Annotated in this window: 50 protein-coding genes and 2 pseudogenes; 23 read left to right on the top strand and 29 right to left on the bottom strand. The window is 44.5% G+C overall.

The features are described from left to right. Positions 1-216: 216 nt before the first annotated feature. The 3 genes from gcvP to JKJ11_RS20455 all read right to left on the bottom strand — a co-directional run bounded on the left by gcvP (position 217) and on the right by JKJ11_RS20455 (position 5,031). Positions 217-3,081 (bottom strand): aminomethyl-transferring glycine dehydrogenase, encoded by a 2,865-nt coding sequence (gene gcvP, locus JKJ11_RS20465; protein WP_006069461.1) that lies wholly within the window; start codon positions 3,079-3,081, stop codon positions 217-219. Positions 3,082-3,308: 227 nt separating this feature from the next. Next, on the bottom strand, positions 3,309-3,689 hold the full coding sequence (gcvH, locus tag JKJ11_RS20460) for a glycine cleavage system protein GcvH (protein WP_006069462.1): 381 nt from the start codon (positions 3,687-3,689) through the stop codon (positions 3,309-3,311). Positions 3,690-3,723: 34 nt separating this feature from the next. Then, complete coding sequence (locus JKJ11_RS20455; RefSeq protein WP_006069463.1) at positions 3,724-5,031, bottom strand: serine hydroxymethyltransferase; 1,308 nt, start codon at positions 5,029-5,031, stop codon at positions 3,724-3,726. Between the two features lie 394 nt (positions 5,032-5,425). Between JKJ11_RS20455 and JKJ11_RS20450 the strand changes: the two genes are divergently transcribed. The 4 genes from JKJ11_RS20450 to JKJ11_RS20435 all read left to right on the top strand — a co-directional run bounded on the left by JKJ11_RS20450 (position 5,426) and on the right by JKJ11_RS20435 (position 10,067). After that, positions 5,426-6,046 carry a helix-turn-helix domain-containing protein gene (locus tag JKJ11_RS20450; protein WP_006069464.1) on the top strand — a complete coding sequence of 207 codons (621 nt, stop codon included), beginning with the start codon at positions 5,426-5,428 and terminating at the stop codon, positions 6,044-6,046. Between the two features lie 391 nt (positions 6,047-6,437). Further along, a complete protein-coding gene (gcvT, locus tag JKJ11_RS20445; protein WP_198559062.1) occupies positions 6,438-7,571 on the top strand; it encodes a glycine cleavage system aminomethyltransferase GcvT in 1,134 nt (377 codons plus the stop codon). A gap of 244 nt (positions 7,572-7,815) precedes the next feature. Then, positions 7,816-8,889, top strand: a complete 1,074-nt coding sequence (locus JKJ11_RS20440; protein ID WP_252039908.1) for a S1 family peptidase — start codon at positions 7,816-7,818, stop codon at positions 8,887-8,889. Positions 8,890-9,014: 125 nt separating this feature from the next. Continuing rightward, positions 9,015-10,067 carry a S1 family peptidase gene (locus JKJ11_RS20435; protein WP_252039907.1) on the top strand — a complete coding sequence of 351 codons (1,053 nt, stop codon included), beginning with the start codon at positions 9,015-9,017 and terminating at the stop codon, positions 10,065-10,067. A gap of 1 nt (position 10,068) precedes the next feature. Here JKJ11_RS20435 and JKJ11_RS20430 read toward each other — a convergent pair whose 3' ends face one another. From JKJ11_RS20430 to fruB, 4 genes are all read right to left on the bottom strand, one after another. Further along, positions 10,069-10,650, bottom strand: coding sequence for a mechanosensitive ion channel family protein (locus JKJ11_RS20430; RefSeq protein WP_006069468.1), 582 nt, complete (start codon positions 10,648-10,650; stop codon positions 10,069-10,071). A 167-nt stretch (positions 10,651-10,817) separates the two neighbouring features. Continuing rightward, on the bottom strand, positions 10,818-12,554 hold the full coding sequence (fruA, locus tag JKJ11_RS20425; protein ID WP_252039906.1) for a PTS fructose transporter subunit IIBC: 1,737 nt from the start codon (positions 12,552-12,554) through the stop codon (positions 10,818-10,820). Between the two features lie 57 nt (positions 12,555-12,611). Further along, complete coding sequence (gene pfkB / locus JKJ11_RS20420; RefSeq protein ID WP_252039905.1) at positions 12,612-13,562, bottom strand: 1-phosphofructokinase; 951 nt, start codon at positions 13,560-13,562, stop codon at positions 12,612-12,614. A 10-nt stretch (positions 13,563-13,572) separates the two neighbouring features. After that, complete coding sequence (gene fruB, locus JKJ11_RS20415; protein WP_006069472.1) at positions 13,573-14,706, bottom strand: fused PTS fructose transporter subunit IIA/HPr protein; 1,134 nt, start codon at positions 14,704-14,706, stop codon at positions 13,573-13,575. 311 nt (positions 14,707-15,017) lie between these two features. Between fruB and cra the strand changes: the two genes are divergently transcribed. Then, positions 15,018-15,995 (top strand): catabolite repressor/activator, encoded by a 978-nt coding sequence (gene cra, locus JKJ11_RS20410; protein WP_252039904.1) that lies wholly within the window; start codon positions 15,018-15,020, stop codon positions 15,993-15,995. A 152-nt stretch (positions 15,996-16,147) separates the two neighbouring features. After that, entirely contained in the window at positions 16,148-17,815 is a 1,668-nt protein-coding gene (locus JKJ11_RS20405; RefSeq protein WP_252039902.1) for a glycoside hydrolase family 9 protein, read from the top strand. Between the two features lie 41 nt (positions 17,816-17,856). Here the strand turns inward: JKJ11_RS20405 and JKJ11_RS20400 are convergent, their stop codons facing one another. From JKJ11_RS20400 to JKJ11_RS20375, 6 genes are all read right to left on the bottom strand, one after another. Beyond that, the gene (locus JKJ11_RS20400) at positions 17,857-18,030 is read right to left on the bottom strand and encodes a hypothetical protein (RefSeq protein ID WP_006069475.1); all 174 of its coding nucleotides are present in this window, start codon (positions 18,028-18,030) and stop codon (positions 17,857-17,859) included. Positions 18,031-18,193: 163 nt separating this feature from the next. After that, positions 18,194-19,030, bottom strand: a complete 837-nt coding sequence (locus JKJ11_RS20395; RefSeq protein ID WP_006069476.1) for a carbohydrate ABC transporter permease — start codon at positions 19,028-19,030, stop codon at positions 18,194-18,196. Further along, positions 19,020-20,024, bottom strand: coding sequence for a carbohydrate ABC transporter permease (locus JKJ11_RS20390; protein WP_006069477.1), 1,005 nt, complete (start codon positions 20,022-20,024; stop codon positions 19,020-19,022). The genes JKJ11_RS20395 and JKJ11_RS20390 overlap by 11 nt, the downstream gene beginning before the upstream one ends. Before the next feature lie 26 nt (positions 20,025-20,050). After that, positions 20,051-21,136, bottom strand: coding sequence for an ABC transporter ATP-binding protein (locus JKJ11_RS20385; RefSeq protein WP_006069478.1), 1,086 nt, complete (start codon positions 21,134-21,136; stop codon positions 20,051-20,053). A 76-nt stretch (positions 21,137-21,212) separates the two neighbouring features. Beyond that, positions 21,213-22,463, bottom strand: a complete 1,251-nt coding sequence (locus JKJ11_RS20380) for an ABC transporter substrate-binding protein (protein WP_006069479.1) — start codon at positions 22,461-22,463, stop codon at positions 21,213-21,215. A gap of 118 nt (positions 22,464-22,581) precedes the next feature. Then, complete coding sequence (locus tag JKJ11_RS20375; RefSeq protein ID WP_252039900.1) at positions 22,582-24,690, bottom strand: ADP-ribosylglycohydrolase family protein; 2,109 nt, start codon at positions 24,688-24,690, stop codon at positions 22,582-22,584. 393 nt (positions 24,691-25,083) lie between these two features. Between JKJ11_RS20375 and JKJ11_RS20370 the strand changes: the two genes are divergently transcribed. The 4 genes from JKJ11_RS20370 (at position 25,084) to JKJ11_RS20355 (ending at position 31,260) form a co-directional block, all read left to right on the top strand. After that, entirely contained in the window at positions 25,084-26,499 is a 1,416-nt protein-coding gene (locus JKJ11_RS20370; protein WP_252039898.1) for a GH1 family beta-glucosidase, read from the top strand. Between the two features lie 89 nt (positions 26,500-26,588). Further along, complete coding sequence (locus JKJ11_RS20365) at positions 26,589-27,635, top strand: substrate-binding domain-containing protein (RefSeq protein WP_038221737.1); 1,047 nt, start codon at positions 26,589-26,591, stop codon at positions 27,633-27,635. Beyond that, complete coding sequence (locus JKJ11_RS20360; protein WP_006069483.1) at positions 27,632-28,633, top strand: LacI family DNA-binding transcriptional regulator; 1,002 nt, start codon at positions 27,632-27,634, stop codon at positions 28,631-28,633. The genes JKJ11_RS20365 and JKJ11_RS20360 overlap by 4 nt, the downstream gene beginning before the upstream one ends. Positions 28,634-28,914: 281 nt before the next feature. Then, positions 28,915-31,260 (top strand): exo-alpha-sialidase, encoded by a 2,346-nt coding sequence (locus tag JKJ11_RS20355; protein ID WP_252039896.1) that lies wholly within the window; start codon positions 28,915-28,917, stop codon positions 31,258-31,260. Positions 31,261-31,310: 50 nt separating this feature from the next. On the opposite strand, the gene JKJ11_RS20350 is transcribed toward JKJ11_RS20355, so the two are convergent. Continuing rightward, entirely contained in the window at positions 31,311-32,702 is a 1,392-nt protein-coding gene (locus tag JKJ11_RS20350; RefSeq protein ID WP_124941277.1) for a glycoside hydrolase family 1 protein, read from the bottom strand. 278 nt (positions 32,703-32,980) lie between these two features. Between JKJ11_RS20350 and JKJ11_RS20345 the strand changes: the two genes are divergently transcribed. Next, positions 32,981-34,729, top strand: coding sequence for an SgrR family transcriptional regulator (locus tag JKJ11_RS20345; protein ID WP_252039894.1), 1,749 nt, complete (start codon positions 32,981-32,983; stop codon positions 34,727-34,729). Between the two features lie 49 nt (positions 34,730-34,778). On the opposite strand, the gene JKJ11_RS20340 is transcribed toward JKJ11_RS20345, so the two are convergent. The 4 genes from JKJ11_RS20340 to JKJ11_RS20325 all read right to left on the bottom strand — a co-directional run bounded on the left by JKJ11_RS20340 (position 34,779) and on the right by JKJ11_RS20325 (position 36,754). Beyond that, positions 34,779-35,045: a DUF5062 family protein gene (locus JKJ11_RS20340; RefSeq protein WP_031494115.1), complete on the bottom strand. Its 267-nt coding sequence runs from the start codon at positions 35,043-35,045 to the stop codon at positions 34,779-34,781. A 39-nt stretch (positions 35,046-35,084) separates the two neighbouring features. After that, complete coding sequence (locus JKJ11_RS20335) at positions 35,085-35,831, bottom strand: nuclear transport factor 2 family protein (RefSeq protein WP_252039892.1); 747 nt, start codon at positions 35,829-35,831, stop codon at positions 35,085-35,087. 90 nt (positions 35,832-35,921) lie between these two features. Beyond that, positions 35,922-36,227 carry a DUF3861 domain-containing protein gene (locus JKJ11_RS20330; RefSeq protein ID WP_006069489.1) on the bottom strand — a complete coding sequence of 102 codons (306 nt, stop codon included), beginning with the start codon at positions 36,225-36,227 and terminating at the stop codon, positions 35,922-35,924. A gap of 35 nt (positions 36,228-36,262) precedes the next feature. Further along, positions 36,263-36,754, bottom strand: coding sequence for a DUF2798 domain-containing protein (locus JKJ11_RS20325; RefSeq protein ID WP_006069490.1), 492 nt, complete (start codon positions 36,752-36,754; stop codon positions 36,263-36,265). 97 nt (positions 36,755-36,851) lie between these two features. Between JKJ11_RS20325 and JKJ11_RS20320 the strand changes: the two genes are divergently transcribed. Together JKJ11_RS20320 and JKJ11_RS20315 are read left to right on the top strand one after the other, a co-directional pair. Next, positions 36,852-37,277 carry a MarR family winged helix-turn-helix transcriptional regulator gene (locus tag JKJ11_RS20320; RefSeq protein ID WP_006069491.1) on the top strand — a complete coding sequence of 142 codons (426 nt, stop codon included), beginning with the start codon at positions 36,852-36,854 and terminating at the stop codon, positions 37,275-37,277. 120 nt (positions 37,278-37,397) lie between these two features. Next, positions 37,398-37,865 carry a hypothetical protein gene (locus tag JKJ11_RS20315; RefSeq protein WP_006069492.1) on the top strand — a complete coding sequence of 156 codons (468 nt, stop codon included), beginning with the start codon at positions 37,398-37,400 and terminating at the stop codon, positions 37,863-37,865. A gap of 104 nt (positions 37,866-37,969) precedes the next feature. Here the strand turns inward: JKJ11_RS20315 and JKJ11_RS20310 are convergent, their stop codons facing one another. From JKJ11_RS20310 to JKJ11_RS20300, 3 genes are all read right to left on the bottom strand, one after another. Beyond that, positions 37,970-38,326 (bottom strand): DsrE/DsrF/TusD sulfur relay family protein, encoded by a 357-nt coding sequence (locus JKJ11_RS20310; RefSeq protein ID WP_006069493.1) that lies wholly within the window; start codon positions 38,324-38,326, stop codon positions 37,970-37,972. Positions 38,327-38,425: 99 nt separating this feature from the next. Beyond that, complete coding sequence (locus JKJ11_RS20305; protein WP_006069494.1) at positions 38,426-39,205, bottom strand: helix-turn-helix transcriptional regulator; 780 nt, start codon at positions 39,203-39,205, stop codon at positions 38,426-38,428. Between the two features lie 18 nt (positions 39,206-39,223). Next, a complete protein-coding gene (locus tag JKJ11_RS20300) occupies positions 39,224-39,757 on the bottom strand; it encodes a YbhB/YbcL family Raf kinase inhibitor-like protein (RefSeq protein WP_062462218.1) in 534 nt (177 codons plus the stop codon). 325 nt (positions 39,758-40,082) lie between these two features. Here JKJ11_RS20300 and JKJ11_RS20295 point away from each other — a divergent pair, with 325 nt between their 5' ends. The 4 genes and pseudogenes from JKJ11_RS20295 to JKJ11_RS20280 all read left to right on the top strand — a co-directional run bounded on the left by JKJ11_RS20295 (position 40,083) and on the right by JKJ11_RS20280 (position 42,807). Next, a complete protein-coding gene (locus tag JKJ11_RS20295; protein WP_006069496.1) occupies positions 40,083-40,604 on the top strand; it encodes an RNA methyltransferase in 522 nt (173 codons plus the stop codon). A 148-nt stretch (positions 40,605-40,752) separates the two neighbouring features. Then, on the top strand, positions 40,753-41,124 hold the full coding sequence (locus JKJ11_RS20290; protein WP_006069497.1) for a GntR family transcriptional regulator: 372 nt from the start codon (positions 40,753-40,755) through the stop codon (positions 41,122-41,124). Beyond that, positions 41,121-41,978, top strand: coding sequence for an ABC transporter ATP-binding protein (locus JKJ11_RS20285; protein WP_252039890.1), 858 nt, complete (start codon positions 41,121-41,123; stop codon positions 41,976-41,978). The genes JKJ11_RS20290 and JKJ11_RS20285 overlap by 4 nt, the downstream gene beginning before the upstream one ends. Continuing rightward, positions 41,978-42,807, top strand: a pseudogene (locus JKJ11_RS20280) (hypothetical protein). Before JKJ11_RS20285 ends, JKJ11_RS20280 begins: the two are co-directional and overlap by 1 nt. Positions 42,808-42,871: 64 nt before the next feature. Here JKJ11_RS20280 and JKJ11_RS20275 read toward each other — a convergent pair. After that, positions 42,872-43,471: a LysE family translocator gene (locus JKJ11_RS20275; RefSeq protein WP_198559046.1), complete on the bottom strand. Its 600-nt coding sequence runs from the start codon at positions 43,469-43,471 to the stop codon at positions 42,872-42,874. 119 nt (positions 43,472-43,590) lie between these two features. On the opposite strand from JKJ11_RS20275, the gene JKJ11_RS20270 reads away from it, so the two are divergent. Together JKJ11_RS20270 and JKJ11_RS20265 are read left to right on the top strand one after the other, a co-directional pair. Beyond that, on the top strand, positions 43,591-44,073 hold the full coding sequence (locus JKJ11_RS20270) for an Lrp/AsnC family transcriptional regulator (RefSeq protein WP_031494763.1): 483 nt from the start codon (positions 43,591-43,593) through the stop codon (positions 44,071-44,073). A 335-nt stretch (positions 44,074-44,408) separates the two neighbouring features. Next, on the top strand, positions 44,409-46,580 hold the full coding sequence (locus JKJ11_RS20265) for an immunoglobulin-like domain-containing protein (protein ID WP_252039888.1): 2,172 nt from the start codon (positions 44,409-44,411) through the stop codon (positions 46,578-46,580). Between the two features lie 118 nt (positions 46,581-46,698). Here JKJ11_RS20265 and JKJ11_RS20260 read toward each other — a convergent pair whose 3' ends face one another. From JKJ11_RS20260 to xylA, 3 genes are all read right to left on the bottom strand, one after another. Continuing rightward, positions 46,699-47,298 carry a hypothetical protein gene (locus tag JKJ11_RS20260; RefSeq protein WP_198559044.1) on the bottom strand — a complete coding sequence of 200 codons (600 nt, stop codon included), beginning with the start codon at positions 47,296-47,298 and terminating at the stop codon, positions 46,699-46,701. Between the two features lie 580 nt (positions 47,299-47,878). Beyond that, positions 47,879-49,054 carry a XylR family transcriptional regulator gene (locus JKJ11_RS20255; RefSeq protein ID WP_198559043.1) on the bottom strand — a complete coding sequence of 392 codons (1,176 nt, stop codon included), beginning with the start codon at positions 49,052-49,054 and terminating at the stop codon, positions 47,879-47,881. A gap of 152 nt (positions 49,055-49,206) precedes the next feature. Beyond that, on the bottom strand, positions 49,207-50,526 hold the full coding sequence (xylA, locus tag JKJ11_RS20250; protein WP_198559042.1) for a xylose isomerase: 1,320 nt from the start codon (positions 50,524-50,526) through the stop codon (positions 49,207-49,209). A gap of 378 nt (positions 50,527-50,904) precedes the next feature. On the opposite strand from xylA, the gene xylF reads away from it, so the two are divergent. The 4 genes from xylF to xylB are packed head-to-tail and all read left to right on the top strand — an operon-like array spanning position 50,905 to position 56,117. Continuing rightward, complete coding sequence (gene xylF / locus JKJ11_RS20245; protein WP_236111835.1) at positions 50,905-51,897, top strand: D-xylose ABC transporter substrate-binding protein; 993 nt, start codon at positions 50,905-50,907, stop codon at positions 51,895-51,897. Between the two features lie 57 nt (positions 51,898-51,954). Further along, entirely contained in the window at positions 51,955-53,478 is a 1,524-nt protein-coding gene (locus JKJ11_RS20240; RefSeq protein WP_198559040.1) for a xylose ABC transporter ATP-binding protein, read from the top strand. Continuing rightward, a complete protein-coding gene (locus tag JKJ11_RS20235; protein WP_423250104.1) occupies positions 53,478-54,650 on the top strand; it encodes a sugar ABC transporter permease in 1,173 nt (390 codons plus the stop codon). Before JKJ11_RS20240 ends, JKJ11_RS20235 begins: the two co-directional genes overlap by 1 nt. Positions 54,651-54,665: 15 nt before the next feature. Then, positions 54,666-56,117 (top strand): xylulokinase, encoded by a 1,452-nt coding sequence (xylB, locus tag JKJ11_RS20230; protein WP_198559038.1) that lies wholly within the window; start codon positions 54,666-54,668, stop codon positions 56,115-56,117. 223 nt (positions 56,118-56,340) lie between these two features. Here xylB and JKJ11_RS26205 read toward each other — a convergent pair. The 4 genes and pseudogenes from JKJ11_RS26205 to JKJ11_RS20215 all read right to left on the bottom strand — a co-directional run. Continuing rightward, positions 56,341-56,424, bottom strand: a pseudogene (locus tag JKJ11_RS26205) (IS200/IS605 family transposase); the annotation flags it as partial. A gap of 18 nt (positions 56,425-56,442) precedes the next feature. Beyond that, a complete protein-coding gene (locus tag JKJ11_RS20225; RefSeq protein WP_252040018.1) occupies positions 56,443-56,631 on the bottom strand; it encodes an SMI1/KNR4 family protein in 189 nt (62 codons plus the stop codon). Continuing rightward, positions 56,550-56,801: an SMI1/KNR4 family protein gene (locus JKJ11_RS20220; RefSeq protein WP_252039886.1), complete on the bottom strand. Its 252-nt coding sequence runs from the start codon at positions 56,799-56,801 to the stop codon at positions 56,550-56,552. The genes JKJ11_RS20225 and JKJ11_RS20220 overlap by 82 nt, the downstream gene beginning before the upstream one ends. Positions 56,802-56,992: 191 nt before the next feature. Continuing rightward, positions 56,993-57,184 (bottom strand): YHYH domain-containing protein, encoded by a 192-nt coding sequence (locus tag JKJ11_RS20215; RefSeq protein WP_252039884.1) that lies wholly within the window; start codon positions 57,182-57,184, stop codon positions 56,993-56,995. Positions 57,185-57,671 lie beyond the last annotated feature (487 nt).

Raw genomic sequence — 57,671 nt, 5'->3', positions numbered from 1 at the left:
TATCCTTGATACTTGATTAGAGTTGCTACTATAACACCCAGTCAACAGAATGTGACGATATCGATATAGAAAAGTACTAGTTTACGGGGAGTTACGGTTCGTTCTTCGCAATTTGTATGCCTGATGGCAGAGTTCTTAAAACAGCCCATTAGTCCTTAAAATAAAAAAGCGAACCGATTAAGGTTCGCTTTTGAGTATCACTTGTGGCATAGAAAACTAGTCTTCGTAGTTATCAATGCTTGGGCAAGAGCAAATTAGGTTACGGTCGCCGTACACGTTGTCTACGCGGTTAACCGTTGGCCAGTATTTCCAGCTCTTAGTCGCGCTTGACGGGAAGCAGCCTAGTTCGCGAGAGTACGGGCGATCCCATTCTTCTTTTGATAGGTCTACTTGTGTGTGAGGCGCGTTAACAAGCGGGTTGTTATCTAGTGGCCAAACCCCTTCTTTAACTTGTGTCATCTCGTTGCGGATCGCAATCATTGCATCACAGAAACGGTCTAGCTCTTCAAGGTCCTCTGACTCTGTTGGCTCTACCATTAGCGTGCCAGCAACCGGGAACGACATTGTTGGGGCGTGGAAACCGTAGTCCATTAGACGCTTAGCGATGTCTTCTTCACTAATGCCTGTTTCGTCTTTTAGTGGACGAATGTCGATAATACATTCGTGCGCTACGCGGCCGTTAGTGCCACGGTAAAGAACAGGGTAGTGTGGAAGTAGACGTTCCATTACATAGTTCGCGTTTAGAATTGCGACTTTAGTTGCGTCAGTTAGGCCCGCCTCACCCATCATTGCAATGTATGCCCAAGAGATTGGTAGGATAGAAGCACTGCCTAGATCTGCTGCGGATACCGCGTAATCGCTACCTTCAACACCATTTTCAATGTGGCCTGGAAGGAAAGGTGCTAGGTGTGATTTTACACCGATAGGACCCATGCCTGGACCGCCACCACCGTGTGGGATACAGAAGGTTTTGTGAAGATTCAGGTGGGAAACGTCAGAGCCGATGAAGCCAGGGTTAGTCAGACCAACCTGTGCATTCATGTTCGCACCATCTAGATAAACCTGACCGCCAGCTTCGTGAACCATTTCGCACACTTCTTTCACATGCTCTTCGTACACACCGTGTGTAGAAGGGTAGGTGATCATGATGCTTGATAGGTTTTCGCGATGTTTCTCAATCTTCGCAGCTAGGTCGTCAGTGTCGATGTTACCGTTGTCGTCACACTTCACCACTACCACTTTCATTGACACCATTGACGCTGTCGCTGGGTTTGTACCGTGTGCGGAGCTTGGAATCAAACAAACGTTACGGTGACCTTCGCCACGGCTTTCATGATAGCGTTGAATCGCAATCAGACCAGCGTACTCACCGGATGCACCTGAGTTAGGTTGCAGTGAGAACTCATCGTAGCCTGTGATTTCACATAGCTTCTTCTTAAGGTCAGTCGCTAGGGCTGTGTAGCCCGCCGCTTGGTCAATTGGAGCGAATGGGTGAATAGAACCAAACTCTGGCCAAGTTACTGGAATCATTTCAGCTGCTGCGTTTAGCTTCATGGTACAGCTGCCTAGTGGAATCATACCGTGCGTCAGTGAGAAGTCTTTGTTCTCAAGCTGTTTTAGGTAGCGCATCATCTGTGTTTCGCTGTGGTGCGTGTTGAACACAGAGTGAGTTAGGTAGCGAGAAGTACGACGGCAGTTCTCTGGAATAGCAGCAAACTCATTACCAGCGATTTCAGCAGATAGAGTTTCTACTTTCTCTTTAACTTCGAAGACAGCAAATAGGACGTTGATATCTTCAATCGTTGTTGTCTCATCGAAGCTGATACCGATTTGACCATCTAGTTGACGTAGGTTGATGTCAGACGCGACGGCTTTTTGAAGCAGCTTATCTGTGTTCTCACCAGTATTGACTGTGATGGTGTCGAAGAAGCTGTTGTGAGCCAGTTCGTAGCCAGATTTAGTCAGACCTGCTGCTAGGATAGCTGTCATGTGGTGTGTACGGCGAGCGATAGTTTTAAGGCCTTCTTCACCGTGGTAAACCGCGTAAAACGCAGCCATGTTGGCAAGCAGTGCCTGCGCAGTACAGATGTTCGATGTCGCTTTCTCGCGGCGGATGTGTTGCTCACGAGTTTGCATTGCCATACGAAGTGCTTGGTTGCCGTTAGTATCGATAGAAACACCGATAACACGACCAGGCATAGTACGCTTATGCTTATCTTTTGTTGCCATGAACGCTGCGTGTGGACCGCCGTAGCCCATCGGTACACCAAAGCGTTGTGCAGAACCGATAACTACGTCTGCACCCATTTCACCCGCAGGCTTAAGTAGAGCAGAAGCAAGAAGGTCGGTGGCTACCGTTACTAGCGTTTTGTTTGCTTGTGCTTTAGCAATGATGTCAGTTAGGTCGCGAACTTCACCTGTTGTGCCAGGGTACTGTACTAGTGCACCAAACACGTCTTGTTCAGGTAGTGATTCAAGTGAACCAACTTGAACCTCAAAGCCGATGAACTCTGCACGAGTTTTCACAACTTCTAATGTTTGTGGGTGTACATCGTCAGCGACAAAGAAGACTTTGCTCTTACTCTTACCAGCACGCTTACATAGGGTCATCGCTTCTGCCGCTGCAGTTGCTTCATCAAGTAGCGACGCGTTAGCGATTTCCATACCAGTTAGGTCCATGACCATTTGTTGGTAGTTTAGAAGTGACTCAAGACGGCCTTGAGAGATCTCAGGCTGATAAGGTGTATAAGCTGTGTACCAGCCTGGGTTTTCCAGAACATTTCGCAGAATCACGTTTGGCGTGAAGGTGTTGTAGTAACCCTGACCGATGAATGTGCGTTTAACTTGGTTCAAATCCGCGAATTTTTTCATTTCAACCAGCATGTCCGCTTCGCTCATTGGAGCGTCTAGCGTCATTGGCGTTTCAAGGCGGATTTGCGCTGGGACAGTTTCTTCAATTAACGTATCTAGATTGAGTACGTTAATCGCGTCCAGCATCTTTTGTTGGTCAGATTTGTTTGGCCCATTGTGGCGTGCAACAAATTCATTTTGCGTGCTTAGGCTTTGAAGTAATTCAGTCATGATTCCTTTACCTTCTCAAAGATCCTCTGCGAGATCTTTAAAATCGTTGCTCGAATTTTTAACGTCATTCTTACTTTTTACGTCATTCCTGCGCAGGCTGGAATCACTAAAAGCATGTGCCCAACTAAAATAAGATCCCTGCCTAAGCAGGGATGACGACGCTTTTTACTGCTGCGTCGATTGACGTTAGGCGACATTAAAACAGACGAGCAACGCCTGTATGTTGCTTACTCGTCTTCGATAGAAGCTTGATACTCTTCTGCACTCTTAAGGTTTTCAAGCTCAGAGGCGTCAGACATTTTCACCTTAACAATCCAGCCGCCTTCGTACGACTCTTCGTTGATAAGCTCTGGGCTGTCTTCAAGCTCTTCGTTGATTTCAACGATTTCACCTGAAACTGGCGCGTAAATGTCGGAAGCTGCTTTCACTGACTCTACTAGAGAGAAGCTTTCACCCGCTTCGATTTCGTCTTCTACTTCTGGTAGGTCAACGAATACTACGTCACCTAACATCTCTTGAGCGTGCTCTGAAATACCGATAGTCACAGTACCGTCACCGTTGTCACGTACCCATTCGTGGCTGTCAGAAAACTTCAAAGTGTTATCCATTGCTTTATCTCCAAAATTAAGGATGTTTTATTCTTTAAGTGTAAAGTGGGAAGCGAGCACACAGTGCCTTCACTTCTTTACGAACACGTTGTTCGACTTCTGGGTTACCTTCAGGGTTTTCTACCAGACCGTCAAGAACATCGCCAATCCACTCACCGATGAGTTTGAATTCTTCAGTACCGAAACCGCGAGTGGTTCCAGCTGGCGTCCCTAAGCGAATACCAGAAGTAATCATAGGTTTTTCTGTATCAAACGGGATGCCATTTTTGTTACATGTGATCCCCGCACGCTCCAATGCTTCTTCTGTTTTGTTGCCTTTCAGACCCTTAGGTCGTAAGTCAACAAGCATAAGGTGCGTATCTGTACCGCCAGTCACAATGTCACAACCGCGAGTTTGCAATACTTCGGCTAGAACTTTTGCGTTAGCGATCACTGAATCGATATAAGTTGAGAACTGAGGGCCTAAAGCTTCGCCAAATGCCACAGCTTTTGCTGCGATGACGTGCATTAGTGGACCACCTTGAAGACCCGGGAATACAGCAGAGTTAATCTTCTTAATGATGTCTTCGTGGTTAGTCAGGATCATGCCGCCACGAGGGCCGCGTAGTGTTTTGTGTGTTGTCGTAGTGACAACATGCGCATGCGGTAATGGACTAGGGTGAGCACCTGTTGCGATAAGACCTGCGATGTGTGCCATATCTACCATCAGGATTGCACCCACTTCGTCAGCAATTTCACGGAACTTGGCGAAATCAATAACACGTGGAATGGCACTACCACCTGCGATAATCATTTTTGGTTTGTGTTCAACGGCTAAGGCACGAACGTCGTCGTAGTTAATTTCTAATGTATCTTTATCAACGCCGTATTGAACAGCATTAAACCATTTACCAGACAGTGCTGGACGTGCGCCGTGAGTTAAGTGACCACCTGCATCAAGCGACATACCCATAATGGTGTCACCCGGCTGTAAAAGGGCTAGCTTAACTGCGCCGTTTGCTTGTGCGCCAGAGTGAGGTTGAACGTTTGCGTATTCACACTTAAAAAGGGTTTTTGCACGTTCAATAGCAATAGCTTCGACTGTATCTACGTGTTCACAGCCACCGTAGTAGCGACGGTTTGGGTAACCTTCTGCGTATTTGTTGGTTAGGCATGTGCCTTGTGCTTGCATTACCGCTTTAGAAACGATGTTCTCAGAAGCGATAAGCTCGATTTGTTCATTTTGACGGACAAACTCGGCTTGTATTCCGGTGAATACTGCGTCGTCTGTAGCAGACAGGTTGGTTGAGAAGAAGCTTTCTAGGCTGTGATTTTGGTAGCTTTTCAAGTACTGAGCATTCATGGCGGTGAACCTTCCATTGTTCAATCAGTGCCTTTTATTACCTATTGTTGGTACTGACTGAGGCTTGTCTTAGTACTGCTTGGACGAAACAAAAGTCCAATGTTGCAGCGCGAGAATGTCCCAAAAAGTAGGACTAAATCATTCAAAAAAACGGCACAGGTTGGAGTTAACAACGCAACGGACCTGTACTCGCTAATGCATCTCTTCATCTAACAAGCCGATAACATACCTCGCTCGGCACCAACAATCAATCAAAAATTTCCTATAGGAAACACAGTTTCCAAAACTGTTACGGAGAGCACGCTTTATTTTTGTACATGGTCTTTAATAAAGACACAGCTTCATGCAACAATGAAAATGAGTCACAGGAAGTTACTGGTAGAAGAGGGAAAGCATGTCAGAAGACATCTATGATGAATACCCATCGCTGACTTTAGCGAAGGAAGGTGATGAGAACATTGAGCCTCTAAAACTAGGCGAAAGAATTAAAGATATTCGCGCCAAACTAGGACTGACGTTAGAAGAAGCGAGTCAAAGAACTGGCCTTGCACGTTCAACGTTAAGTAAGATTGAAAACGAACAGATATCGCCAACGTTTCAAGCCATGCAAAAACTTGCATTGGGCTTGCATATAGATATGCCGCAACTATTTGAACCGCCTAAGAAAAAGGTGGCAACCGGTCGTCGTGATTTTACTCGTCGAGGTGAAGGTAAACCTCACCCAACACCTACCTATGAGCATGAGTTACTTGCCACTCAGCTATCAAACAAAAAGATGATGCCTTTTAAGAGTACTGTTAGGGCTAGAACCTTCGAAGAATATGGTGACTGGGTACGACATGATGGTGAGGAATTTTTGCTGATTCTCTCAGGGGAAGTGAAGTTCTTTTCTGAGTTTTATGAGCCGATGATAATGTCGGCGGGAGATAGTGTGTATTACGACGCAAATATGGGTCATATGCTGATATCCGTCAGTGAAGAAGATGCCCATATTTTGTGGGTGACGGCGAAATAATCGTCAAACGAGATAGTTTCCTATAATAAAGGCAAACGTTTGCTTTTGTGTTTAAAAGTCGTGAACGAGCGTGGTTTTGATGAAAATGTCGTCGAAACCACGCTTTTTTTATGCCTGTTACTCTGTGAATGGAATGTTAAATGTCACATTTTTGAGTGTTCATATCTTGTTAAAGGTGAAAAATGGGCGCATTCTTGTTTATTATAGGAAACAAGGTTTCCAAATGACGAAAATCTAACTTCGTATAGGCGTCAACTATAAGACGTAAGGTGCGATAACTCATGCTCCGCCATTCCTACTGCAAAGCAGATAAATTAGGGATAGCGGAATTTAGACATCCCCGATTTAGGAGCAGGGCTAATTAATGCAGCCCGACCCAATGGAGAATACAATGGCTCAAGAACAAGCAACCCAAGATTTGTTGAAAACACCACTGCATGCATTACACGTGGAAGTGGGGGCGAAGATGGTTCCTTTTGCTGGCTATGATATGCCAGTTCAGTATCCACTTGGTGTGAAGAAAGAGCACTTGCATTGTCGCGATGCGGCTGGTCTGTTTGATGTGTCTCACATGGGACAAGTGCGTCTATACGGAGAAAACGCAGCGAAGATTCTAGAGTCATTGGTGCCAGTTGATATTATCGATTTACCGGAAGGTAAGCAGCGTTATGCTTTCTTCACTAATGAAGAAGGTGGCATCATGGACGACTTGATGGTTGCGAATCTAGGCGACCACTTGTTTGTAGTCGTAAATGCTGCATGTAAAGAACAAGACATCACTCACTTGGAAGCGCACCTTACTGATGGCGTAGAAATGGAAGTGATTGAAGATCGTGCTCTGCTTGCGCTTCAAGGGCCAAAAGCCGCTGAAGTGTTGGCTCGTGTACAACCTGAAGTAGCAGATATGCTATTCATGGACGTGAGAAAACTCGACATCAATGGCGTTGAGTGCATTGTTAGTCGTTCAGGTTACACTGGAGAAGATGGTTATGAAATTTCGGTACCATCTGCAAATGCAGAAGCACTGGCGAAATCTCTAACAGACTTTGAAGAAGTAGAGTGGATTGGTCTTGGCGCCCGTGACTCACTTCGTCTGGAATGTGGCCTGTGTCTATATGGTCATGATCTGGATACGACGACGACACCAGTTGAAGCGAGCCTGCTATGGGGCATTCAAAAGGTTCGCCGTGCTGACGGTGAGCGTGCTGGTGGCTTCCCGGGTGCAGACATTATCCTAAAGCAAATCGAAACTAAAGATGTAGCACGCAAACGTGTTGGTCTTGTTGGTCAAACCAAAGCACCTGTTCGTGAAGGTGCGAAGTTGTTTGATGCTAATGATAACGAAATCGGTATCGTGACAAGTGGTACTGCTGGTCCTACAGCAGGCAAGCCTGTATCAATGGCTTATGTTGCGACTGAATTCGCGGCAATCGGTACCGAAGTATTTGCTGATGTTCGTGGTAAAAAGCTGGCTATGACAGTAGAGAAAATGCCATTCGTTCCTCAACGCTACTACCGTGGCTAAACACAGTTCTACAACACAGAACTAGATGATAATAAGCATCGCATTAGCGGTGCTTTTTTCATTTTAGGACATTGTTTCTATGAACGATAGAAAAGGCCACAAAATGAAAAAACCGTATGGTATTAAATAATTAGTGAGGTAACCCCACACAAAAGTCATATCTTGTTTGCATGTTTTTTGCGAGAGTGATATCAAAAGAGAATGAATCTCAGTTCGTCGATAGTGTACAAGGAGTAACTGTCTAGTGATTCTATCATTACCTTATAAACGCGCTGCATTTACATCGCTCGCGTATACAGTGCTAGCGTTTTCTATCACTTCACCAGCTAATGCTCAAGTCGAAGTCACACCTTATATTGTTAACGGTAGTACGGCGAATGTTGCCGATTATCCGTCGTTTGTTAGCTTATATTTGGACGGTCAAGAGTATGGAGTGGGTTATTCTTCTTCTCCTTATTGTGGGGGAACACTTCTTAATTCTGAATATGTTTTGACCGCGGCGCATTGTGTTTATGGCAATCGCGACTCGCAGCTACTTACAATGGCTGCACCTAACTTGCAGTATGAGTCAGATTACGTTAACTCGGAAAAAAGACGTGTAGTTGAGATATTTTATCCATCTGACTATGTGGATGACATTAATAAATTATTACCCAACGACATTGCGATACTTAAACTAGAGTCTGCATTAGGAGTGGGGACGGCAATAAACCGTCCAAATAATGAAAGCTATCGCAACCCTGCGAGCGTGTTTACTGCTGTAGGCCATGGTAATACAAGTTATGGTCACGATGCGTTTGATGTACTGCAGAAAGTGAATCTAACGTATGTGGACAACACTGTTTGTGCCGGTGCATTCTCGGATGGTAGTTACCTAACCCCGAAGCAAATTTGTTTCACAGGTGATTACAGCAGCGCGACGAAATTGTTAGCAGGTACTTGCCAAGGCGACTCAGGTGGACCTATATATTGGGATAACAATGGTCAGCAAGTTCAGGTTGGTGTTACAAGCTTTGGACCCGTACCTTGTGGCGACAAAAATCGCTCGGTAACTGCGGTATTTACCGAAATAGCGGATTATTCTGATTGGATTAATCGTGTCCTTAATGGACAAGAGGTAGCTAAACATGTGTCCAACGATACCGCGAGGCGTAATTATCTGATCAGTAAAGGCTATAACATTGGTTCATCTGGCAATAATGGTTCTTCTTCGAGTTCCTCTTCGGGCTCTGGAGGTGGTGGAGCGGTGCATTTTTCTTTTGTTGCGTTACTGGTTGGTTTGGGCTGGATGAGACGCCGAAAGACAATTCAAGTCTGAGTCTTACTTTCGATACTGCTGCTTAACAACAATTTCTCGAACTCCCTTGGTTGAGCTCTATACTTATTTATGAACGACCGCTCCGATGGCGTCGTCGATAAGTTGGGTTGCAAAGGGAGTTTTTTATGAAATCATGGTTCGCCAACCATTCCGGTTCGTTACTTGCCCTTTTAAGTTCATTAAGTGTTTTGACGTTACCAACTAACGCGGATGAAATTGATATTGCACCTATGATTGTTGGTGGGGAAGACGCTTCAATCAACGACTTTGATTCTTTTGTAAGCTTATACATTGATTCTACGGATTATGATGGTCGCTACTCAAGTGGAGCCTATTGTGGGGGAACGTTCTTAACGTCGGAATATGTGATGACGGCGGCTCATTGTATTGAAGGTGATATGGGGGCGTTACTTTTCACATCCGCTGTTGCCATGTTGGAAAGTGAACGGGATTTCTTGAATGCGGACCGGCGCCGTGTCACCGAAGTATATATTCATCCTGATTTTAACAACAACATTACCTTACTACTGCCTAATGATATCGCTATTTTGAAACTGGAATTACCAGCGTCTTCAGGGAGTAATGTTAATCGTGTTACGACGCAAAGCTATCGAAACGTCAATGAGAGCTTTGTTGCTGTAGGGCATGGCAACACACGCTCCGGTGTAGATGGCACACCGATTTTGCAAAAGGCGAATTTGTTTTGGGTAAGTAATGCGGATTGTGCTTCAAACTTTCAGAATGGCAATAATTTAACAGATAAGCAGGTTTGTTTCAGTGGCGATGTTAGTCAATCAACTGGGCTGAAAGCGGGGACGTGTCAGGGAGATTCCGGTGGTCCTATTTACTGGAACAATAATGGTAGTTACCAGCAGGTTGGTATTACGAGTTTTGGTCCAGCGACGTGTGGTGACCCTCAATCTTTGGTAACGGCTGCATATACAGAAATAGCGGATTATGCGACGTGGATTGATAGTGTGTTAGCCGGATCGGAAACGCCGTATATTGTTTCCGATGAACAAGCGCGATTGGATTATCTATCAGCTAATGGTCAGGTCATCTACACTGGTGGCACGACTTCCTCCAACACATCCTCGGGTGGCGGTGGTGGGGCACTGACCTGGTTCACATCGTTGGCGTTACTTGTTATCGCGGGATACAGACGTCGCCTTGGCTAAGTTATGAGTCCTTTCTGATTCTTGTGTAAAGTCGAGTCGTTGTACTCGGCTTTTTCTTAGGTGCAAGTTTAATCACACTTTTTTGTAGCATTAGGCTATTTGGATAGGTAATTAAGTTGCCATTGTCGTGCCTAATTAAGACGTGGAACATTCGTATGTCTTGAATAATGCCAGAAATATCCTCGTCTTTATCAACCACCTTAATTCGGTCACCAACACGATAAGGAAAGACGAAAAAGATCAAGAAACTAGCGGTTATGTTGCTCAACATTGACCACTGTGCGACGAGAGCGACACCTAATACTGCAAAAACTGAGGAGAAGAATAGTGATAAGTCGCCGTATCCAACACCCACAGTAATAGAGAATATGGCAATAAATATGAAGGCAAAAGCGATATTGAAAGTTCTCAGGATAAAACTGCTTCTAGCGGCAGATACTTTCTTGGTTTCTGATAACCGTTTAATCCAACCATTTACCAGCTTAGTAAACAGGTAATAACCAAGAAATAGCACGATCGCAAGTAAGATTTGGACCGAGAGGGTATGCGGAATTGAGTTCGCTAGGCGTAGTAAATGTTCCATGGTATTCAGAGTTCGTTAACAAGTCATAAGGAATATGGAGCCCAAAGGGACGGAATACAAGCTAATAGTAAAAACACAAAAAAGCGCTGCGAGGAGCAGCGCTGAAAATGCCTATTTGGGGGTGGCATAGTGCCAAGTGAGTAGGCTCACTTGGACTTTTAAATGGGTTAGGCTGTCGCCACTTCTTTGCTTTCTTCACGACGCTTTAGGAAAGCGTAAGTGAAGCCAGTTACTGCCGTACCTGCCGCGATAGCCACTAGGTACATAAGCACTGGTGAGATTGCACCTGGAATCAGTAGAACAAACAGACCACCGTGTGGCGCCATTAGTTTCGCACCGACTAACATAGATAGAGCACCTGTTAACGCACCACCAATCATACAAGATGGGATAACACGCATTGGGTCTTTTGCTGCGAATGGAATCGCACCTTCAGAGATGAAGCACATACCCAGTACAAAAGATGCTTTACCCGCTTCACGCTCACCTGCTTCGAACTTATCTTTAGCTAGGAACGTTGCCAAGCCCATACCTAACGCAGGAACCATACCTGCAGCCATGATTGCTGCCATTGGAGCGTAGGTTTGAGAAGCTAGTAGACCAACACCAAAGGTGTATGCTGCCTTGTTGACTGGACCACCTAGGTCGAAGCACATCATTGCACCAAGGATAATACCCAGCAGTACTGCGTTCGCGCTGCCCATGTTGTTTAGGAAGTCAGTCATTGCTGCCATGATGCCTGCAACTGGACCACCAACGATGTAGATCATGACCAAACCAGTGAACAAACTTGCTAGGAATGGGATGATCAAAATAGGTTTAAGCGCTTCCATTGACTGTGGCAGAGACACTTTGTCAGCAATCAACTTCGCTGAATAACCCGCAATGAAACCTGCTGCGATACCACCAAGGAAACCTGCACCTGTAGAGCTTGCCAGCATACCGCCGATTAAACCCGGAGCTAGACCCGGACGGTCTGCGATTGAGAATGCAATGAAACCCGCTAATACAGGAATCATCAGAGCGAATGCACTGCCACCACCGATGGTCATAAGCGCAGCCGCTAATGTGCCTTCTTCTTTAAATGCTTCGATACCGAATACGAACGACAGAGCGATGATCAAGCCACCTGCTACAACAACAGGTAGCATGTGAGATACGCCAGTCATAAGGTGCTTATAAACGCCTTTTTTCTCTTCTGTTGCGACTGCTTGATTACTTGCACCTGAGTGAGTGTAAGTAGTCGCTGAAGCGAAGGCCTTATCTATTTCTTGTTCAGTTTTCTTAAGTGCTAGACCTGTACTGGTTTTGTACAAAAGCTTGCCGTCAAAGCGATCAAGAGGCACTTCAATATCAGCGGCAATGATGACTAAGTCAGCATCAGCGATCTCTTGAGCAGTCAGCTGGTTTTTAGCGCCTACTGAACCGCGAGTTTCCACTTTAATTGTGTGACCTAGACGTTTACCGTGTTCTTCTAGTGCCTCTGCTGCCATGAAGGTGTGTGCAACACCTGTTGGACAGGCCGTGATAGCAACGATTTTCTTCGCGCCACCAGTTTGTTCAACTGCAACTGGAGTAACTGATGTACCTTCGGTTAGCTCAGTCGCTTTTTCGATTGCGTTAGCTAGGAACGCTTTTGGATCCGTTGTGCACTCGGAAATGCTCGCTTGGTAGACTTTCTTACCTACTAGGCGCTGTGTATCCACAGGCGCATTTGCGGCAACAATCACCACTTCCGAGTCAGCAATTTGCGCGTCAGTTAGTGTTTGTGTTTCAACAACACTTGAGTGACATTCGATAGTTGCATCATATCCAAGTGCTTTAGCCGCTTGATCGAGCAATCCGGCTGCGATAATGCTGTTTGCTACCCCACTAGGGCAGGCTGTAATAATTGAAATTTTCATAGGTTTGACCTTTGTGTCCATAAGTGCCACAAAATCAGAATCAAAGATTCGGATCGATTAGCGGCTCAGCTCTTGTAACAGTATTTGTTGTTGTAGTGATTTAACTTCTTCAATGCTTGGCACTCCAACACCCACTTGACTTACCGCCAAAGCAGACAGTGCAGTTGCAAAGGAGAGTAATTCTTCTTTAGCGAATGATTGCATGTGACCCCAACATAGTCCTGCAACCAGAGTGTCGCCCGCACCAACGGTGCTAACGACATTCATTCTTGGTGGTTTTGCTTGTAGCCATTGGTTGTTTTCAAACCAAAGCACGCCATCGGCACCCATAGAAACAACAATATTGGTAATGCCTTTGTCTGAAATTGACTCTGCTGCTTCTAAACATTGTTCTTGAGTTTCTAAATGACGACCAACGAACTGAGACAGTTCTTCGTCGTTAGGTTTGATTAGCCATGGCTTAGAATCTAGACCTTTGGCAAGCGCTTCGCGGCTGCTATCGAACAGTACGCGTTTGCCTTTTTGCTCTAATCGTTCGATCCAATTTGCACATTGCTCGCTACTAATACCGCGAGGCAAACTCCCCGCGAAGACAAAGTAATCGTGCTCTTGCATCAACTCATCAAGCGTGGCTTCAAATTGACGGATTGCTGCTTCGTCGACTTCTACACCTGGGAAGTTAATGTCGCTCACTGCGCCGTTCTTCTCGACCAGTTTCACGTTGATGCGAGTAGAGCCTGAGACTCGAATAAAATGGTCTTTGGCACCCATCTGCTCGAAAAGTTGGCAGAACAGCTCTTGGTTGTCGTTGCCTAGGAAACCTGTCACAGTAACGTCTGCGCCTAAATCACTAAGTACTTTCGCTACGTTGACACCTTTCCCCGCAGCATGTAGAGAGCCTTGATTAACCAGACTCACCGAACCTGTGTTTAAGGTATCTAAACTCCCTGTGAGATCTAATGCGGGGTTAAGTGTAATGGTTACCACTTTATTGGTTTGTGCTGTCATGACGACCTCCTTAACCTTCACCAAGGCCGGAAGCGATCGCTTTACCAATGGCTTCTAGTGCCTCTGCTGCATCAGGGCCTTCAGCAGAGAACTGCAATTCGTGACCATGTTTTACACCTAGAGCAATCACTTTCATTAGGCTCTTCGCGTTAACCGCTTTACCTTCACCGTTTAGGTTAGAAACCGTAATGGTTGATTCGAACTTCTTCGCTTCTGCCACTAACATTGCACCCGGACGAGCGTGCAAACCATGCGCATTCTTAATCTTAAATACTGCAACGTTTCCGTCAGTTGCATCGGCACTTGCTACTTCTTCGCCAGTGAAGAAACCCAGCACCTGTTCTGCGGATAGTGATAGCAACTTCTCTTGCTCTTGCTTGAATACCACTTCAGTGATTTTGTTGAGCATAGATTGGTGAGCATTGTTACAAGCTGCGAATGCGATCAGAGCGTGTACTGGTGTACCGTCTAACTCACATTGATTGATGGTTGAAACAAACGCCATACCTGTGCGAGTCACCGCCTTGTCGCTGCTCACTAGCCACAAACCTTTACCTAAGTGAGTAGGGGATTTAGTCACTAGGTCTGCAACGAATTCTGTTCCAGCACCGCCAGTATTTTTTAGCAGACCGCCAGCGACTGCTGCCATTTGAACCATGTCGCTTGCAGGGAAGTTAAGTTGGATAAGTGATGCGTCAAAATCTGCTTCAAGCTGAACATCACCATTAAGTAGGGCGATGATTTCGTTTGCTGACTTCGCTTGCTTAAGCTTTTGTTCAACGCCGTCAGCAGACAGTACTTTGGTAAGCTGTTTTAGGATGCCTAAGTGCTCATCTGATTTTGCGGCAATACCAATTGCGACGTAAGCAGTGTTGCCGTCGCCCCAATCAACACCGTTAGGGAAGTGATGAACCGCAACACCAGTTTGTTTTACAAGACCGCGTGTGTCTGTTGTGCCGTGTGGAATGGCAATACCGTTGCCCAAGAAGGTAGAGTTTTGACCTTCACGATTAAGCATACCGTCGACATAACCTTCTTGAACTAAGCCCTTTTCTGTTAGATCAGCAGCAATCACTTTGATTGCGCTTAGTTTGTCGTCCGACGATTGATTTAGTTTGATGTTACTACTGTTTAGTTCAAGCATGTTCGCTCACCCACGTTATTCTTGTTCTTGAATCGATTCTTTGTTCTGCTTTAAGCTAAACTGAATCGATTCAGCAAAATTTTAAAAAAATTCAGCAAAGCGTATTTGCTGTACCGACTTTGCTGTGCTAGTTCCTATGTTCACTGACATTTTTATCTGACAACGTCACTGTAAATATAGGTCAGTTTTCAAAACTGTGAACTTTGCTGAATCCTTTCAGCTTTTATACTGAACCGATTCAGCTTATAATTCAACTTGTCAGTTAGGTTGGAATTCATTTATATGATCCATCGCACAAAAAGGATCGAGTTATGACTTTAGATGAAATAGCGAAGTTAGCGGGGGTCTCAAAGACCACAGCAAGCTATGTAATCAACGGTAAAGCACAGAAATATCGAATTTCTGAAAAAACCCAAAAAAAGGTAATGGCCGTTGTCGAACAGCATAATTACCGCCCAGATCATGCGGCATCATCACTCCGTGCTGGCCATAGTCGTTCATTTGGTTTGATCATTCCTGATTTGGAGAACACCAGTTATGCACGTATTGCAAAACTGCTCGAACAAAACTCTCGTAAAGCAGGGTTCCAAATTCTAATCGGTTGCTCAGATGATGATCCTGAAACGGAAAAACTTGTAGCTGATGCCTTGGTTTCTCGTCGAATTGATGCGTTGTTTGTTGCCAGTGCTATAACAGAAGCCAGTGACTTTTATCTTACGATCCAAAATCGTGGCACCCCTGTGATTGCGATTGACCGTTCGTTGGACGATGAACACTTTAGTTGTGTGATTAGTGAAGATTTTGGTGCAGCGTTTGAACTCACTAACTCGGTTATCGATACCAGCACGCAATCGGTCGGACTTATCGGAGCTCTGCCCGAACTGAATATTTCTCGTGAACGTCAGTTGGGTTTTGAGTCCGCGGCGAAAGATGCGGGTATCGAGTGTTACGTAACGTATGGTGAGCACTTTAATAACGACGAAGGTAAGCGTGTGTTTAGTGACTGGGTTGAGGCGAACTCTATTCCTGATGCTATTGTGACAACGTCTTATACCTTGCTTGAGGGGGTGTTGGATGTCCTTATCGATCAGCCCGAGTTAATGAGCAAGATTAAACTCGCCACATTTGGTGACAACCGTTTATTGGATTTTCTTCCGACCAAAGTAAACTCGTTACCTCAGCAGTTTGAGCTGATTTGCGATAGCGCTTTGGAGCTGGCGTTAAACGCGTCTGCGAAGCGTTATAAGCATGGAGTTGAGCTTATTCCAAGGAAACTAAAGATGAGGTAGGTAAGCGTAGCCGTTTTTATCTGAAGTCATTGCTTCCCTCTACTTCCCACGACATTTCAAGCAATTAATCGCGGGTTTACTGGAAACCAATCAACCGATTACTAGACTGCTTTCAAACGATATTCTCGGTGGAAGACGGTAAAGGAGTCGCGATGAAAGGTTTGATGATTTGGGCTACGGTGATGTTGTCTTGGGTGACGTACGCCAACGATATTGTCGTTAACCAATTAGGTTATGAACCTTCCGCAAATAAACGGGCGTATTGGGTCGATCCAGAAAGCAAGCACCTTGATCTTCTTGCCATTCCCAATGACGCTAAGGTCGCTCGGTTTCCTCTGACCTACAATAGCCATTTACCCAACGGCAAACCGGTTTATGTTGCTGACTTTTCTGTTGTCGCCGAACCTGGCTGGTATGTCCTAAAATCAGCAGATAAGCGTTCGGTACCCTTCGAAATAAAAAACAATGTGTACCAAGGATTGCAAACTGCTTTAGTACACGCGTTGCTTTTGCAGCGCTCTGGTGAGGCCGTGTATTCACCAGTAACAGGCATGGCGAGGCCGCCAAGTCATATCAAAGACGGTGAGATTTTTCGTGGTGATGAGTTTAACCCTAAAGGGACAGTTATTGATGCTAGTGGAGGTTGGTATGATGCTGGTGACTTTGGTAAATATATCGCCACGGCGACAATTACCGTAGCGAGAATGCTTGAAGCTTATCGACAGTCACCGAATCAGTTTGATTCTCCTAACGGAGAAATGCCCCCAATCTTAGTTGAAGCGCTATATGAGCTGAACTGGATGATGAAGATGCAGCGCAAAGACGGAGCAGTGTATCGCAAGCTATCTGGTGCGACGTGGCCTGCTAAAATTCCACCTTGGTTGGATACCCAAACTCGATATATCTATGGCGTCAGTACGCCAGATACCGCAAAGTTCGCCGCTACACTAGCGTTCGCATCGCGCATCTATCAACCATTTGATAAAACCTTGTCAAAGCAAATGCTCGCTGCGGCAGAATTGGCATGGCGTTATTTAGAGACTCAACCTGAGCAATATATCGATTGGCAAAAAGAGGACGACAGTGGTTCTGGCCCTTACATTTACAACCAGTTTGATAAAGAAATTGCGCTGGAGACTGACGTCGACGATAGAATTTGGGCGGCAGCAGAACTCTATATCACAGCTAACAAAGAGAGTTATCTGTCCTATGTTGAGTCGCATTATTCCCAGCTTGTTGCCACCGGACGCCCAATGCTCGATTTTTTTGAATGGAAAAATCCAGCGCTTATGGGGGTATGGCACATTATGACTGAAACCAACACCAAGTTGGTTGAATCTATGAAAAGGGATCTAGATAGTGTCGCGCGTGATTATGCTAAGAGCGCTCAGCAATCACCCTTCTATGTTGCTAACCGAAAGTTCATTTGGGGTTCCAACAAAATGGTTGCCGAGATTGGTATCTTGCTTGCTTGGAGCGATATTATCTCTGGTAAACGGGATTACCAGTGGTTGGTTCAAGCTCAACTAGACTACTTGCTTGGAGCGAATGGTTTTAATATGAGTTACGTGACCCACTTTGGAACTCATGCGGTAAGACATCTCCATCATTTATATCGAATTGGCACAGGTGTAACTCTCCCAGGTTTCTTGGTGGGAGGACCAAATATAAAAGGGCAAGCAGGCATCGCGCCTAAAGACTTGGGAATGCTGAGTTATGTTGATGATGAAAAGTCGTACGCTGTGAATGAGTTTGCCATTGACTACAATGCGGCATTAATCGGTTTGCTCGCCGTAATTGACTACTATCAGGAAGAGTAAGATAAGTCACCCTCTTACCGAGTGTAAGAGGGTAGAATTGGTTACTGCTGAGCGCAGTTAATATCGCCTAACGCAGTGCAAATCTCTTTTTCACGCTGAGCGTCTTGCTCCATTTTGTTGCCAATTTCTTGGTTATTGCGATATTCATTTGATGGTGCACAACCTGCGATCACTATAAGAGCGCCCATTGCCAATAATGCTTGATACTTTTTCATGTTACCACTCCTAATCCTTGGGTCATTTATATTGTAGTTATAAGCAAACACTATAGATTGAAAGAGATGGCTATACAACCATATGAAATTTGGTTGCTGGTGAATTGAGCGGCAGAGGACAGAACGAAGGGCGCTTTGGTATTAAGCGCCCAGTTAGGTAGGATTAACCTTTCACGGCTCCTGCGGTTAGACCGTCGATAAGCTTACGAGAGCTGATTACAAACATCACCATTAGCGGTAGCACGGCGATAGCGACACCACTGAAAATTGCACCGTAAGGAACCAGTCCGGTACTACCTTGCAACGCACGCAACGCGAGCGGAACGGTGTACATTTCCATATCGTTCATAACAACCAGTGGACCCATGAAGTTATTCCATTGACCAATGAATACCACAAGACCCAGCGTACCCAACGCAGGTTTGATCAATGGCACAACAATGCGCCAGTAAATTCCGAACTCGCTACAACCGTCCATTCTCGCCGCTTCAATCAGCTCTCTTGGAATGGCGCTGCCGATATATTGTCTCATCAAGAAGATGCCCATCGCCCCACATGCCATAGGGACATAGAGCGCTTTTGGCGTATTCATCCAACCGAGAATCGACATGATTAAAGCGGTCGGAATCATGCTCAAAAACGCGGGTAGCATGAGTGTGCCCATAATGAACACGAACAACATCTTTTTGTATCGAAACTCAAACATAGCAAATGCATAGCCAGCAAGTGAACAAAACAGCAGGTTCAAGGCTGTTGTGATAGCAGCAATGTAGAAGCTCCAACCTAAGTTTTTCCAAAAGTAGGGTAAGTAATCAATGAGCGCGGTTAAGTTGTTGCCTAACTCGTCACCAAACCACAGTGGAGGCGGCACCGACATAATGGCCGTATTATCGTGAGTTGCAAAAACAAACATAAAGTAGAACGGAGCTAACATAACGATCGCACCAAAGGCGACGAAACTGTAGGCGGTGATTTGTCCTGCGGAGAAATTAGTCTTCATCGTTTGCTCCTCGGTTTTTCTCAGAGAACAGTTTGTTGTTGCCCCAAGATAGAGCGGCAATAATCATAAATAGAATCCAAGAGATCGCGGAGGCAGTACCAAAATCACCTTCTTGGAATGCAGTAATGTACATATGCATAGCCGCAGATTTACCAGCTTGGTCTATACCGCCCGTTCCATTGGTAATGATGAAGGGTTCTTCGAAAATTTGCAGACTACCAATGATCGACAGCGTAATCGCGAAGAACATCATCGGTTTAAGCATTGGCAGCGTAATGTAGAAGAACTGCTTTATTCTGCTTGCCCCATCAATGGTGGCAGCTTCATACAGGTCTTTTGGAATAGTTTGCATCGCTGAGAGGTAGAGAATGGTATTCCAACCCACATAACGCCAAAACACCACGAATGAAATCATGCCTTTAGTATATTCGGGCTGATTCCAGTCGATGTTTTGCGTTGGGAAGATCCATGCAAACGGCTCTATACCGCCAATGGAAATAGTACCTATAGAGGTAAGGACCATATTTACTAAGCCATAGTCTCGTGAAAATAGCGTAGTAAAGATCATCGCCACCGCAACGGTCGAAGTAATGTAAGGCAGAAAGTAGACGCCGATGACTCCATTTCTGGCACGCTTAAAACTGGTATGGATGAAGAAAGCCAGAGGTATGGCGACTAAGTGTTGTGGAACGCCTGATGCCAGTGCCATCCAGAATGTGTTGTAGAGCGATTTGTGGAACCAATCGTCGGTAAGCGCAAATTGGTAGTTTTCCCAGCCCACCCATTCCATCGCACTGAGACCAGCCGCTGGCTCCCAATAATGAAAGGAAAGGTAGAGAGAGAACAGCATTGGGAACACACCAAATGCTAAGAAAATAATGAAAAATGGACTAATAAACAGGTAGGGTACCCATTTATGACTCTTGGCTCGCCATTGATGCCAAGTACCAGTATTTTCACTGGGTTTATTGGTAGAGGTTATGCTAACAGACATGTTGGACTTCCTGTAACGATACTCGATTAGGCTGCATGTAAAACTTTGCCTTCGGCATTAAATACATGTGTTCGTTTAACATCGAAAAACAGCTCGATGTCTTCACCTTCAAGTCGAGTGAGGGAGTCTGACGAATCGATTTCGGCAAGAATTTTGTTGTCACCTAACTGGCAGTGTAAGTGATACATAGATCCAAGAAGTTCAGCGTGAATTAAACGTACTTTAACGCTGGCAATGTTGTCTGACTCAATGGCTTGTTTATTAAGATACAAATCGCTTGGACGCACACCATACTCGATGCCTTCATGTGAATTGTGCAGGCAGCGGTCAAGTTCAACAACTTGATTGCTGATATTCAGACCACGTGAGTGAGGCATAGTCGCGGGAATCATGTTCATTTCAGGACTGCCGATAAAGGTGGCGACAAAACGACACGATGGTGCGTCGAAAATCTCTTTAGGTGTGCCAATTTGTGCCACATAGCCATCTTTTAAAATCACGACTCGATCGGCAAGACTCATGGCTTCTACTTGATCATGAGTAACGTATAGCGTGGTTGTTTTTAACTTCTGATGCATCGCTTTGATTTCAGCGCGCATGCTGCCTCTTAATTTGGTATCAAGGTTAGACAGTGGTTCATCAAACAGAAAGACAGAGGGAACACGTACCATCGCTCGCCCCATCGCCACGCGCTGTCTTTGTCCACCGGATAAGGCTTTTGGATAACGTTTGAGTAACGGAGTGAGTTCCAAGGAGTCAGCTACGGCAGCAACTTGTTGTTTGATATCATCTTTGCTGCGACCAGCCATTTTAAGAGGAAATGCGATGTTTTGCTCCACCGTCATATGTGGGTAAAGGGCATAGCTTTGAAAAACCATGGCGGTATCACGATCAGTTGGGTGAAGGTCGTTGACTAAACGGTCTCCGATATAGATTTCGCCCTCAGAAATCTCTTCTAATCCTGCCAACATGCGTAGCGTCGTGGATTTGCCGCAGCCAGATGGTCCCAGAAATACGACAAACTCACCATCGTTAATATGCAGATCAAACTGCTTAACGACTTCAGTTTTGCCGTAGCGCTTTTTTAAGTTCTTAAATGTTACAGAAGCCATAGTTTTCTACTTACCTAAATCGAGCATCACTCCTAGCAATCGCTAGGAGGATGTCTTAAAAATTGATGAAACGGGATTAACGACGAGCGCGGCGCTTAATTTGACGCGCGGCATCTGATAGCGCCTTATCGATCTCTACATTACGAGTCAGTACCGATTGAAGCGCGTCATCGACTATCTGCTCGGCAATAGGGTCATGTCGATGTGCCTTAATTGCAGGGATGTTGGCGGCGGCCAGTTTCCATTGCATGCGAGCTTGAGTTCCACCTAAGTATTCAACAGGCTGTTCCATAAATTCGGAATTTTGCGCTTCGATAAGAGAAGGGAAGATATTAAGCTGCTCGAACACTTCCATTTGAATATCAACACGTTGGCTCATGAACTCAATGAACTTCCATGCTTCATCTTTATGGTCTGCGCGTTTTGGAATTGCCAAGAATGAGCCACCCCAGCTTGCAAATGTATTAGCAGGAAGGTCTGCGGTGCGCCAGACGTTTTCTCCCGGAGAGATCCAGCCGTTAAAGTGCCCACCAAGCCAAGAGCCCATCATCTGGCTGGCAATATCACCGCGACGCAGACCTTCGGTCCACTCCGTACTCCATGCTTTTACCTGCGCATCGAGATGAGCATCACGCACTTGTTTTGCGAGTTTGAAAGCTTCTTTAAAACGATCGGACTCGACCATGATTTTGTTGTCTTGATCGAAGTAGATAGATTCGCCATCTTTTAGACCAGAGCGGATAACGATATCTTTAATGTCCACCGCGTCTGCAACAAGGTAGGAGCCGGTTTTCTCTTTGATTTTCTTGCCAGATTCAATGAATGAGTCCCAGTCACGCAGCAGTTCTTCTTGGGTCACACCAGCTTTGGCCAATACTTCACTGTGATAGAAAATCGCACCCGGGCCGATATCAACCGGTAGGCTTGATTGCTCGCCTTTGTTGTTTTGGCCTAAAGGTACTGTAAATGGTGAGAAAGTATCAGCAAATGTGCCTGCGTTGTAAGGTGGTTGATTAAGATCTTCCAAGCCGCCTGCGTTGGCGAATCGGCCGATATAGCCCACTTCAATTGCCATTACATCGGGTACGTTCGCACCCGTCGACAGTGAGGTTGTCATCGCTGTGTGGTGATCATCGAATGCCAAAGAGGTTAGGTTGATTTTGATGTCTGGATTCTCTTTTTCAAACATCGGGATCGCCATACGAATTGCCTGGTCGTAGTTTGCAAATGCTGCCACATTTAGCGTCGTTTGCGCCCATGCTGTGCCAGACAGTGTTGCTAGCGCGATAGCAGAGACAAGTTTGGAGTATTTTAGTGCTGTTTTCATTGCTCTATCTCTTTCTTATTAGGGTAAGCGCTCAGTTTTTGTTCTTTAGTGCTGAGTCACTTTGTGGTTGATGCTAGCGACCAATTTGGTCGCTAGGTCAGGTAAGCGTTAGTTTGTTCTAGAGTGCGACTACCGTCATATCCGTGAAGTGCACAGGGCCTAATTGGTTGTAAAAACCTACACCGCCAGACTGATAGGTGTCAGGCATGGTTTCATCAATAGACGTCAGAACTTGTTTGCCGTTAATCGAGCAAGCAAACAAATTGCCGTTCACCGAAAGGTCGAAGTGATAGCGCTCGTGTGGTTGCCATTGGAATGGCTCTATGGCGATAACGACATCTTTGCCAAACTCTCTGCGTATCAATGAGATCTGATCATCCGTATTGAGTTCGACTCGGTAGTAACGTTCCAACCCTTGGTAGCGAACTATAGGACCAAAAGCTTGTTTTATCTGAGGCTTAAGCGCGATGGATAAAGAGTAGTCGTGCCAATCTTTACTGCCGTATACGTAGAGGCCAGGGTGAGACGCGTCGTTATTGACTAAGCGGTAGATATCTTGATTGTCGAACTTGATGCAGGTATCCATAGTATTGATAAAGCTGCTTTCCCATATTTCATGGATTGGGTTGCTATCAATACCTATGGTTTGCGATGGTGTGCCTTGCCAGTCCAATGAATGCAGCTTGATATATCCAGCATCGTTTCCTGAGTGAGGGTTACTAATTTGCAGTCCAACGGTGGCAATCATTACGTTATCGAGTTTTGGTAGGGTCCATTGATGAGTTTGTGGTTGCGTTGACAAGGTGAATGGTTCACTAAAAATGCGCTCAATGTTCATTTGGCTGTCGTAAGTGTCGACGTAGAAACTGACACTGGCGTGGTCATAATCGGTTGCACCTGACACGCTCGCTTCGATAGTTTGAGACGGATAGAGTGTAGGACTGCCAACTATGTGGTACGACGATTCGTTTACTTTACTATCAAGTGGCGTATGTGTTGCGGTACTCACTTGCAACGGTACACCACATACCAAATGCGAGAAGTCCAGTCGCAGCGCTTGCTCACTGTTGCTAAGGCGTGCGTTTTGGTTGTAGTTCAAGTCAGGGTTAATAGCAAAACCTTGCAATGACCCTTTAGGCGTAAAGTGGAATCTAGGACGTTTGGGTAGGCGCTCATTATGATGTAATTGATGAGCGATCGCGTAGAGCTTATCGGCTTCTTGAACTGCATCGAAAATATGATCTTGAATATTGGCACTTGGAAGAAGAATTCTATCCGCGACTGGTGTGCGCCAATCAAAGCCATCATCAAGAGCGGCTAAGCCTAATCGAATACCGTTGAGACAACCTACGTTCGCCGCGTTACAGTCGGTATCCCAACCTAATGTATTCACAATTTTCATTGATTCGTGGAAGCTTTCACCCCCGTAAAGAAGAGATAAAATGATTAATCCATGGTTGGGAATTACATGACAAGTGCCGTCAAACTTATCGTAGCCATAGTGAGTTTTAAGCTGCGAAAATGCCCAATTCCAATCACGTGGATTCTCTTCATGCCAGCCACGAACAGCGTTAATGACTTCAGCAATTTTCGATTCTTTGGGGATATAACTCAAGCCGAGGTCGATGAGAGCGTGCAAGTCGGTTTCAATAAACGCTTGAGACTCCATAACGGCAAGTAGAACTGCGGCGTGAACGGCTTCACCGTCGTGGCTAACCTTAGCTGCTTCAGTTGCCATCTGCGCGGCTTTATCTGGCATTGCAGGGTTGATGAGTGCCCAGCCATCAATAAAAATCTGTGCGCCTATTTGTTCTGCGACGGTTTTTCCGTTGGTTTCTATTGAGCCACTATGCGGTGCTTCAAACCCATTTCTTAAATTGAGCCAAGCAGTGTGCTCGGTCGATTGTCCATAGCCACCCCACCAAAGAATGGTTTTTCCTTCGATTAAATTATCAAGCCAAGATTGACCAAGATGCTGGCTAGAAAAGTCAGAGCGATACTCATGATCTTCCAAAGCGTGAGTGAACATAAAGGTGCCGGTAATGTCGTCATCACTGACGATAAGAGGATGGTTAACTTGTTCGTTGACGTAGCGGTTTATCTCACCGAATTGGTCAACGATATGCTCGTTAACCCAACCCTCAAAAGGTCGTCCTGCATACACTCCAATTATCTTGCCTAAGATTCCAGCGTACAGCTTTTCGTAATATGTATTATCTAATTTCATTGTTGCTTAAGGTCTCTATATAAATCCGACTGAATATGGACATGACAAACATGCAGCGAGTGAATTTCTAAATTCATGCTAACGAACAATAATGAGATGTTTTGTGATCTAATCCACCATGTCTAATTTATAAAACTAACAGGTATGAAATATTTTTCATCATAACTATTTGATTGATATAGTTAAATTGTGAAAAATAAAAAGATATTTCATGGCTTTGTTGTATTTCTAAATATGGTTCATGGTTTCGATATAAATAAAATCTGCAGCAGAAGTAGTGAGACAGATATCACTCAATTAGCACATTAATTTGTTTAGCCTTGAGTGATTACAAAGCAAGCGTGAAGTGTTGTAAGTCACACAAACCAAAGCAGATGAGATTAAGGAGAAACGATGGCTTTCAAAGATGATTTTATTTGGGGGGCTGCTGCCGCCAGTTATCAAATTGAAGGTAATACCCAAGGTGTTGATGGCTGTGCAGATTCCGTCTGGGACATGTGTTCTCGCCGTGATGGATTCGTAAAGGGTGGAAACACAGGATTTATGGCTTGCGATCACTACAATCGCTATGAAGAAGACGTAAAAATCATGCAGTCAATCGCTCTACAAGCGTATCGATTGAGCATTATGTGGCCAAGGGTGATGCCAGAAGGAACTGGTAAAGTGAATGCTCAAGGGTTGGATTTTTACGACCGTTTGGTAGATGAGTTGCTTGCTAAAGGCATTTCACCTTGGGTGACGTTATTTCATTGGGACTATCCGATGGCGCTGTTCCACAAAGGTGGATGGTTAAATGACGACTCTAGCGATTGGTTCGCTGAATATACTCGAGTGATTGTCGACCGTTTGTCTGATCGAGTGGAAAACTGGTTTACGTTAAATGAGCAAGCATGTTTCATTGGGCTTGGCCACCAAACCGGAATGCATGCCCCTGGTCTTGAGCTCCCAGCGAAGGAAGTGAATCGTGCGTGGCACAATGCACTACTTGCCCACGGTAAAGCGGTACAAGTGATTCGGTCGAATTCGAAACGTCCAGCTAAGGTCGGGGCAGCACCTTGTTTCCGAACCGCTGTACCTATGACCAACAGCCCAGAAGATATTGCAGCTGCAAAAGCGCATACCTTTAATGTTATTAATAAAGAAATGTTTAACGCGAGCTGGTGGATGGATCCTGCATTCAAAGGTGAATATCCAGAGGATGGATTGGCATTATTTGGCGCTGATGCACCTATTATCAAACCTGGTGATATGGAAACCATTTGTCAGCCTTTGGATTTTGTTGGAATTAATGTCTACAGCTCGGAAATGGTACGTGCAGCAACCGATGGGACACCAGAAGTTGTGGAGTATCCGAATAACTATCCGAAGACCCATTTCGATTGGCCGATTACGCCTGAAGCACTCAAGTGGGGCACTGAGTTTTTGTATGAGCGTTATAACAAGCCGATTATTGTCACCGAAAATGGACTTAGCACCAATGATTGGGTCAGTTTAGACGGTAGAGTGCATGATACGACTCGCATCGACTTCTTGCATCGTTACTTATTAGGTTTGAAAGAAGCGGCCGCGAATGGTGTCGACATCATGGGATACTTCCAATGGTCAATACTCGATAACTTTGAATGGGCGGAAGGTTACAAGCAGCGCTTCGGCTTGGTTCACGTTGATTATGAAACGATGAAGAGAACGCCCAAGGAATCTGCACTTTGGTATAAGTCAGTGATCGAATCAAATGGCGCGTCATTAGGAGAGACGAGTGCGTTGCAAGGCTGGATGAAACCGAGCGACTTTAACCGAAATACTTGTTAACGCTCTCGGTTTGACCCTGCCGTTTCGAGTAAGTTATAAAGCGTCTATGTTTAGGCGCTTTTTTTATGGGCGCTGATGTTGGTAGAACCATGAAAAAAGAAAAGGAAAGCAAAGTTACCTTAACCGAGGTAGCAAAACGAGCGGGTGTCTCTCCAAGTACTGTTTCTCGTTACTTAAATCGAACCAGCTTCATTGCTAAAGATAAAGTGCGTGCTATCGAAGAAGCGATGTTTGAGTCTGGGTTCAAGAGTAAACCTCGAAAATCGCAACCTATTACCAAGCGCAGTATGTCGATTGGGGTTGTCGCTGCATCATTTGATAGTCCACATATCGCAAGAATATTAAAGGGCATGGACAGTACTGTGCTCAACCACTCATACCAGATCATTGTTGAAACGAGCCATTGGAATAAAGCCCGCGAAACTGAAATCCTCAAACAGTTTAAGCAGCGAAATGCCGATGCTATTGTGTTAATTGGTAGCTACCTCAATGATGCTGAAGTAAAAACGATCCTTGGCAAAACGCCGGTGTTACTACTGGGAAGTCCGGTCTATCTAGCTCCTACAGATAGCATTACCGGTATTCCTCAAGTCTTAGTCGATAATGAGCTTGGTGGGTACTTAGCGACCAATCATTTGATTCAGTTAGGTCACACCAGAATCCTTCATCTTCGCGGAGCCATCGGTAATAACGATTCTGACGAGCGGGTAGTCGGGTATAAACGCAGTTTGGAAAAAGCGGGAATCGAGGTGCTGGATGAGTTGATTGTTGAAGGTGAATTTAAGTCAGAGCAGTCGCTTGAAGTGGTTAAAGAGACAATAGAGCAAGGGATTGAGTTTACGGCTATCTTCGCGTCTAATGATGAAAGCGCTTATGGAGCAATTCAGGCATTACATCAAAAAGGCTATTCTGTTCCGGATGACATTTCACTCATAGGTTTTGATGATCTGCCATTTTCCAGCTACCTAATTCCACAACTCACCACGGTTAAACAGCCACTCGAAATCATGGGATCTATTGCGATACGTTATGCTCTTGATTTGATTAGTGGAATTAAGCCAAACTACCAAGTCCCTCCTGTGGAGGTAATTGTCCGAAATAGTACACAAAGGAATGCGGTGAAATCGGCCATATGAAAGAGAAAAAAGCCACCATATACGACGTTGCTAGAAAAGCTGGCGTTTCGCCAAGCACCGTCTCACGTTATTTAAATCGAACGACCTTCATCGCTAAAGACAAAGTCGACACCATCGAAAAGGCTATCTTTGACCTTGGTTTTAAACCTAAAGGTCGTAAAGCCCAGCCTAAGACAAAGCGAAACATGAAGATCGGTGTTGTTGCACCTTCATTTGATACCCCTTATGTAAGCCGCATCCTATATGGCATGGATCGTAGAATGCGTAACCACAGTTACGATATTATTATCGAAACCACGAACTGGGAACAAAGCCGTGAACGTCACGAGCTTCAAGATCTGGTTTCACGGCAAGTGGATGGCATTATCGTTGTCGGTGGTGATTTGGCAGAAGAAGATATCGCAGCACTAACAGGGAAGATCCCGACATTATTGATGTGTCGTAGAGGTAAAGGAATTTTGCCTCTCATAAACGTTGATAATGAAATGGGGGGATATCTTGCCACTAACCATTTGGTTCAGCTAGGTCATAAGAAAATCATGCATTTGACGGGACCAAGTGGCAATATTGATTCTGAGAACCGTATTGCTGGTTATTTGCGCTCGCTGAAAAATGCAGGGTTAGTGGCAGAACCCGGTATGGTTATCGACGGTCACTTTGAATCAAGAAATGCTTTCCAAAACCTTACGACTGCATTAAAGGGCGGTGCCAAGCCCACTGCAATATTTGCAGCTAATGATCATAGTGCGTTTGGCGTAATTCAAGCATTGCATCAGTACGGTTTACGAGTCCCTGACGATGTTTCGGTAATTGGTTTTGATGACCTTCCTATTGATGAATACTACATTCCTCGTCTAACTACAGTACGCCAACCATTTGCAGAAATGGGTGAGATCGGTGTCAGATATTTACTCGATCTTATCAGTGGCAATAAACCAAATTACGACATCCCCCCTGTGCAAGTTATCATTCGAGACAGCACTCAAGCACACAGCTAATTGGTGCGCCCTTAGTGGATCTGGGCGCATTTTCGTTACCTTCTAAACGTTGCTATTGTCCTTTTAGTTATTAAATGAAAATATATTTTTTTGCGATCTTGATCGATGAAGTAAATTTTTATTAATGCAAAAGTAAACTAGGCTGTATGACATGCTAGTGACCATTTTGCGTCACTCAGTTTTTTATTCAGGCCTACTTTGTTGTGATTCAGAGCGTTGTCGAGTCGTTGTTGCAAAGTAACACCATGAGTTAGTTTGGATTTAGACAGAAGGGAACAAATATGGTTTTTAGGAAAAACCGACAAGCAGTTTGGCTCGTTATGGCAATAGGTACCGCTCCGCTGGCAAACGCAGAGCTGTTTGATTACATGGCAACAACTGACCCCGTCAAAGATCAGCCAAGTGAACAAGGCTGGATTGCAGATCATAGCCAAAGTGGTAGTGGTGCGCTATCAACAGTAGATGGGGTAACAGCATGGGTCGCACAAGGTGAAGGCGGACGAGCACAGTGGAAAACGGTGTTATCTGACGCGTTAAAGAGTCAAGCAACGAACTACGGCTGGAAGTTATCGACTGAAATGCGCGTGGTTAGTGGCGGCATGATCACCAACTATTACGCCGATGGCAGTCAGCGTGTGTTGCCAATATTATCCATAAACAGTGCTGGTGAGCTGGTGGTGGAGTTTGAAGGTCGAAGTGGTACTACTGTACTGGCGACAGGCGCGGCGGCAACGGACTACCATAAGTACGAATTGGTCTTTCACCCGGGGGATAACCCTAATGCGAGCTTTTACTTCGATGGACAGCTAATTCTCGATCAGATATCTCCTTCACCAACGTCACAAAATATGTTGGTGTGGGGTAACGGCTCAACCTATACCGATGGTGTCTCAGCATACAAGAATATAGAGTTCGAAGTGCAAGGCGATGTGATTTTCAACGGCCCCGATCGCATACCATCTCTAGTTGCGAGCACAGAAACACCCGGTGTGGTGACAGCCTTTGCAGAGAAACGAGTGGGGGGAGGTGACCCAGGTTCAACCGCCAACACCAATGATATTATTACTCGCGTCTCTACCGACTCAGGGGTGACATGGAATACTGAATTGAACTTAACCGAGCAGATCAACGCTAACGACGACTATGATTTCTCTGATCCTCGTCCTATTTACGATTCAGCGTCTGACAGTGTTATTGTTTCTTATGTCCGTTGGCCGACTGACGCCGCGCAGAATGGCGATAAGATCAAGTCATGGATGCCAAGTGGGGTCTTCTACAGTACCTACGATATCGCTACTTCAAATTGGCTGGCTCCGGTGGATGTGACTCATCAAGTGAAGGAGCACAGCTATCAAATTGCAGGTTGGGGAGGTTCAGAGCTCTACAGTAAATCAGCCACTCTAAACAGTAATCAGGACTGGCAGTTGAATGCCACACTACGAATCTTTGACGGTGCTGCTAACCGAATACAGGCGGCAGATGGAGCTCGTACGTTTGTGGTGACGTTTGCTGTAGACCCGTCAGGACAGCTTACCGCGCAATTAAATGGTGAGTCTTCGCCTGTTGTTGTCGCGCTAAGTAGTGGTGATGTGTATGGTTTTCATCAATACCAAATTGCCTATTCAGCCCTGAGTAATCAAGCGTCTCTATTGGTCGATGGCAATACTCTGGCTAGTTGGTCAGGTGAAACGTCGAGTAGCAATCTTGTGGAGTTTGGTAACGCAGACAGCAGTGTTGATGGCCGAATTCATCTACAGGATATTGCTCTTGAGCAATCAGGCGTGACCTTGGTTAGCCTAGATGCGGCTTATTTAGCTCAACAAGATCCAGCGAGTACCACGACTGACCTAGAACAATTAGGTTGGAGCAAACAGAAGTCCGGCAATACCATGAGCTTTTACGGACACGCCAGTGTGAACCCTGGGCCTGGTCACGGGATCCAGCTTGAACGACAGCAAGCGATTGCTGGTAGTCATAATGGACGCCTAATATATCCCGCTATTACACTAGACCGATACTTCTTAAACGTCATGTCTGTGTACAGTGACGACGGTGGTCAAAACTGGCAAACAGGGGCAAGCTTACCGCTTCCTTATCGTTGGAAGAGTGCGAGCAGTTTAGAAACGCTTGAGCCGAGTGAATCGGATCTTGTTGAACTAGATAATGGTCATTTGCTCTTGACTGCACGCCTTGATTTTAACAAGACCGTAAGTGGTGTTAATTACGGTCCGCGTCAACAGTTCTTGAGTGAAGATGGCGGTAAAACATGGGCTATGCTCAGTGGTAACAATGCCGATGTTTTCCCAGGTATAAGCTCTGGAACCGTCGACGCTTCAATTACTCGCTTCGAAGAAGCGGATGGTAGTCGATATCTGCTGTTCACCAATCCCCAAGGTAGTCCGTCTGGAGCGAGCAATCGTCAAGACTTAGGTTTATGGTTTAGTTTTGACGAGGGCAACAGCTGGAAAGGTCCAATTCAATTGGTCGAAGGTGCATCGGCTTATTCAGATATTTATCAACTTGATGCTGAAACAGCAATTGTGATTGTCGAAACCAATAGTTCCAATATGCGTATACTGCGAGTGCCTGTCACTTTGCTAAAACAAAAGGCGTTGGCGCTGCCTTAAAAAGCGCGTAAACAAAAGCCAGACCTGTTGTCTGGCTTTTTTCATTTGGGTTATTCGCTTAGTGATTTACCTTGGGTTTTAATCACTTCTTGATACCAATGGAAGCTTTTTTTACGCTTACGTTCTAGTGTGCCGTTGCCGTCATCATGACGGTCGACATAAATGAAACCGTAACGCTTACTCATTTCTGCGGTGGAGTTCGCTACAAGATCGATAGGACCCCAACTAGTAAATCCCATTAGTTCAACACCATCTTCAATCGCTTCTCTCGCTTGTACTAAATGGTCATTTAGGTATTTGATGCGGTAGTCATCTTCAATGTTGCCATTCGCATCAATTTCGTCTCTTGCTCCTAAACCATTTTCTACAATAAACAACGGCTTTTGGTATCGGTCGTGGAGGAAGTTAAGTAAAATGCGCAGTCCTTTCGGATCGATCAACCAACCCCACTGGCTTTTCTCCAGATATGGGTTCGGTACACTGTCAACGATGTTACCCACTTCTTTTTGCTTTGGATCGGCACTTGCACAGCCGCTGGCGTAATAGCTAAACGAAATGAAGTCGACTGACGCTTGTGCGATGGTCTCTAGATCTCCGTCGTGAATATCGAGTTCAATTTGGTTTTCACGGAAGTAACGCAACATGTAGCCTGGGTATTGACCACGAGTTTGTACATCTCCGAAGAAGAGCCATTTGTTATTTTCGTGCATCGCTGCGATCACGTCATCAGGGTTGCACGTGTACGGGTAGTTTAACGCGCCTAACAGCATGTTACCGATCTTGCCATCTGGAACGATCTTTTGGCACAGTTTTACCGCTTTGGCATTGGCGACCAACTGATGATGGATAGCCTGATAGATTTCTTGTTCTGTAGCATCTTCTTGCAAACCTACACCGGTAAAAGGTGCGTGCAATGACATGTTGATTTCGTTGAATGTCAGCCACAGTTTCACTTTGTCTTTGTAACGTTCAAACACCGTTGTAACGTAACGTTCAAACATCTCAATCAGTTTTCGATTACCCCAGCCGCCGTAGTTTTCTACTAACGCGTAAGGCATCTCGTAGTGAGACAAGGTCACGAATGGTGTCATGTTGTACTTCGCTAACTCATCAAATAGACGGTCGTAATAAGCGAGTCCCGCTTCGTTTGGCTGTGTGTCGTCACCATTTGGAAAAATGCGAGTCCAAGCGATAGAAAGTCTCAAGCAGTTAAAGCCCATCTCATCAAAAAGCGCAATGTCTTCTGGATAACGGTTGTAGAAGTCGATAGCAAGATCTTTGATACCAGGAGTACGTTCATCGCGAGTTTGATGAGGACTCAAAATGCCTGAAGGCAGCATGTCTGAGGTTGAGAGTCCTTTGCCATCAAGGTTATAAGAACCTTCAACTTGGTTGGCAGCAATTGCACCACCCCACAGAAAGTTATCCGGAAATTGAGTCATATGAAACCTCTAAGCTTATTTGCTTTATTGATTTGGATTTGTCGCTAATGAGCTTGCTGCAAGCAACAATCTGTAAGTAAAACTACTATAGACCTAGTATTGATTAATATGAGGAATGAAAAAAGAGTGAATGTTTTTGTATAATCTTCCTCAATATGTGTTTATTAGCGAATTTTAGTGCTCAATAGAGGTGGCGGGATTTAAATGAGGAAGAAAATGTATCGTAATTTTCCTGATTGTGCTTCGAAATCAGCACGCTTCTGTAATTGAGGGATGAAATGAAAGACCAACGCGCACTGCATTATTATGAACGTTTACTGCCTCTAGGAACCAAATGTGATGTGTTTATTTCTCTGTCTGAGGTGGCAGAAAAACTTTGTACTACGACTCGTCACAGCCGCACCTTGTTGCAAGAGCTTCAACAGCGACAATGGCTTACTTGGCAGCCCAAAGTCGGGCGAAATCAGCGCTCGGTAATACACCTTGCTTTTGAACGTGCCGAAATTCGCCAAGTATTAGCTCGAGTGCAGATTGAAGCTGGATACTATGAAAATGCGATGACGTTCCTCGAAGATGACCAACAGCAGTTTGCCGCTTTACTGCGCCAAACTTCAGGTGCGATCGTTCGTGAAGATCAGCTGCATATTCAACTAACGTATCGACGCGTATTCGATGAACTGTTGCCTCACACTCCATTGCGAAACAGCGAGCGATTCTTAGTAAGGCAGGTTTATGCTTGTTTGACAGGGTGTGACAAAGAAGGGCAGTTAACCCCTCAGCTCTCTCACGCGTGGACCAGCAATGAAGACGCTACCATTTGGCGCTTTTATATTCGCCCGCAACTTAAATTTCACTCCGGTGAGCTTATAACCGCCGCACTCATCAAAGACCTGTTTGAGCAGTTGCGCGGGCTTCCAGAATACCGCGAAGAACTGTCGCATGTGGTGGCTATCTCCTTTACAAAGCAAAGTGTGACGTTTGAACTTAGTAGTCCAGATCTAGGCTTTGCAGCATTGCTCTCTGACTTGCGCTATTCCATTCAACCTCCTAAGCAAATCAGTTCTCCCATAGTAGCAACCATAGACGGCTCTGGAGCTTTCCAAGTCGTTGAGCAATCGGACGAGCGTTTAAGATTACAAGCGAACGACTTTTATTTTGGTCTGCGTTCTTTGACCGACACAGTGACGATTTGGCAATTAGCCAATACACCAAGCGAACGCATTCAGTTAGGTCACTATGATCAGCCTAATCTTCTAGATCGGCCTGACTATTTGATAGAAAACCACAGTGATGTTCAGGAAAGTACCCAGACCAGAATCGAAAATGGTTGCCTGTATATGTTGTTTAATACAGCCAGTCAGCAACAGTTAACCCTCGCACAGCGGCGTTGGTTAGCGAGTGTGCTCTCACCTGAAATGATATTACAGCATGACCAATTGTCAGAACTGTTAATGACATCGATTCCAGCTCACAATTTTCTACCTAGTTGGACACAGATTAAACCTTGTCAATCAGAGCCGGCATCTCTTCCAAGTTGTCTGGATATAGCCGTCTACGACCATCTGGTAATAAAAGATTGCGCTCAGGTGATGAAACATACTTTGAATCAAATGGGTATTGACTGCACCATCAATGTCTACTCGCTCGAAGAAATGCATAAGTTGTCGCAACACCGTCAGCTCAGTGAGCCTTTAGTGATTGCCAGTTTTAATGTAGATGACAACTTGCCGATTTCTGTGTATCGATGGTTGATGTCAGATTCTATCTTACACCAAGGTTTATCGGACGATGCATCTGCGTGGCTAAGGGCAGAAATGATCAGCCTTCGTGAAAGTAGCCAAGTAACTCAGTATTTAGCGAAGCTAGAGTCTATTGCCACAACGATGCATTATCAGAACTGGCTCACGCCGCTGTTTCACCACAGACAGACACTGCGTTGGAAAGGAGTGTTGCAGGGAGTATCCATTACGGATTGGTCGTGGCCAGATTTTAGAAATGTTTGGATAGAAGATGAGTTAGAGCAATAGAGAAGATGTCATGGAGCTTATAAAAAGGGAGTGCTCCATGACGTATTCGTTATTTCAGAGGGTCATTGTCGGGTAAGGCACTGTGGAGCCAAATAGCGAGTCGTTTTTTGATGTGAGGTCCATCTTCTTTGTCTTCCGGGAGAGGGACGATTTGTTTTACTTCTACGAGAAAGTGATAGAGAGCTTTTGCTTTCGTTGCTGGTGTCGCTGATTGATCCTGAATGGGATATCCCTGCATTGCTGCCATTTTGCAGCCAACTTCCAATGCCTTTTTGAATAACTTGTCTTCGTTCTCAAGTTTGGTTGTTTTTGACATCTGTTTACCTCGTACACTGATAACTGTGCTGTTCTGCGATTAGAATTTACCGCCGTTGACCCACTCATGCTTTGGTGGAACAGGCTCTTCATTGATCCAAATTTCGACTATTTTCGCATTACTCACTCTGAATATCTCAAAGCGCGCATACTCTTGTTTTTGATGGATTACGCGACTGTACGCCACCACCGTATCACCCTGTCCGATGATTTTAAATACTTGGTTGTAAGCGCCGATGAGTTTTGATGGGTGAACCACGTTCGAGGAGGCATGAATAGGAATATCGTCAAAGGTGATGTAGTTGTCTATTGATTCCGTTTGACCAAGAACCATTACATCACAGAGAAAGCGACGTACTAGTTCTTTGTTGGACTCGGTGTGCTCTAAATCAGTGATTTCAGTTGGCCCACTGATCTGGTCGAGTTGGTCATCCGGATTATTTTGATAGGCAGAAATGACGTCCCAATGCTCAACTATCTTGTCGTCTTGGTCGGTGTCGAAAAGGTCAGTTGTGAGCCAATAAGCTTCGCCGTTATTGATATCTTGATAAGCTTGAACAAAAATATATTGTCCGTCGACAACAGAGCGAATGATCTGGATATCTCTGACTCGACAGCGTTCAATGAATGGCTCAAAAAACTCCACGAAACCCTCAATTCCATTTCGGACACCAGTACTGTGCTGGGTATAACGAATTCCTGTATATTTGGTCACCGCTTCTCTTACGTGACCATCGCGAATTCCTTCCATATATAGATTGGTGGCATTTTCCAGCTTCTTGCTCATATCTAACCCCGTCAAGTATTAAGCGTAGTTGAATCTTATTTAATGAGGAGAGAAACAAAAGCCTCTCGTTACCGAGAGGCTAGGATAAGACTATTGTCCTTTAATGGTCTTCTTCAAATTTTGCATGAAGGTTTTGAAGTGGGGCATAAAGTCAGAGAATAGCGGATGCTTACGATCTTGCATCATCAAAGGACCTAATAGACGGATACTGACTCCAAGACGAGTCGCCGCTTGCTCATCCAGTCCACTCGACTGCTTCATTTTTTCGACAATGGCAAACATATCTTCTCTATCCTCGATTTCAAACGTCATGGTTTGAAGCTCGCGTTCCGCTTTAGTATTAGTTTCTTCGATAGTGATTCGATAAGTGTTGTGTTTACTATTGAGTGAATTCATAGTGCGCTCCTGTAGGGGGATTATTATTCTAAAGTCTAGCTTTTTAAGAAGGTTTCGATTTTAGGTTTCACTGTCATTGACATAACGACCATGATCGTTAGGCCAACAGGTAGTGCGGCAATAAAGCCCTTGAACCATTCATTGGTGAATACTGTCATATCAGCAAATCCAATGTTGTTGGCTGCGGTAACGAAAGCTAATAGCGATTCCATTACGACCGCCATACTTATCCCAACGATGAGGTTACGAAATGTCGCGCTTATTGACGGTAGCAGTCGATTGGCGAGCTTAGTAAGTAAAGTCATCATCACCATCCCGAAAGGCATCATTACGATAGCGGCTAGGGCAAATGAAGATAACCAATCGCTGTAAAAGGTTTCACCTAAACCGACATTCATGTAAGTCATCACACCTGTCAGAGTTCCTCCAATCACTGTCATCAAACTGACAATGACAAGCACCTTATATAGGATAGGGGTGCTTGCATCATTGGTGACAGGGGAAGCAGGCATTGTTTGTGTCGTCATTTAGGTTCTCCAGTCTTGAAATTGCTTAGAATTAAGTTGATAATGTCAACTATAAGTGCAATGGTTGATAGTGTCAACTATATTTTTAAGGATCACTATGTCTGAAAACACCTCACTTGAATCGATTTTCCGCCTCGTCCATACGCTGAAGCGTCAAATGAGTGAACAAATTGAAAGCCTTGATTGCGATGTAGCACCGATGCATATCAGAGTAATGAAGATCATTACTAAGCGAGCACCTTGTACATCAATTGATATTGCAAACCTGCTAAGCAGAGATAAAGCTCAGGTTACAAGGCTTATTAATACTTTGATTTCAGAAGGGTTGTTGGAGAAAGCTCCAAACCCTGAAGACAAGCGAAGCCACTTCCTGATATTGACGCCCGCAGGTGAAACCATCATGAGTAAAGTGGCTGAGATTGATAAAGCGATGTTGCTTCAAATGACGGCGGGTATTGATAAGCAAGACTTGGCCAAGTTTGCTGCCGTTGCGGACGCGATGACGGATAACCTAACAAACTAGCGTAGCAGTCCTGATAGTGTGGGTTACCTAAACGGTCCGCAATATAGGAAAAATTGGAAAATTGCTGCAATCTGATTAGAATGCGCGGTTCAATTTGATCGTTAACCAGAGCAACTTACTATGCTTCGTGATTACACCTTTAACTGCCTTGTGACCATGCCTCGTCATGAACTGGAAGAATTCAGCCTTCGAATGATTAGCCGAATGGTGCCAGAAGATGTTATGAGTGAGCTGTTTACCTTTGAACAAGAAGAAGTGGACAGCGAAGAGCGCATGATGTCGGCCCGTCTTGACGCAACGTTGCGAATGACGGCAATTGCTCTGAGCGAGATTCAACAGGCATTTGATGATTCTGAAAATGCAAAACAGAACAGTGAGCGAATGACACGACTTGTTTTGTGGCATTTCTATGCCATCTCATTCAATTTAGAGCAGGCAATTACCCTAGAGGTGCACTGTGAACAGGTCGAAAAACTGCTGATTGATCCGCCACAAGATGCGTTTGGCTGGGTCAAAATACTCACTGAGCTGCTGCACACGTACGCGAAGATAAACGCTGAACAGAATCCGCAACAAGACGCCGAATAATTGCTGGCATTTAGAGTTTAGTTATATATGAATTGAGAAGGTGGTCGCGCCTTCTCAATGCATAGCTAGGTAGAGCTATCGCTCAGAGCCGAATGATTACCTAGCTAAAAACTGACTGTTTTGTCCGCCATTAATACCCAATTTGCCAAATCATCCATTGTGGCGAGTTCACAGCCTTCAATAACATCAAGTCCTGATAATCCACGCGCCTGAATACAAGAGCCGCAGAATTTGACCTCACTATCTTGGGCAATTACTATCTCTAGCATTTGTTGTATGTTGTAGCCTTCGTTCGGGGATTGTCTTGGTAAGACTGCAGTGACAGCATCGGAAAGCAAAAATAGATTCACCTTAACGTTCTGACTGTCTTGCTCATTGAGTTGAATGGCGAGTCGCAAGGCATTAAAGAGCTTCTCGGAACCATAAGGTGCATCATTGACGATAATCAGGATCTGCTGCATTTGAATTTACCCTCTCGCAAAAAATAACCGTAAGAAGGGTAACATTACCCCACAAATTAAAGGGTTAATGGGATCACGTTATAGGTTCTGTTCGCAAGCTTAGACTGCCACTGTCTTAATATAGTCTCGAGGTGATAAACCAAATTTTCCTTTGAAGCGTTGGCTGAATCGACCCTCGGATTGATATCCACACGATTGGGCTAATAGTGCGACGTTATAAGAGCCGTTTTGGATTAAAAACAGAGCATGGTTTAAACGCACTTCTGCCAGTACTTCTCGATACTGTGTACCTTCTTGTTTTAACCGACGAATCAGAGTAGCACGACTCATAGCGAAATGTTGTGCGACGGTTTCTAGGGCATGTTCTTCGCTTGGGGAATGAGAAAGATAGCGACTCAGTTTTTGACTAAATCGAGTCTCTGAGTCAGAGAACAACTGATGCAACGCGCCGTATTCCGCTAATTGTTGGTAAAGCCCCATCACCCAGAAATTCTGGGTTGCGTTACTCATGTGGTGTTGTTCAAATGAAAACAAAGCATTGAGTATGTCTTGTAATGCGTTTGTCGCTTCTAAGATTGGTAGGTCGTCTTCTTGGCTACGATTTCTGCTTGTCTCTAACATGGATTGTGTAGGTAAGCAGTGGAAACTGAATACTCTGGAAAGAAATCGTCCTTTCTGTGGTAGGTTTTCAAAGCTGAGTGATACAGAGGCTTCGCAAAGCAGCAATTGAGAGTGCGACACATCCATGGCATTGTCTTTCCAAAAAAGTCGCTTACTGCCAGAAATGATTTGAATAATACTAGGGGAATGAATCCGCACATTTCTGAGTCGTTGAAGTTGTTCGGCTCGAAATAACGTTACTTGGTATGGATGGTTCATCATTCCCCCTTGAATAAGTTAGCGTGTATAAGTAGCAGTCAGTTTTGCTTTGCCTATCGCCATATTATTAAGCGTAAAGCCGATAACCGCAGATGGTGTGTCCTGATTAAGATCGAGTTTCTCTGTTGGCAACGCCCAGACGGTAAATTGGTAACGATGCATACCATCGGCCTTTGGTGGGCAAGCACCACCAAATCCAACACTACCATAATCGATTCGAGACTCTTGCCCCCCTAGTTTTTTGATGTCCACACCTCGCGGTAACTCGGTCACAGAAGCTGGAATATTAAAGGCGATCCAATGCCAGAAACCACTGCCGGTTGGGGCATCTGGGTCATAGGCGGTGATTGCAAAGCTCTTTGTTCCCTCTGGAACGTCGCTCCATGTCAGTTGCGGTGACTGGTTGCCACCATCACAACCCCAACTGTTATATTCAAAGGTTTTAGCCATTGGATGGCCTTCTTGAATATCATTACTTTTTAATTCAAAGGCGTGTGCTGATCCCATGGCTAACAGGCTTAGCGCTAATACTGACTGAGTAAATACTTTCATTGTGGTGTCCCTTTGTGTGAGTTCGAAGTTAAGTGTATTCCTTCATTCACACTTCAGGCTGTCAAAAAGTATCAAAGTTAACGGTAATTAATAAGTTTATGATACTTAATGACAAAGGCAAACACCTCAATAGAGGTTTAAATGAATTGGGGTGCCACTTTTGTTGTATAGGAAAGATATTGTTGTAGTAGGAAGACCCCTAACTCTGAACGGTGACTAGATATTGACGCGCACCAAAAACAGCACGAATAACGTTTCTATGGCATAATCCTGCGCCATCAAAGTACGCTTTTTATTATCTGACAAACCAAGTAGAACCCTATCAATGACAACAGAATCTACCGTCATTATCGGATTACACAATCCGAAGAGCCCAACGAATGTCGGTGCCGTAATGCGAGCAGCAGGGTGTTATAACGCAACCCAAGTTCGTTATAACGGAACCCGTTATAGCCGAGCTGTGAGATTTCAAACGGACACGCAAAACACCCATGAACGGATTGAGTTGGTTGAGATGAATGACTTAACGGCTGACGTCGCAGATAACGTTTCAGTTGTTTGTGTCGAGTTCGCCGTCGGCGCGACGTCGCTTCCTTCATTTAATCATCCAGACAATGCCGTTTATGTATTTGGCCCTGAAGATGGCTCATTACCACAAGAACTAGTAGATAAAGCCGACCATGTGGTTTATGTGCCTACCCATGGCTGCATGAATCTTGCGGCAACCGTCAATGTTGTCTTGTATGACCGTTTGGCCAAGTCGTTAGGACCGATCGACGATCATCAACAAGTTATTAGCAATCGAGATAATAAGAATCGTCTAAAGGTGAAAACAGTCGCCGTGTGACGACTTCAAGACCTCAAATAGTTGAGTAAAGCCCACTTTCTAAGGTGGGCTTTGTTTTCACTAATCCTATGTGAAAAACAATTACCTTCCAATCTGTTAGCTTAGGTGTTATACATATATATAACACCATTTCAGTCAAGGGGCGCTAATGACGCATTGGCATGATCGTCAACCGATTTTCCGTCAGTTGGCTGATCAAATTACTCAACAAATACTCCAAGGTATATGGCAAGAAGGCGAGCCGTTACCGTCAGTTCGTAATGTCTCTGCAGACATGAAGATTAACCATTTAACGGTAATGAAAGGTTATCAGTTGTTGGTAGATGAAGGGCTAGTAGAAAAGAAGCGTGGCCAAGGCATGTTTGTGGCGATAGGGGCTAAAAACAAATTACTGGCTGATGAAAAAGCCCGTTTTCTTGAACAGCAAATCCCTCAAATTGCTGTAACTTTGCAGCGTCTGGATATGTCATTAGACGAGTTTGTCCAGCAAATTAAACCCCATATTAAAGGTGACCAATGAGCGCTTTAGTCAGTGTGCAAAATGCATCCAAGCAATATAGTAAGCAAGGTGAAGGCTTGCACGATATCAGTTTTGAGTTACAGGCTGGTCAGGTACTAGGTTTGCTTGGACACAACGGTGCAGGTAAATCGACACTCATTAACGCCTTACTCGGCGCACACGATTACAACGGAACCATCCGTATTAATGGATTCGAACCGATAACTCAGCGTGACAAGATCATGCAAAGCTTGTCATACATTTCGGATGTTAATGTGCTTCCTGGGTGGATGACCGTGGCGCAGTTATTGGATTACACCGAAGGGGTGCACACAGGGTTTGACCGCAGTAAAGCGGATGAACTACTGCGCCAAACTGACGTCAAACCACGTGCTCGAATCAAAGCTTTGTCTAAAGGTATGAAAGTGCAATTGCACCTAGCGGTAGTCATTGCGACCAATACCCAAATACTGATTTTAGATGAACCAACATTAGGACTCGACTTGGTTTATCGAGATACTTTCTACCGCCACCTTCTAGAGTGGTTCCATGATGGTGATCGAGTACTAATTATCGCCAGCCACGAGGTGAGTGAAATCGAGCATCTACTTACCGATGTGTTGATTCTTAAACAAGGGCGTACAGTGCTGCAAAGCTCAATGGAAGCCATCAGCGAAGATTACTTCATTCTAGATGCTAGCGATGAGTATCGCGCTGAAATTGAAGCTATGAAGCCGCTCTCTTCTCAGAAAGGACTAGGCAGCACCAAGTGGTTGCTGCACTCACAATTTTCAGAACAGGCAGAAACGCTAGGGGCGGTATACGGCGTGAAATTGGCAGACTTATTTTTGGCTTTGCAAAAGGAGGCGGTGTAATGCGTTCTATTATGGCAATGCTACGTAAAGAGTGGATAGAGAACCCGCTTGTAACGCGAGTTCCGTTATTCCTATTTGCTTGTGGTTTACTTTTGTTTATTAGCTTAATGAGCAGTTCGACCTTGCAGCACAATATGTTCTTTCACATGAACTTTAGTGGTGACGTGAGTGACATCCATAAAGAAATGGCTAACGACGTCAACATGCTGATTGCAGGTGGTGCGGGGCTTTTATCAATACTGCTGGGTACTCAGTATTTTCCACGAACACTGCGTAAAGAACGTACTGAAGGCAGCATTATGTTTTGGCGTAGTATGCCAGTCAGTGATGTGAAAACGCACCTAGTTAAGTTAGCTTTTGGATTGCTAGTGATTCCACTGGTGTGTTCAATATTGGTGTTTTTTGCCGATTTTCTGTTGTGGTTGCTCAATACTTCAACCGATCATCAATTGGCATTGTTACATAAACAGTCTTCTTTACTAGCGGTTATGTTTAGTTGGGTAGGCTTCTACTTGAGAATGGTGATTGCCGGAGTACTCTTGCTCCCATTGGCCCTTAGCGCTATGGCAATATCGCAAAAAGTAAACTCTCCATTATTGATTATACTTATTGCAATCTATGTACTGCGCTGGATGCCGATAGCCATGTTTGGGCTTTATGGTGTCGACCAGTTCTTTTCGGACATTTTCTATCTGCCATTACATGCGATCTTGGCACCAAATCCGTTGAGTGCGATTCCAGCCGCCGGTTGGATGAATGTTAGTGTGTACGCAATTATCTGCTCGCTGCTTGGACATTGAGTTTGAGGTTTAGTAAAACCGTTAGCTAATCGATATCACTCTAACTGACAGCCGTCTCCTGCTTGAACAAGGGACGGCTGTTTTGTATTGAGGTTAAATAGATTGTCCAGCCATCACAATGGCAACAACTCCTAAGCTTGCTCCAAGGCCACGGTTGACCCACAAGAAGTATTTAGGCGATGTCAGTAGCTTATTGAGTGCTGAACCACAGTATGCCCAAATGCACATAGACGACACTCCAATTGCAATGAAAATAGCCATAATCACCGCGTCATCGGATAGAACTCTGTTTTGACCAGGCAGAAACTGCGTCAGTAGAGTTAAAGACGCAATCCAAGCCTTGGGGTTCAGAATTTGAACCAGCGTACCACTGAAAAAGCCAGTTTGTTTGTCCGTCTCACTATCGCTGAGTTTGAGGGTTGAAATCGACCAAGCAAGATAAAGTAGGTAACAGGTCCCTAGTACTTTTAGTGCTGTGTATAACATTGGTTCGGAGTTCAAAAGGTTAGTCAGTCCGAGACTTGAGCCAACAAGAATAATCGAGACGCCTAAAGCACTGCCTGCGATGAAAGGTAACACAGCAACAAAGCCATACCGACTCGACAAACTAAGTAGCGCGATATTACCAGCGCCAGGTGCTATCGATATAGAAAATGAAAAAACGATAAACGCAAAGAGCAATTGTGCACTCATAAAATCCCCTGATAGTGTAATGTTGCAGTCACTATTTAGCTTATCGAAACCACTAGAAATAGAATTGCCATTTACGTTAATATCGAACTCATATTGAGCAGAAAATTTCCAAATTAACTATGAATAAGAAAGAAAGCGCTACATATGAGTTGGATGATATAGATATTGCCATACTGAGGATCATTCAACGTGAAGGTCGAATTAGTAATAATAAACTTGCTGAACGAGTGAATTTGAGTGAAACGCCATGTTGGAGGCGTTGGAAACGACTTGAAGAAGCGGGTTATATCGACAACTACACAACGGTTCTCAATCGACAGAAACTCAACCTACAAGTGTCAGGCTTTACATTGGTAACGCTAGGTAATCACGATGTTGAAAGTACAGAGCCGTTTGAAGAATTTGTGGGTTTGGTAGAGTGGGTGGTTATGTGTAGTTGCATTGCTGGCAGCGCCGATTACATTGTCCAAATAGTTGCCCAAAGCCTTGAGCAATACTACGACAGGCTTAGCGAGTTGCGACGTGTCAAAGGTGTCACGGCGCTACAGTCGAATATGTCGATAAAAGAAATAAAGAGTACCTCCCACTTACCGATTGGTTGAACACAAGCAGTTTCATACTTAAACGTTGACCATTGCCACTTATTTTCTAGAGAAAACTATTAATAGGTTGCTTGGTGGAAACTTCTTACTCTTTGATAAAAATATAAGCAAATTTCGCCTATATGCCTCATTTTATTACCTTGGTCTAGAATTATTCACTTATTGATTTTTCATCGTGAATTAAGATCACGATATCGAAAATCTATACAAAAAGTACATGTATATCATGTGATTAATTTCTTACTTCAATCATATAATTCCTACGGAACTCAATGCGTTGCTGTATCTAAATGCTGAGTGAATCCCGTAATGAAATTGAATGAATAAGAGGTAATATGATGAAGCAAAAAACGCTCTATCTTGCTGTGGCTCTAGGTTTAGGCAGTATTGCGAGTGCAGCATCGGCGAATGAGATGGTGAACCCGGAAGCTGGTGTTGTAGTTGGTTATTGGCATAACTGGTGTGATGGCGCTGGCTATAAAGGTGGTAATTCGCCTTGTATTACGTTGGATGATGTTGACCCCATGTACAACGTTGTTAATGTTTCATTTATGAAGGTGTTTAACACCAGCGAAGGCCGTATTCCCACTTTTAAACTAGACCCCGCTATTGGCCTTTCTGAACCGGAATTTATCGCACAAATTGAGAAGCTTAATCAGCAAAACCGAGCAGTGTTGATCGCGTTAGGTGGTGCTGATGCTCATGTCGAATTAAAGACAGGTGATGAACAAGCATTCGCACAAGAGATCATTCGACTGACTGACAAGTTCGGTTTTGATGGTTTGGACATCGACTTAGAACAGTCGGCGGTAACCGCTTCAGACAACCAAACTGTCATTCCTGCTGCGCTACGTATAGTAAAAGAGCACTACCAGCAGCAAGGTAAGAACTTCCTAATTACGATGGCCCCTGAATTTCCTTACTTAACGGAAGGTGGCAAATATGTTCCGTATATCACCGGACTAGAAGGCTACTACGATTGGATAAACCCACAGTTTTATAACCAAGGTGGGGATGGTATATGGGTGGATGGCGTTGGTTGGATTGCTCAGAACAACGACGCTTTGAAACAAGAATTTATTTATTACATCTCGGATTCTCTTGCTAACGGAACACGAGGTTTCCACAAGATTCCGCACGATAAATTAGTATTTGGTATTCCTGCCAATATTGACGCTGCGGCGACTGGTTTTGTCCAAGATCCTCAAGACCTCTATAACGCGTTTAACCAACTAAAGGCTCAAGGTCAGGCGCTGAGAGGTGTGATGACATGGTCAGTAAACTGGGACATGGGCACCAACGCTTCAGGTCAGGCTTACGGTGAACAGTTTATTAACGACTACGGTGCGTTTATACATGGTCAAACACCGCCACCACCAAGTGAAGGTAAGCCCGTATTTAGTGGTGTATCTGATGTTCGTGTGCGTCATGGTAATGCGTTCGACCCTTATGCAGGTGTGACCGCAAAAGACAAGGAAGATGGAGACTTAACCAATAGCATTTCTGTTGAAGGCTCGGTCGACACTAACACCATCGGTACTTATGTATTGATTTATAGTGTGACAGACAGTGATGGCAATGAGACCAAACAGAGCCGTAATGTGGAAGTGTACAGCTTAGCTCCAGAGTTTGAAGGCGTCGCCGACGTTACCATCAAATTGGGCGACAGCTTTGATCCAATGCAAGGGGTAAAAGCCATTGACGCAGAAGATGGTGACTTAACCTCTCAAGTGCGTGTAGAAGGCAGCGTGGATGTAAACAAACTAGGTAAATACGACTTAGTTTACCGAGTAACAGACAGTGCTAGTCAAACCACTACAGCAAATCGTGTGGTAACCGTCGCTGATGGCAGTTCTTGTGCTAACGCATGGGATGTTAGCGCTACCTACTCTAAGGGAGATCTCGTTTCTCATAATGGCTCAACGTGGCGTGCTGAATGGTGGACTCGTGGTGATGAACCAGGCACTACCGGGGAGTGGGGAGTATGGCGAAAAGTGGATGATAATGGTTGCGGAACACCAGCGCCAGGTTTTGACTTCACTATCGATGGGTTGAGCTCTCAGTACACTTTGACTGGTGGTAGTGTTACTTTAAACCCAGTCATAAAAACCAGTGAATCTGCTTCTGTTGCCGTTACAGTTGAAGATAGCTCTAGCGCTAAGATATACGAGCAAACCCAGCAGGTGAATGGCGAATCGACGTTAACTGTGACATTGTCAGCTATTGAAGCTGGTAACTTTGTATTCAGAGCTACGGCGACAGACGGTGACGGCAATTCGGAAGTGGCGACTCATGGATTTAAAGTGGTGGATGAATCAGTAACACCTCCTCCGGGAGAACATCCGGCTTACGATCCTAACGCGACCTACGCCGAAGGGGATATCGTCACTGGCTCTGATGGCGGCTTATACCAATGTAAACCATGGCCTTATACAGGTTGGTGCTCAAACCCATCATATGCAGCGGGTGAAACGGTGCATTGGTCAGATGCTTGGGACAAACTCTAATAGATAACTTCTGAGTTCCAAAGATAAGCCTCTCTGAATATCAGAGGGGCTTTTTTGTTGGAGGTGTGTACTTTGCTCGGAAATGTGTTCTTTTACGTGATTCGTAGACTAAACAGCACTATTTTTGAAAGTGGCTGAATACATCATCAATTGAACATGATACATCGAGTGGATTTTCTTGCCCTTGCACTAACATCATAGCGGAGCTAATTTCGGCTAGCGTACTGTTTCTCGAACTAGCAACCCTCTCTGGAGTCGACATACCAGCATGTGGCCAACCAGCATAGCCACCTTCTCGCCAGTTATCATTCGCACCACCTTCACTACCACTTGGTAATCGAAAGTCATCCTCTTCGGCTTTATCGATGACGACCATAATTAAGTCTTGATCCCTTGGATAGTAACCTGGGTCCATACCCAATAAGCGTTCTATTCTCAGGTGTGACAGGCCTATGCCAAAGCTATCAAATGTACAGCGGTCTGTAACCCAGAAAACACCGTCTTTTCTTCCGAGTGTCCTGTTGGATTTCACATACTGCTCAAAGATATTCCTAGGGAACACGCAGACTGGAATATTAAGCTTATAGTTTGTCATCGGCACGAGAGCGGTAGAGGTTTTGTCGATAACGGCTAAAGCATTACACAGTTGAGTTGGTGTAACTAGGTTTTTAGACTGCTGTAATAACTGTCGAGATAGTAATAAAGGTGATGGAAACATGGTATGACCTCTGTAAATAACTAGTAGTGAAAATGACAGCTCATACTTCGATAGTGCGTTTGAGAGTTAGTATGGCACAACATTCATATCGCGTTGCGTTTTATAGAATAATTTCCACAACGAACAATCTATAGGGCGTTAACGAAGTATGGTCAGAAAAAGTTACTCAAAATGTTGCTATGAAAGGCCGAGAGCACGAAGCTCTGGTCACATGTACTGGCAGTGCTTTAACAAGAATCAATGGGATCGGGTCTTACTTTTCCCACTATTATTTTGGGTATTTCAGAGAATTGTCGCCTGACAATGAACTTTGTGAGCAATTTCTAAGAAGCTTTTGGACAGAAGTTACTTAGAGTAATCACTTAAATTATTGCCAAGCAGATAACTTTTTAGATAAGAATATCGCTTAATAAATTATCCAATTTTACTGGTTCATCCTTCTATTCAACCAGGTAAAAACGTTATCGAATTACTTCCAGTTATGAGGGAGTTAGCCCTAACGAAGACGTTCAAGAACAGCTGTTTGACCGTTTTAATGGAGTGGATGCCTATAAGTTAAGCAAATAGTTCGGCTGTCAATTCAGTTCACCTCATCGCTGCGATAATCTTTCGGCGTCTGGTTAAGGTTCTTCTTGAACACCGAGTACATATATTGAAGTGATGGGTAACCACATAGCTCGGATATCTCGGCAATGGGAAGCGAGGTTGAAATCAGCAGTTGGCAAGCTCTGTTCAATTTGGCGTTGTGGAGCTCTTGGTGAATGGAGTGACCACGTTCGAGTTTAAAGCGATTTTCCATATTTGAGCGAGAAATGCCGACATACGTCAATACTTGATCAACCTTGATGCCTTTACATGCATTGTGCCTAATGTAATGCATTGCTTGGATAACATAAGGGTCTTTGAGTGCTTTGAAATCGCTACTTTGACGCTCATAAACTCGTGTTGGAGGGATTAGTTGTCTGGCTAGGTTGCTTGAATAGCTCTTTTCTCCATCGAGCATTTTATGAAGAAGTTTAGCTGCTCGATATCCCATTTCTTTACAACCCTGCCCAACGGAGCTGAGGGATACACGGGTGAGATACCTTGCCAGCTCTTCGTTATCAATTCCGATGACGGACACCTTGTCAGGTACCATTAGCCCTAGTTGTTCACAAATTTGTAGTATGTGTCTGGCCCTAGAGTCTGTAACCGCAATAATTCCCACTGGAGTCGGAAGCATTTGAAGCCAGTCAGCTAGGCGGTTCATATCATATTGCCAAGTTTTGGAGGAGGTTTCAGCTCCGTGGAAAACAGCCCCTTGATAACCCGCCTTTTGGGCAATCGAAGTGAACGCCATTTCACGCTCTTTAGCCCAGCATTTCCATGAGTTTGATGGAATGCCATAAAAAGCGAAGTTTTCGAGTCCCTTGTCTTTTAGGTGTTGAAAAGCAAGCTCGACCAGTGCGTAGTTGTCTGTGGCAATGTAGGGGATATCGGGGTATTTAGTTTGATCTTGATATGAACCTCCAACCGCAACGATAGGAACATCAACAGAAGCTAACCTTTCAGCGATCTCAGGGTTATCAAAGTCGGCAATAATGCCATCTCCTTCCCACTCGTCAAAGTGCTCTAGGTGGGTGATAAAGTCCTCTTCCAGAAAAATATCCCATTCGCACTGGGAAGCTTGGAGGTATTCACCCACACCTTCTATTACTTGGCGGTCATAAACTTTATTCGCATTAAACAGGAGTGTTATTCGAAAACGTTTGTCCATATCTTAGATAAACCGATTGAATTTCAACTAATTGTATAATTTATAGAGAGTGATGACTTTGACTCGAAACTCAGTTAAAGAAAATGGTTGGGATGGGCTTCACAATAGTAGAGCTCACAAAGGTGGGCTCTACTGTGAGGTAGTGGCGAGAATTATTCGAAAATTACTCGGTTGACGATGTTTTCAAGGTACTCCTGGCGGCCAGACTCGACTGTGGGTTCAATGTCGTTATCTAGCGCGAAGTTTGCTACTGCTTCAAGGCTCATATCACCAGCGAGGATTTTTCTACCCAATCCGTCGTTCCAGCCAGCATAACGTTGAGCAATGTTTTGTGACAGTTTGTCGTTCTCGATCATTCTTGCTGCACGGGTAAGTGAAAGCGCCATCGTATCCATACCACCTATGTGGCCGTGGAACAGATCGACTGAATCTATAGATGGACGACGCAACTTCGCATCGAAGTTCAATCCGCCGGTCGTGAATCCACCCGCTTTAAGGATCTCGTACATGATTAACGTATTCTCTTCGACACTTGAAGGGAACTGGTCTGTATCCCACCCTAGTTGAGGGTCGCCTCGGTTTGCATCAATAGAGCCAAACAGCCCTAGTGACGTCGCCGTAGCTACTTCGTGTTGGAAGCTATGCCCAGCCAACGTTGCGTGGTTGGCCTCAATATTAACTTTGACCTCTTTTTCAAGACCAAACTGTTTAAGGAAACCATAGACAGTTGCAGTGTCGTAGTCGTACTGATGCTTAGTTGGCTCTTGTGGTTTTGGCTCAATTAAGATTGTACCGTTGAATCCAATTTTATGTTTGTGTTCAACAACCATCTGCATCATTCGGCCTAGCTGTTCACGCTCTTGGCGCAAGTCAGTATTGAGTAGCGTTTCATAGCCCTCGCGTCCGCCCCACAATACGTAGTTCTCAGCACCTAAACGTTTTGCTGCACCCATTGCGTTGAAGATCTGAGTTGCCGCGTAAGCAAATACTTTTGGATCAGGGTTGGTCGCTGCACCAGCCATATATCTTGGGTTTGAGAAGGCATTTGCGGTGCTCCACAATAGCTTCATACCTGTTTCTTGCTGTTTCTTTTCCAAGTAGTCAATCATTTCAGCGAAATTATTGACGTACTCTTTAATATTACGACCCTCTGGTGAAACATCTGCGTCGTGGAAACAGTAATAAGGCACGCCTAATTTAGTGAAAAATTCAAATGCAGCGTCTGCTTTCATTCTTGCCATTTCCATCGGGTCGCCACCTTTCATCCATTGACGATCATAGGTGCCGGAACCAAATACATCTGAACCTGGCCAACAGAAGTTATGCCAATAACAAGCGGCAAATCTTAGGTGCTCTTTCATTGATTTGCCGAGCACCATTTTGTCTGCATCATAATATTTAAATGAAAGAGGGTTATCAGAAGCGCTTCCCTCATACTTAATGTTTTCTATACCTTTGAAGTACTGTGTCATAAAGATAACTCCCAATGAATGTATTTAAGCTTTCCATTTCATTCTTTATGTTTTGTTTTATTGGTTCAATTACGATTTTTTGTAATGGTTTTTATCTATTTTGTTTGTGTGAGTTAGATCTCAAACTATTATCTGGTCATATTTTGAAAATATCTTAAGTGTATGAATTTTATATTATTTTATATTATTTTATATTTTATCTTCATGTGATTTGATTGTTTTAAGGCTGCCTGGGTCACAAAAATAATAGTTAATGAAAAAACATAAATACGTTATTAAATCTGTCAAAAGAAAGGCTTGGATTCTTATTGTATAGTTTTTCTCAAGTTGTGAATTAAGCAACTAACCCTACATGAACGTGATACAAAGGATAGTGAAATGAAAAAATTAATAACACTTCTATGTACTGCTCTAATAGCACTTAGCGGACCAACTTTTGCAAAGGATATTAAAGTTGGGATGGTAATTGATGATTTACGCCTAGAGCGTTGGCAAAAAGACCGTGACATATTTGTGGATAAGGCAGAGTCATTGGGCGCTAAAGTGTACGTTCAGTCTGCGAATGGTAATGAGCAAACTCAAATCTCGCAGATTGAGAATATGATCTCACGTGGTGTTGATGTATTAGTGATTATTCCGACTAACGGTGAAGTTCTTTCAAACGTTATTAAGGAAGCAAAGCGTGATGGCATTAATGTTTTGGCTTATGACCGATTAATCAGCAATGCGGACATTGACTTCTACTTGTCATTTGATAATGAAAAAGTAGGCGAAATGCAGGCTCAATCTCTAGTTGACGCAAAACCTAGCGGTAAATACTTCCTAATGGGCGGTGCCCCAACCGACAACAATGCCAAGCTATTCCGTCAGGGACAGATGAACATTCTTCAACCAAAAATTGACTCTGGTGCCGTAGAAGTTGTGGGTGACCAGTGGGTAGATTCATGGCTAGCTGAAAACGCACTAAAAATTATGGAAAACGCATTGACTGCTAACCACAATGACATTGACGTAGTAGTCGCATCAAATGATGCTACCGCAGGCGGTGCAATTCAAGCGTTAGATGCTCAAGGTCTAGCTGGTAAAGTTCTTATCTCTGGTCAAGATGCTGATTTAGCAGCTGTTCGCCGAATTGTTGATGGTACTCAGACAATGACGGTCTACAAGCCAATTACCGCGTTAGCAACACGGGCCGCAGAAATTGCAGTCGAACTAGGACAACAGAAAACACCTGCGAGTAATGCCAGCCTTAACAACGGTGTGAAAGATGTTCCTTCTTGGCTACTAGAGCCAGTTGCAGTGACTAGAACCAATCTGAAAACCACGGTTATTGCTGACAAATTCCATTCTGAACAAGAAGTTTACCGTTAATTTGAACAGGTGCTGGCGAGGCGGTCTTGCCAGTGCCAGCTCAACTGAGGAGTGACTATGTCCATACTACTGGAAATGCGCAGCATCGTTAAGAGATTCGGTGCAGTGAAGGCGTTGGACGGTGTGAGTATTCATCTAGAAGAGGGCGAAGTGCTGTCTCTTTGTGGAGAAAATGGTTCCGGAAAATCGACGCTGATGAAGGTTCTTTGCGGTATTTATCCTCATGGTGATTACGAAGGTGAAATCATCTATAAAGGTCAATCAATCAAGCCGACCAAAATCTCTGATACAGAGTCGCTAGGTATTGCGATTATTCACCAAGAGCTCACGCTGGTTAAAGAGCTCAGTATATTAGAGAACCTCTTTTTAGGCTCTGAGTTATGTACCCACGGCATCATGGACTATGAATTGATGCATTTGGAAGCGAAGAAACTACTTAAAAAAGTACGATTAGATGTTTCACCAGAAACGATCGTTGGTGATCTCGGCGTTGGTCAACAGCAGTTGGTAGAGATAGCGAAGGCGTTGTCCAAAGATGCACAACTACTTGTATTGGATGAACCAACGGCCCCGCTAACGGAATCAGAAACAGAGATTCTTCTCTCGCTGGTCAAAGAGCTTAGATCTAGTGGTGTGGCCTGTATTTATATCTCTCATAAATTGGGGGAAGTTAAGGAGATCTCTGATCATATCTGTGTGATTCGTGATGGACAGCATATTGGCACTCGTCTTGCGTCAGAAATGTCCACGGATGACATCATAACTATGATGGTTGGTCGAGAAATGAAACAACTTTTTCCTAGAGAAGAGCATGATATTGGTGAAGTTGTTCTGGAGGTTAAAAAGGTAAACGCATGGGATAAATCTAACTCATCTATCCCTAAAGTTAGAGACGCCAGCTTTAAATTGCGCAAAGGCGAGATACTAGGTGTTTCTGGACTGGTTGGCGCAGGCCGTACAGAGTTGATGGAATGCCTGTATGGGTGCTATCAGGGCAAATATCAAGGTGAGTATTTTCTGCATGGCGAACAACTACTTATTTCAAATAGCAGAGATGCCTTGAGCTGTGGTATCGCAATGGTACCTGAAGATAGGAAACGTAACGGTATTGTGCCAATCATGGGCGTGGGAGCCAATATATCTCTATCAGCGATCGATACCTTCACTCGTCAAGGCGTGATCAATGACACGCTAGAAGCGAATGCAATTGAGGATTCGATTAAACGCCTTACTGTTAAAACGCCGAATGCTGAATTAGCAATTAAAAACCTTTCTGGAGGAAATCAGCAAAAAGCAATTCTTGCACGTTTTCTCATGGTTAAACCGACAGTACTTATTCTTGACGAGCCAACACGTGGCATTGATGTCGGTGCCAAGTATGAAATTTACAAGTTGATGTTTAGCCTAGTAAAACAAGGCATCAGCATCATTATGGTTTCCTCTGAGCTTCCTGAAGTGCTTGGCATCAGTGATCGCGTATTAGTGATGCATGAAGGGGAAATCAAAGGCGACTTAGTTAACGAGAATCTTACACAAGAAATTATTTTGGACTGCGCTTTATCTGAAGGAGAGGTAGCATGATGGAACATTCAACATTACTCAATAAAAAACCAGAGGGTGGGTTAGTTCATCAACTCAAGCAGATGAACGTGCAGTTGCTGGTTATGGCTGCGGCAATACTGATTATTATGCTTTTTTTCAGTGTGATGACTGATTGGAGTTACCTCACTCCACGAAATATCTCCAACCTTTTCCGTCAAACTGCCATCACGGGTATTCTTGCTATCGGTATGGTTTTTGTCATCATCAGCGGTGAAATTGATCTCTCCGTTGGCTCTATGATGGGTTTACTTGGAGGTGTTGCGGCGATTCTCGATGTTTGGCTAGGGTTGCCCTTGGTCGTGACAATCATCTTTACCCTTGCTGCTGGCTTGCTGCTTGGCACATGGAGTGGTTGGTGGGTTGCCTATCGTAAAGTTCCTTCGTTTATCGTAACGCTCGCCGGTATGTTGGCTTTTAGAGGAATCTTAATAGGTATTACTGATGGTACTACGGTTGCACCAACTTCTGATGCGATGTCGATTATTGGTCAAAGCTATTTACCTAATATGGTTAGCTTGGCGATGGGTGTCGGCTGTTTGGCGATATACTTTGGTTGGCAGAAAAAACGCAACACTCAGCGAGTCAAGTACGATTTACCAGTTCCTGCCACACAAATTTCTTTAATGAAGAATACCATTTTGGGTATTGCAGTATTGAGCATCATTCTGCTGCTAAACGATTATCGTGGCGTGCCTACACCTGTTTTATTACTGACTGCTTTCCTTGTTGTAGGGTCGTTCATTGGTTTGAAAACCCGTTTTGGACGCCGTATCTATGCGATTGGTGGTAACATTGATGCATCACGCTTATCTGGTATTGATGTAGAGAAAACTAAACTAGCTGTCTTTGCAATGAACGGATTCTTGGTCGCGGTAGCTGCTCTAATCCTCAGTTCACGTTTAGGTGCAGGCTCTCCTTCGGCGGGTAATATCGCTGAACTAGATGCGATTGCTGCGTGTGTTATTGGCGGTGCGAGCTTGGCCGGTGGCGTTGGTACTGTTATTGGCGCAGTGATTGGTGCATTCATTATGGCATCGTTAGATAACGGTATGAGTATGATGGATGTACCCACGTTCTGGCAGTACATAGTGAAGGGTTCGATTCTATTGCTTGCGGTGTGGATGGATAGCGCTACTAAGCAGAAACGTTAGAGAGGTAGAGAACGTATGTACATTGGTATTGATTTAGGGACGTCTGGAGTAAAGGTCATCCTCCTAGACTGCCACGATAAAATCCTTGCATCTCAAACTCAACCCTTGACGGTTTCACGCCCTTATGAGTTGTGGTCTGAACAAGAGCCGAATCGCTGGTGGGATGCAACATGTGATGCGATGGATAAGCTGAGTGAACAAGTTGATTTATCCAAAGTTGAGGCCATCGGTTTATCAGGGCAAATGCATGGTGCCACTCTGCTTGATGGTCAAGGCGAAGTGCTTCGCCCAGCAATTTTATGGAATGACGGCCGCTGTTTTGCGGAGTGCGAACAACTTGAAAAACTTGTTCCAAATTCGCGCGAGATAACAGGCAATATCATGATGCCCGGATTCACTGCGCCAAAGGTGAAGTGGGTACAGAATCATGAACCTGATGTGTTCGCCAAAATTGCCAAGGTTCTGTTGCCTAAAGATTATTTGCGCTACAAGTTGTCTGGTGATTTCGCGTCGGATATGTCGGACTCGGCAGGTACTTTGTGGCTAGATGTCGCAACTCGAAGCTGGAATGATGAACTGTTGCACGCCACAGGTTTAAATCGAGAGCAGATGCCAACACTTTATGAAGGCAGTGAAGTGACGGGTAACCTGATAGCTGAATTTGCAAAACGATGGGGTATGAAATGTGTTCCTATAGTAGCAGGTGCGGGTGATAATGCGGCAGGTGCTGTTGGGGTGGGGATCACTGAACCAAAACAGGCGATGTTGTCTCTTGGCACGTCTGGCGTCTACTTTGCGGTGAGTGATGGCTTCTTAGCTAACCCTGACTCTGCATTGCATAGCTTCTGTCATGCTTTGCCGAAAACTTGGCACACTATGTCGGTAATCTTAAGTGCTGCATCGTGCTTAGATTGGGTAGCAAAACTGACAGGACAACCCGATGTAGGGACCATGCTCAATGACGTAGAAGTTAATGCGAATCCAGAGTCAAAAGTTATCTTCTTGCCTCATCTTTCTGGTGAACGCACGCCACATAACGACCCTAAAGCGAAAGGTGTCTTTTTTGGAATGACGCACGAAACCTCAAAGGCTGATATTGCCCAAGCGGTGCTGGAAGGCGTAGGTTTTGCGCTTGCCGATGGCTTAGATGCACTACATCAAACCGGATTAACTCCAGAAGAAGTTTCACTAATTGGCGGAGGCGCTCGAAGTGCATATTGGCGTCAGATGCTGACGGATATTTTTGACATGAAGCTTGTTTATCGCTCTGGCGGAGAAGTCGGCCCTGCATTGGGTGCTGCTAGACTGGCGCGCCTTGGAACTGAACATGGCGCGACGATTTCGGACGTTTGTCCAGTACCTGAATTAGTGGCGGTGCATCAGCCTCAAGCGGAAAGAACCAAAGCGTTGTCGGTCAAACGCGATACTTATCGTCAACTCTATGAGAGGTTGAAAGATCTGTTCTAACTGGAATGTTTTGCTCTTGTTGTGCTGACGCCCCCCGTTTTAAGCACGAGGTATATTACGAGTTTATGGCGGCTTTCGAGTAAAGTCGCTTTTTTTGTTTAGAGATGACGAACGTGACAAGTTAAATGACCAACGGCAGAGCTGGATATTACTAGGTAACGTCTTCAAATAGCTTCATTGAGCGTTCAAGGCGATAGGTTTCAAGTTTTAATTGGTCACAGCGCTCACCTATAAAATTTCGCTGCCTACATCGGAACTTCTTAGCTATCGAGGTAGCGATTTTTCCTTTCAGATAGCCACCAACATTAGGCCTTTAGTTTTACGTTTACTCCTCAGACTCCGCGGTCACTTGCGCTCGCCAATCTGCTACATTTGCCCATTTCTCACCTGTTACTCCGTTGTGTGACCAAAACACTACTTCACCGCTGAGGTTTAAACAGTAATAGTCATAGTTATCTTCGCATATGGGTAATAGTTCCTCTGGTAAATCGTAATACTCGCGAGCATTTTTAATGTCTCGAAAATGTTCGCAAAGCTGGGAGGATCCAATATGTCTAACGCTTCAATAGGCGCATCGCCTGGGTCATAACCAGATTTAATGAACTCTGTGTATTCATCTGGAAATTCAAAACCTAGGATTTCTTGAGCTTCATCTAGCTGGGCATCTGTAATTGTTTTAAACATAAACCTATCCGTTTTCACAACGCAAACAAGTACAACTAACGCTTTGTTAAACGGCGCTTACGACCAACCTTACCAAGTACTCTGAACTTCAAACCAAAAGTGACGAACGATACGCGTCCGTTTGAGCAATTTGTTATATGAACGATTAACTCTAAGCTAACTCACATGTATTTACGAAGTTCAAAGTGCCGCTATGGCGGACAACTACCACCGCGTTGCTTCCTAGTATGACAATGATATTCGCCAGTTTTTCGATTGTAATGGCAACCACAGCTATCCGTTCTACCACTATGAGACAACTCAACTTTACCAACAAGACTTACTGGCTGTGCATATAGAGTTCCTGTAAAGATAGCTACCAGCATCATAAGACAATATTTCATAACTAATCTTCCACTTCTTCCATTAGTGAATGATTAGTCTAAAGAAGTTCTAAGACTAAAAGAGTGATATTACTCGCAAATAATATGCAACTTGTAACATTATCATCTTAAGCTAATTACAAGGTCTATTAAGTTCATATAACGCTTTATAAACGGACTTTTTCCGTCTTTGCATTTCGTCTATGTTGCTGCCATTTATTATGAAACTCAAATAGTATCAACCTGTTATGTGAATCGGCATCTAGTTGTGGGATTGAAATACGGAAAAATCCCGTACGAGAGATAAAAGTACGGATTAGATTAACTTGGTCTATTGGTGTACTGCTCAGGTGTTCCGTTTGCCGGTTCTGAGAAGGTTTGGGGCAAATTCGTGTTACCCATGTCGTCAGTCGTGACCCTGCTCGCATGACCAAAAGTATGGAAAAACTCTATATACGTGGCCAGTTTTAGTGAATCACTACAAGATGTCTGGAATAGCTTGAACAGA

Source organism: Vibrio sp. SCSIO 43133 (assembly GCF_023716845.1).
Taxonomy (GTDB): Bacteria; Pseudomonadota; Gammaproteobacteria; order Enterobacterales; family Vibrionaceae; genus Vibrio; species Vibrio mediterranei.
Note: the sequence above shows the minus strand (reverse complement) of the source record. Positions and strands in the feature narration are given on the sequence as shown.

Excerpts from the sequence above, each read along its gene's own strand:
- gcvP (WP_006069461.1), bottom strand. The coding sequence starts at position 3,081 with ATGACTGAATTACTTCAAAGCCTAAGCACGCAAAATGAATTTGTTGCA.
- gcvH (WP_006069462.1), bottom strand. The coding sequence starts at position 3,689 with ATGGATAACACTTTGAAGTTTTCTGACAGCCACGAATGGGTACGTGAC.
- JKJ11_RS20455 (WP_006069463.1), bottom strand. The coding sequence starts at position 5,031 with ATGAATGCTCAGTACTTGAAAAGCTACCAAAATCACAGCCTAGAAAGC.
- JKJ11_RS20450 (WP_006069464.1), top strand. The coding sequence starts at position 5,426 with ATGTCAGAAGACATCTATGATGAATACCCATCGCTGACTTTAGCGAAG.
- gcvT (WP_198559062.1), top strand. The coding sequence starts at position 6,438 with ATGGCTCAAGAACAAGCAACCCAAGATTTGTTGAAAACACCACTGCAT.
- JKJ11_RS20435 (WP_252039907.1), top strand. The coding sequence starts at position 9,015 with ATGAAATCATGGTTCGCCAACCATTCCGGTTCGTTACTTGCCCTTTTA.
- JKJ11_RS20430 (WP_006069468.1), bottom strand. The coding sequence starts at position 10,650 with ATGGAACATTTACTACGCCTAGCGAACTCAATTCCGCATACCCTCTCG.
- fruA (WP_252039906.1), bottom strand. The coding sequence starts at position 12,554 with ATGAAAATTTCAATTATTACAGCCTGCCCTAGTGGGGTAGCAAACAGC.
- pfkB (WP_252039905.1), bottom strand. The coding sequence starts at position 13,562 with ATGACAGCACAAACCAATAAAGTGGTAACCATTACACTTAACCCCGCA.
- fruB (WP_006069472.1), bottom strand. The coding sequence starts at position 14,706 with ATGCTTGAACTAAACAGTAGTAACATCAAACTAAATCAATCGTCGGAC.
- cra (WP_252039904.1), top strand. The coding sequence starts at position 15,018 with ATGACTTTAGATGAAATAGCGAAGTTAGCGGGGGTCTCAAAGACCACA.
- JKJ11_RS20405 (WP_252039902.1), top strand. The coding sequence starts at position 16,148 with ATGAAAGGTTTGATGATTTGGGCTACGGTGATGTTGTCTTGGGTGACG.
- JKJ11_RS20400 (WP_006069475.1), bottom strand. The coding sequence starts at position 18,030 with ATGAAAAAGTATCAAGCATTATTGGCAATGGGCGCTCTTATAGTGATC.
- JKJ11_RS20395 (WP_006069476.1), bottom strand. The coding sequence starts at position 19,030 with ATGAAGACTAATTTCTCCGCAGGACAAATCACCGCCTACAGTTTCGTC.
- JKJ11_RS20390 (WP_006069477.1), bottom strand. The coding sequence starts at position 20,024 with ATGTCTGTTAGCATAACCTCTACCAATAAACCCAGTGAAAATACTGGT.
- JKJ11_RS20385 (WP_006069478.1), bottom strand. The coding sequence starts at position 21,136 with ATGGCTTCTGTAACATTTAAGAACTTAAAAAAGCGCTACGGCAAAACT.
- JKJ11_RS20380 (WP_006069479.1), bottom strand. The coding sequence starts at position 22,463 with ATGAAAACAGCACTAAAATACTCCAAACTTGTCTCTGCTATCGCGCTA.
- JKJ11_RS20375 (WP_252039900.1), bottom strand. The coding sequence starts at position 24,690 with ATGAAATTAGATAATACATATTACGAAAAGCTGTACGCTGGAATCTTA.
- JKJ11_RS20370 (WP_252039898.1), top strand. The coding sequence starts at position 25,084 with ATGGCTTTCAAAGATGATTTTATTTGGGGGGCTGCTGCCGCCAGTTAT.
- JKJ11_RS20365 (WP_038221737.1), top strand. The coding sequence starts at position 26,589 with ATGAAAAAAGAAAAGGAAAGCAAAGTTACCTTAACCGAGGTAGCAAAA.
- JKJ11_RS20360 (WP_006069483.1), top strand. The coding sequence starts at position 27,632 with ATGAAAGAGAAAAAAGCCACCATATACGACGTTGCTAGAAAAGCTGGC.
- JKJ11_RS20355 (WP_252039896.1), top strand. The coding sequence starts at position 28,915 with ATGGTTTTTAGGAAAAACCGACAAGCAGTTTGGCTCGTTATGGCAATA.
- JKJ11_RS20350 (WP_124941277.1), bottom strand. The coding sequence starts at position 32,702 with ATGACTCAATTTCCGGATAACTTTCTGTGGGGTGGTGCAATTGCTGCC.
- JKJ11_RS20345 (WP_252039894.1), top strand. The coding sequence starts at position 32,981 with ATGAAAGACCAACGCGCACTGCATTATTATGAACGTTTACTGCCTCTA.
- JKJ11_RS20340 (WP_031494115.1), bottom strand. The coding sequence starts at position 35,045 with ATGTCAAAAACAACCAAACTTGAGAACGAAGACAAGTTATTCAAAAAG.
- JKJ11_RS20335 (WP_252039892.1), bottom strand. The coding sequence starts at position 35,831 with ATGAGCAAGAAGCTGGAAAATGCCACCAATCTATATATGGAAGGAATT.
- JKJ11_RS20330 (WP_006069489.1), bottom strand. The coding sequence starts at position 36,227 with ATGAATTCACTCAATAGTAAACACAACACTTATCGAATCACTATCGAA.
- JKJ11_RS20325 (WP_006069490.1), bottom strand. The coding sequence starts at position 36,754 with ATGACGACACAAACAATGCCTGCTTCCCCTGTCACCAATGATGCAAGC.
- JKJ11_RS20320 (WP_006069491.1), top strand. The coding sequence starts at position 36,852 with ATGTCTGAAAACACCTCACTTGAATCGATTTTCCGCCTCGTCCATACG.
- JKJ11_RS20315 (WP_006069492.1), top strand. The coding sequence starts at position 37,398 with ATGCTTCGTGATTACACCTTTAACTGCCTTGTGACCATGCCTCGTCAT.
- JKJ11_RS20310 (WP_006069493.1), bottom strand. The coding sequence starts at position 38,326 with ATGCAGCAGATCCTGATTATCGTCAATGATGCACCTTATGGTTCCGAG.
- JKJ11_RS20305 (WP_006069494.1), bottom strand. The coding sequence starts at position 39,205 with ATGAACCATCCATACCAAGTAACGTTATTTCGAGCCGAACAACTTCAA.
- JKJ11_RS20300 (WP_062462218.1), bottom strand. The coding sequence starts at position 39,757 with ATGAAAGTATTTACTCAGTCAGTATTAGCGCTAAGCCTGTTAGCCATG.
- JKJ11_RS20295 (WP_006069496.1), top strand. The coding sequence starts at position 40,083 with ATGACAACAGAATCTACCGTCATTATCGGATTACACAATCCGAAGAGC.
- JKJ11_RS20290 (WP_006069497.1), top strand. The coding sequence starts at position 40,753 with ATGACGCATTGGCATGATCGTCAACCGATTTTCCGTCAGTTGGCTGAT.
- JKJ11_RS20285 (WP_252039890.1), top strand. The coding sequence starts at position 41,121 with ATGAGCGCTTTAGTCAGTGTGCAAAATGCATCCAAGCAATATAGTAAG.
- JKJ11_RS20275 (WP_198559046.1), bottom strand. The coding sequence starts at position 43,471 with ATGAGTGCACAATTGCTCTTTGCGTTTATCGTTTTTTCATTTTCTATA.
- JKJ11_RS20270 (WP_031494763.1), top strand. The coding sequence starts at position 43,591 with ATGAATAAGAAAGAAAGCGCTACATATGAGTTGGATGATATAGATATT.
- JKJ11_RS20265 (WP_252039888.1), top strand. The coding sequence starts at position 44,409 with ATGATGAAGCAAAAAACGCTCTATCTTGCTGTGGCTCTAGGTTTAGGC.
- JKJ11_RS20260 (WP_198559044.1), bottom strand. The coding sequence starts at position 47,298 with ATGTTTCCATCACCTTTATTACTATCTCGACAGTTATTACAGCAGTCT.
- JKJ11_RS20255 (WP_198559043.1), bottom strand. The coding sequence starts at position 49,054 with ATGGACAAACGTTTTCGAATAACACTCCTGTTTAATGCGAATAAAGTT.
- xylA (WP_198559042.1), bottom strand. The coding sequence starts at position 50,526 with ATGACACAGTACTTCAAAGGTATAGAAAACATTAAGTATGAGGGAAGC.
- xylF (WP_236111835.1), top strand. The coding sequence starts at position 50,905 with ATGAAAAAATTAATAACACTTCTATGTACTGCTCTAATAGCACTTAGC.
- JKJ11_RS20240 (WP_198559040.1), top strand. The coding sequence starts at position 51,955 with ATGTCCATACTACTGGAAATGCGCAGCATCGTTAAGAGATTCGGTGCA.
- JKJ11_RS20235 (WP_423250104.1), top strand. The coding sequence starts at position 53,478 with ATGGAACATTCAACATTACTCAATAAAAAACCAGAGGGTGGGTTAGTT.
- xylB (WP_198559038.1), top strand. The coding sequence starts at position 54,666 with ATGTACATTGGTATTGATTTAGGGACGTCTGGAGTAAAGGTCATCCTC.
- JKJ11_RS20220 (WP_252039886.1), bottom strand. The coding sequence starts at position 56,801 with ATGTTTAAAACAATTACAGATGCCCAGCTAGATGAAGCTCAAGAAATC.
- JKJ11_RS20215 (WP_252039884.1), bottom strand. The coding sequence starts at position 57,184 with ATGAAATATTGTCTTATGATGCTGGTAGCTATCTTTACAGGAACTCTA.